This is a genomic window from Mesorhizobium sp. P2_E9 (assembly GCF_056403815.1).
This window is the reverse complement of record NZ_JBFUET010000027.1, coordinates 1-55,758: the sequence shown is the minus strand read 5'-3', so window position 1 is coordinate 55,758 and position 55,758 is coordinate 1. Positions and strand designations below refer to the sequence as shown.

The window sequence follows — 55,758 nt, the reverse complement described above, 5'->3', positions numbered from 1 at the left end:
GGACTTCACCTTGGGGGTGGCGTCGATCGAGCTGCGCAGCTTCTGCAGGCCTTCATCGCCACGCTGGGCGATGACCTGATTGACCTGCGTCTGGGTGTCCTTTGGCAACTCGGTGATGTCGACAATGTTGACGCTCTGGATCGCCGGCGCGGCCTGCTGACCGCCAGGGGCGGGCGTGGTCGGAGCGGGGGCAGGCGTGGCCGGAGCAGGCTGCTGCTGGGCACTGGCGGCACCGGCCAGCATCAGGCTGGCAACGGCTGCAAGAATTATCGTTTTGCGCATGGATTTTCCTTCCATCGATTTGGCAAACGGTCGTTTTGGGGTGGCCTGCCAACCTCAACCGCCAAATGGGATCAGAAGGTGTCGCCGAGCGGGTCATTGCGTGACCATTGGATGGCGGCAATGTGCAGTTCAACCACATCGCATTTCGGGAGCAATCGCTGATGGCCAGAATCTCGCGTGCCGCCTACGCCCAGATGTACGGCCCGACCGTCGGCGACAAGGTCAGGCTGGCCGACACCGAACTCTTCATCGAGGTTGAAAAGGACCTCACCATTCACGGTGAAGAAGTGAAATTCGGCGGCGGCAAGGTGATCCGCGACGGCATGGGCCAAAGCCAGGTGTCCCGCGCCCAGGGCGCGGTCGATACCGTCATCACCAACGCCCTGGTAGTCGACGCCAGCGCCGGTATCTTCAAGGCCGATATCGGCCTCAGGGATGGCCGCATAGCGGCCATCGGCAAGGCCGGCAATCCGGACATGCAAGATGGCGTCACCATCATCATCGGTCCCGGCACCGAAATCATCGCCGGCGAAGGCAAGATCCTGACCGCCGGCGGCTTCGACGCGCATATCCACTTCATCTGCCCGCAGCAGATCGAGGAAGCGCTGATGAGCGGCATCACCACCATGCTTGGCGGCGGCACCGGCCCGGCGCATGGCACGCTGGCCACCACCTGCACGCCAGGCCCCTGGCACATGGCGCGTATGATCCAGTCCTTCGATGCCTTTCCGATGAATATTGGCCTGTCGGGCAAGGGCAACGCGTCGTTGCCGGCGGCACTGGAGGAAATGGTGCTGGGCGGCGCCTGCTCGCTGAAGCTGCATGAGGATTGGGGCACGACGCCGGCTGCCATCGACTGCTGCCTGTCGGTGGCCGATGACTACGACGTGCAGGTGATGATCCACACCGATACGCTGAACGAATCCGGCTTCGTCGAAAACACGGTGGCGGCGATCAAGGGCCGAACCATCCACGCCTTCCATACCGAGGGCGCGGGCGGCGGCCATGCACCTGATATCATCAAGGTCTGCGGCCTGCCCAACGTCATCCCGTCGTCGACCAACCCGACACGACCCTACACCGTCAACACGCTGGCCGAACATCTCGACATGCTGATGGTCTGCCACCATCTGTCGCCGTCGATCCCCGAAGACATCGCCTTTGCCGAGAGCCGCATCCGCAAGGAGACGATCGCGGCGGAGGATATTTTGCACGACATCGGCGCCTTCTCGATCATCTCGTCGGACAGCCAGGCCATGGGCCGTGTCGGTGAAGTGGCGATCCGCACCTGGCAGACCGCCGACAAGATGAAGCGCCAGCGCGGCTCGCTGCCGCAGGAAACCGGCAACAACGACAATTTCCGCGTCCGCCGCTACATCGCTAAATACACCATCAATCCGGCCATCGCGCATGGGCTGTCGAAAGACATCGGCTCGATCGCCGTCGGCAAACGCGCCGACCTGGTGCTGTGGAACCCGGCCTTCTTCGGCGTCAAGCCGGACATGGTGCTGATCGGCGGCATGATCGCCGCCGCCCCGATGGGCGACCCCAACGCCTCGATCCCAACCCCGCAGCCGATGCATTACCGGCCGATGTTCGGCGCCTATGGCAAGGCCAGAACCAATTCGTCGGTGACCTTCGTTTCGAAGGCGGCACTCGAGTCGGGCCTGCATGGCCGGCTTGGCGTCGACAAGCAGTTCGTCGCCGTCGAAAACACCCGCGGCGGCATTGGCAAGCACTCGATGGTGCTCAATGACGCGACGCCGCATGTCGAGGTCGATCCCGAGACATACGAAGTCCGTGCCGACGGTGAATTGCTGACCTGCGAGCCGGCGACAGTGCTGCCGATGGCGCAGCGGTATTTTCTGTTTTAGGGTTGGTGCGCCACGAAACATCGGACGCATCATGGACGAGCAAAAGAAACTGGCCTTAATTTCAAGGATGGGCGCGCTGCAGAAATACAATGGCGGCGTTGCTCCGCTCGCTATGCCCCTTGTTACATTGGAAGAATATTTCGATGGGGCGGGAGGCGAAGCCGGACTGCTGTGCAATAGCCCGGAGGCGCCCGACAATGACACGGTTCTAGCCGCATTTCGATCGATACGTGAAAGACCCGAAGTTCACGACGTCCGGATAGCAATCGTGCAGTGCGATAATGGAGAATGGCCGTTCTCCGACAAGGTCGTCATCACAACGCGCGCCAGCGAAGAACATGTGATTGGCTTGCTGCCATCAGGCTTTGAGCCGGACGAAACCTGGGAGGGAGATGTAGACCACCTACCCGCCGAGCAGATTGAGGTTCCGGCCGGTTACCGAAAGCTATGGCTCTGGTATGATTGATGCCGCTTCTATCAAGCAGCTCGTAGAACAGACGAATGGCCACTGAACTCGCCTCTCCCCACGACATCTTCCCGCATATCCGCATCGTCATGGGCATGGTGATCGGGCTTGGTGTCGCCCGCCTGCTGTCGGGGGTGGCGCGCATCGTCCAGCATCCCGGCCAATACCGGCTCTATCCCGTGCACCTGGCCTGGGTCGCCTCGGTGCTGTTGATGCTGGTGCATTTCTGGTGGTGGGAGTTCGGGCTCTACGCCATCGAGACCTGGACCTTCGGCAAATACCTGTTCATCATCTTCTACGCGATCACGCTGTTCCTGCTCTGCGCGCTGCTGTTTCCGGATTCGATGCTGGACTACACCAGCTATGAGGATTTCTTCTATTCGCGCCGGGGCTGGTTCTTCGGCCTGCTGGCCGCGACCTATCTGCTCGACGTCATCGATACGCTGCTGAAAGGGCCGGAGCATTTCGCTCGCTTCGGCAACGAATACCTGTTCCGCACACCGGTCTTCGTGGCACTGTGCATTGCCGCGATCGTGGTGCGCGACCGCCGCTTCCACATCGCCTTCGTCGCGGCGGCGCTGATCTACCAGATATCGTTCATCCTGCGGCTGTTCGACACGATCGTATGACCATAGCGGATGGTCTAGAGTCCAGGGAAAGGCAGGATTTTAGCATGTACAAGGCCATCGGATCACGTGGATCCCGGGTCAGCCGCGTTCTCTGGATGCTCGAGGAACTCGGGCAGCCCTATGAATTCGTCGAAGTGAAACTGCGCTCGCCGGAAGCCTATGCGCTCAACCCGTCGGGCAAGGTGCCGATCCTCATCGACGGCGAGCTGACGGTGACGGATTCGGCGGCGATCTGCGTCTATCTCGCGGACAAGCACGCCGACAAAGGCATGGGCGCCAATCCGGGTGTCGCCGGCCGTGCCGAGATGGATTCCTGGATGCATTTTGCCCAGAGCGAGTTCGAGGCGCCGCTGTGGAACAAGCTGCGCCACCGCTTCCTGCTGCCCAGGGAAATGCGGGTCGATGTCGGCCCCGCGGCGGCCTATGATTTCGCTTCGGAGGCCAAGGCGCTGGACAGTCGGCTTGGCGACAAAACGTTTGCGCTCGGCGAGCGGTTTTCCGCCGTCGACGTGCTGCTAGGCGACATGGGCAGTTGGGCCCGTGCCGGAAAATTTCCGATCGAGTCCGAGCGCGTCAACGCCTATTTCGACCGCGTTCTGGCGCGGCCCGCCCGTGCGCGGGCGCAGGCCAACGGAGGCTCCCTGAAATGAAGCTCAACCTCAACACCGACTTCACCAAATTCCCGCGCGCCGTCTCCGTGCTCCCGGCTGGCAGTGTGGGATCCACAGCGCCCTCCGGCCAAGCGGTTCTCCCTCACGACGAGCGGCATCTGCGCCGCCGCGCCATCGAATTGTCCGACGGCAGCAAGGTTCTGGTCGACCTGCCCGAGCCCGTTGCCCTGAACGATGGCGACCGTCTGGTGCTGGAGGATGGCCGTCATGTCGAGATCCTTGCCGCGCCGGAAGAGGTCTATGACATCCGCGCCCGCGACGGCGTGCATCTGACCGAACTCGCCTGGCATATCGGCAACCGTCACCTCGCGGCAGGCATCGAGGCGGATCGCATCGTCATCCTGCGCGATCACGTCATCAAGGCGATGCTGGAGGGGCTTGGCGCCACGGTGCGCGAGGTCTCCGAACCATTCAAGCCGGTGCGTGGCGCCTATTCCGGGCACGGCCACGATCACAGCCATGCCGAGGCGCATGCGCATAGTCACGGTGAGGCACATTCCCACGCGCACAGCGAATCGCATTCTCATTCGCACGCCGGCCACCACCACGATCATGACTGACCAGCCTTCGAACATCGCCCTGCTGCGGCTGATGGCGTGGCTGTCGCCGGCTTTTCCGGTCGGCGGCTTTGCCTACAGCCACGGCCTGGAGCGCGCGGTGCATGACGGGTTGGTGAGCGATGCCGCCAGCCTTGCCGGCTGGTTGGAAACGCTGGTTGAAATGGGTTCAGGCTGGAACGATGCGGTGCTGTTTGCCGAGAGCTGGCGCTGTGCACGCCACGCCGGCGATCTCGACGACGTCGCCGCACTGGCCGAAGCGCTCGCCGGCTCACGCGAGCGCCACACCGAGACCATGCTGCAAGGTTCAGCCTTCCTGAAGGCTGCCGCCGCCTGGCCCAATCCGGTGCAGGAGCGCTTGCCGGCCGAATGCGCCTATTGCGTCGCTGTCGGCGCCATTGCCGGCGGCAATGGCATTGCGCTGCAGGACGCGCTATCCGCCTTCCTGCAAGCCTTCTTCTCCAACCTCGTCCAGGCGGCGATCAGGCTCGGTGTCGTCGGCCAGAGCGAGGCCACCACACTGCTGGCCGGCTTCGAACCGTTGGCGCTCTCGACCGCAGCCCGCGCGTCCCGATCGACGTTGGACGATCTCGGCGGCTGTGCCTTCGTCTCCGACGTCGTGGCGATGAAGCACGAAACCCAGTACTCGCGGCTGTTCCGCTCATGATCCTCCTCGCCTTTGCACTGTCCATTGTCCTGCTGCTGATCACGGCGCTGCATGTCTATTGGGGCATTGGCGGCATCTGGCCGGGGAGGGATGCAGCCTCCTGCGCCCGCGCGGTTGTCGGTTTTCGCGGCGTCGATGAAATGCCGACGCCCTTCGCCAGTTTCGCCGTTGCCGCCTGTCTCGGCCTGGCGACGCTGTGGCCGCTGGCGCTCATCGGCTTCTTTGCCTCGCCCTTCCCAAGGGAAGGCCTTGCCGCCACTGCGCTGCTCATCGGCTTGGTGTTCCTCGGGCGCGGTATCGTCGGCTTCACGCCGTGGTGGCGGCGGCTGGCGCCCGAGCAGCCTTTCGCGCGGCTCGATGTCAGTTATTATTCGCCGCTCTGCCTGCTGATCGGGCTAGGCTTCGCCACCCTCGCCATCATGGAGTTCCCGACATGACCCAAGCTAACGGCCCTCTTCGCATCGGCATTGGCGGCCCTGTCGGTTCCGGCAAGACGACGCTCACCGAAAAACTCTGCAAGGCGCTGCGCGACGAATTCTCGATCGCGGTCGTCACCAACGATATCTACACCAGGGAAGACGCCATGATGCTGGCTCGGCTGCAGGCGCTGCCGGAAGACCGGATCGTCGGCGTCGAGACCGGCGGCTGCCCGCATACGGCCATCCGCGAGGACGCTTCGATCAATCTGCAGGCGATCGCCGAACTCAACCGGAAATTCCCCGATCTCGACATCATCTTCATCGAATCCGGCGGTGACAACCTGGCCGCCACCTTCTCGCCGGACCTTGCGGACCTGACGCTCTATGTCATCTCGGTCTGCCAGGGCGAGGAAATCCCGCGCAAGGGCGGGCCGGCGATCACCCGCTCCGATTTCCTGGTCATCAACAAGAGCGACCTCGCGCCTTATGTGAACGTCAACCTAGACGTGATGGAGAGCGACGCTGGCCGCATGCGCGGCAAGCGGCCGTTCGGCTTCACCGATCTGTCGCGCGGCAAGGGGCTGCAGGAGGTCATCGATTTCATCGTCGAGCATGGCGGGCTGAGGACCGTCACTGCCGCCAGCACGGCCGCCTGACAGCCGGCAGTTTCTCCCTGCACCAACCGAAACCCGTTGCGGGCAGCCGTCGGTCACGGCATTCTTGCCAAAACCGGAGGATTTTCGATGAGCATCGCCCGCCTGCAGAAGGAAACGCTGACCAACCTGCCCTTCTATGAGGAGCGCGTCGATCTCGCCGCGGCCTTCCGCTGGACGGCACGGCTCAACATGCATGAGGCGGTGGCCAATCATTTCTCGCTGTCGGTCAACGAGGACGGCACGCAGTTCCTGATGAATCCCAACCAGGTGCATTTCTCGCGCATCAAGGCGAGTGACCTGCTGCTGATTGACGCCAACGATCCCGAAACGCTGACCGGCCCCAACGCGCCCGATCCGACCGCCTGGGGCCTGCACAGCGCCATCCACCGCAACGTGCCGCATGCGCGCTGCGCCATGCATGTGCATTCCATCCACGCCACGGTGCTGGCCTCGCTTGCGGATTCAACTCTGCCGCCGATCGACCAGAATTCGGCGATGTTCTTCAACCGCCATGTCGTCGACGCCCATTATGGCGGGTTGGCCTTCGAGGAAGAGGGCGAGCGCTGCTCGCAGCTTCTCACCGATCCCAAGGTCAAGGTGATGGTGATGGGCAATCACGGCGTGATGGTGATCGGCGACACCGTCGCCGATGCCTTCAACCGCATGTTCTATTTCGAGCGTGCCGCCGAGACCTACATCAAGGCGCTGTGGACCGGCCGGCCGCTGCGCACGCTGTCCGACTCGATCGCCGAGAAAGCGGCGAGCGAAATGGATGATTATCCCGGCCAGGCCGAGCGTCATCTCGCCGAGCTGAAGGCGATCCTCGACGAGCAGGAACCCGTCTACCGGAATTAAAGACCGAGTTCAGCCCGCAATTCCTCGGCGCTGTTGATGACGATAGCGCCTGGCGGTCCTTCCATAGGCTTTTCCGGCCAGAAGATCGTCTTCATGCCCGCGGCCAGCCCCGCCATGGCGCCCGGCCAGCTGTCATCGACAGCGACCGCGTGCGCGGGATCGACGTCAGCCAGATAGGCGGCGCGCAGGAAGGGTTCGGCGTGCGGTTTGCCCTCCCGCACGTCGTTGCGGCTGATCGTCTTCATGCCGGGATAGAAGAGGCCGACCATGCGCAGATTGGCGTCGACGATCATCCGGTCCGAATTGGAGACCACCGCCTGCTGCACGCCAAGCGCTCGTAATTCGTTGAAGACCTCGATCGCGCCGGGGCGCGGCTTCAGGCCTTCGACCAGCGGCAGATAATGCTCGTATTTGCGCATGATCCAATCGTCGAAGGGAAGATCGAGGCCGAATTCGTCGCGCATCATCTCGTAGACCGGCCAGGCGGCGACGCCGAGCACACGCTCATGCAGGTCGGCAGGCGGCTTGAGACCGACATTGCGCATCGCCGCCACCAGGGCCGCCTCGTGCAGCGGCTCGCTGTCGACCAGCGTGCCGTCCATGTCCCAGAAAACCGCCTTCGGTGTCATGCAGCGCTCCTTTTGCCATCCCCTTAAAGGGTTTGCGCCGGGAGATAAACCGTCGGGATCACAGAACGTGGCTGCTACCGGAACCAAAGCCGCTTTGCTTTCAGCGATCAGAGATTATCGGCGGGGCAATCTCAATCTCGCAGTTGCGAACAATTGCCCTTGATATTGACAATTGCGCAGACTGCCGTTCCCTGCGAAACTAAGAGCGGACCGCCTTGATGACCGGCGGCTTTGGGAGGCAGGACGTGAATACCCGGCAGGATGGCGGCAGCAACAGGCTGGACGACGCGGCGCGCGCCGGCTGGCTTTATTATGTTGCCGGCAACACACAGGACCAGATTGCCGCCACGCTCGGCATTTCGCGGCAGACGGCGCAGCGGCTGGTGTCGCTGGCGGTGTCGGAGGGCCTGATCAAGGTTCGTGTCGACCATCCGATCGCCAACTGCCTTGACCTGGCGGCCCGGCTGAGATCGCGCTTCGCGCTCGATCTGGTCGAGGTGGTGCCGAGCGACCCGAATTCATCCTCGACAACCATCGGCATCGCCGAGGCGGCGGCCGCCGAGATCGAGCGGCGGCTGCGCTCGCCAACGCCGATCGTCATGGGCATTGGCACCGGGCGCACGCTGAAGGCGGCGATCGAACAATTGCCGCCGATGGAATGCCCGCAGCACAAGGTGGTGTCGTTGACCGGCAACATCTCGCCAGACGGCTCGGCCGCCTTCTACAACGTCATCTTCACCATGGCCGACAGGGTCAAGGCGCGCTCCTTCCCGATGCCGCTGCCGGTCATCGCCTCCTCGCCGCAAGAGCGTGAGATGCTGCTCAACCAGCCGATGATCCAGCCGACGCTGGCGCTTGCCGCCGAGGCCGACGTCACCTTCATCGGCATCGGTGATCTCGGCCCGAAGGCGCCGCTCTATGAGGACGGCTTCATTTCCGAAAGCGAGTTGAAGGCACTGCAGAAGGCAGGCGGCATCGCCGAGATCGTCGGCTGGGTGTTCGACAGGGAAGGCCGCATGATCGAGGGCATCACCAATGACCGGGTGTCGTCGGCGTCCCTGCCGTCGCGCGAAAAATCGCTGGTCATTGCGCTCGCCATGGGCGAGCGCAAGCTGCCAGGAATCCTGGCGGCCGTGAATCGCCGGCTGGTCAATGGGCTCATCACCGATGAGCGGACGGCGACCGCTTTGCTGGCCAGCGTCTGATCCGAAATCGCAGCCGCTCGTCGAGTGCGGCCGCTGCTTTGCGATAAAGCCAACAAGTCTATCTGTGCCTGCCAAAGGGGTCGTTGCCATCAAGGAAACCGACGTCGCGCTGCAGATGCGGCGACAGGTCCCTGATGTCGAGGTGCGCCCTTTTTCTGATCGCGAACCAGCCGAATCCGTCCGTTAGCCACGAAATCCAACGGTGATCCGGAGCGGGAGTGCATTTTTGCTGCGCCATGGTCATGATCGTGAACCTTCGCTATCCTGAACCCGAAAGACGGGTTGACACTGAATGTCGGTCTTGCCGGCCAGCTTTGCCAATCGAACGTCGATAAGGACCCATAAGGAGGCCTTATGCCCGATCTGAGCTCGCCACAGCTTTCGCAACTCCCGCCGCTGCAAGCGATCCGGGTGTTCGAAGCGGTGGCGCGGCATCTTTCCTTCACCAAGGCCGCCGTGGAACTCGGCATGACACAGGCTGCCGTCAGCTATCAGATCAAGGTGCTAGAAGAGCGCGTCGGTTCACCGCTGTTCCTGCGCCGGCCGCGGCAGATCGAGTTGACCGAAGCCGGCCAACGGCTGGCGCCGGCGGTCAGCGAGGCCTTTGCCATTCTTGGCCAGGCCTATGCCGCGGCGCGCGGCGGCGCGGACGGGCTGTTGTGCGTCACCACGGTGCTGACCTTTGCCTCGAACTGGCTGGCCCACCGGCTGGGCTCGTTCCAGCTCGCGCATCCCGCGCTTGCCGTGCGGCTGGAGACATCGAGCCGGCTGACGGATTTCGCGCGTGAGGATACCGATATCGCCATCCGCTCGGGCGGTGGCAAATGGCCGGGCCTGGAGGCGCATAAGCTGCTCGATGCCGATTTCACGCCGATGCTAAGTCCCACGCTCGCGGCGAGCATTGGCGGCGTCAACGAGCCGGCCGATCTGTTGCGCCTGCCGATCCTGGATCCTGGCGACATCTGGTGGACGGAGTGGTTTTCGGCCGCCGGCGTGCACGCGCACGACCTTGCTAAGCGTCCCGGCAGCAGCATGGGCGCGCAGGCCTACGAGGCCAATGCGGCCATTGCCGGTCATGGCGTGGCGATCCTGACCCGGGCACTGTTCAAGGCTGAACTCGCCGATGGCCGCCTGGTCCAGCCTTTCGACCTGGTCGGCGACGACGGCCATGCCTACTGGCTGGTCTATCCCGAAGCGCGCCGCAACGTGCCGAAGATCCGCGCCTTCCGCGACTGGCTGCTGGCCGAGATCGCCTGCTGACAGGCGCTTTCCACCCGATCCAGGCATCCAGGCCTTCTTGTCCTCATCCCTGATGTCCGGCACGGGCGCGGCCTGTCGCCGTAAATTTCCATGCGTCCGTCGCGCGCCGGCCAGGCCTAGTGCTGCGCTGCAGCATCGAATCCGGCTTGACATAATTCACACCAAGTGAGTAATTGCTCAAAGCCAAGGCAAATGCTCATCTTGGTTCATGGGAGGAATTTGATGAAACTGCGCACGCTCACCCTGGGCTTGTTGTCGGCCAGCGCTCTCGCTTTTGCCGCACACGCCGAATCCATCACCATCGCCACCGTCAACAATGGCGATATGGTCCGCATGCAGAAGCTGACCGAAGACTTCACCAAGGCTAACCCCGACATCCAGCTCAACTGGGTCACACTTGAAGAGAACGTGCTGCGCGAGCGCGTCACCACCGACATTGCAACCAAAGGTGGCCAGTATGACGTGATGACCATCGGCACCTACGAGGTTCCGATCTGGGCCAAGCAGAGTTGGCTGTTGCCGCTCGACAAGCTCGGCGACGACTATGACGCCAAGGACATCATCCCGGCCATCGCCGGCGGCCTTTCGGTCGACGGCAAGCTCTATGCCGCGCCCTTCTACGGCGAAAGCTCCTTCGTCATGTACCGCAAGGATTTGATGGACAAGGCTGGGCTGAAGATGCCCGACGCACCGACCTGGGACTTCATCCGCCAGGCAGCCGACAAGATGACCGACCGCGCCAATGGCGTGAACGGCGTGTGCCTGCGCGGCAAGGCCGGCTGGGGCGAGAACATGGCCTTCCTGACCGCCATGTCGAACTCCTTCGGCGCCCGCTGGTTCGACGAGAACTGGAAGCCGCAGTTCGACCAGCCGGAATGGAAGAAGACGCTGCAGTTCTATGTCGACCTGATGAAGGCCGACGGCCCCGAGGGCGCGTCCTCCAACGGCTTCAACGAAAACCTGGCGCTGTTCCAGCAGGGCAAGTGCGGCATGTGGATCGACGCCACCGTCGCGGCGTCCTTCGTTTCGGATCCGAAGAACTCGACCGTCGCCGACAAGGTTGGCTATGCGCTCGCTCCCGACAATGGGCTCGGCAAGCGCGGCAACTGGCTGTGGGCGTGGTCGCTGGCCATTCCGGCCGGCACGCAGAAGGCTGACGCCGCCGAGAAGTTCGTTTCGTGGGCGACCAGCAAGCACTATGCCGAGCTCGTCGCTTCGAAGGAAGGCTGGGCCAACGTTCCTCCGGGCACGCGCTCCTCGCTCTACGCCAATGCCGAGTACCAGAAGGCAGCTCCGTTCGCCAAGATGACGCTCGACTCGATCAATGCCGCCGACCCGACGCATCCGACCGTCAAGCCGGTGCCTTACGTCGGCGTCCAGTTCGTCGCCATCCCTGAGTTCCAGGGCCTTGGCACCACTGTCGGCCAGCTCTTCTCGGCGGCTCTTGCCGGCCAGTCGAGCGTCGACGACGCGCTGAAGCAGGCCCAGGATGCCGCCACCGCGGCAATGACCGAAGGCGGCTATATCAAGTAAGGCTCCTCCCGGTGCCGAATGCCGGTCGCACACCATGACCGGCAATGGCCGCCCGAGTCCCAGTTCGGGCGGCCATCTACACAATCCTGGAAAACCTGGCACAACTCTAAAAATCTAGCTGAACTTGGAGGGTGACCGTCATGGCTACTCAGCAGACCCGTTCGCTTGCCCGTTTCATGATGGCGCCATCCGTTGTGCTGCTGTTCGTCTGGATGATCGTGCCGCTGGTCATCACCATCTGGTTCTCCTTCCAGCAGTACAATCCGCTCAATCCGATCCGCGATGGCTTCGTCGGGTTATCCAACTACGCGCTGTTCTATTCCAACCCCGCCTTCCTGCAATCGATCCTCAACACGCTCACGCTGGTGGTCAGCGTGCTGTTGATCACGGTGATCGGGGGGATCCTGCTGGCGCTTCTGATCGACCAGCCGATGTGGGGACAGGGGATCGTGCGCATCCTCGTCATCTCGCCGTTCTTCGTCATGCCGCCAGTGGCCGCATTGGTCTGGAAGAACATGATCATGCACCCGCAATATGGGGTGTTCGCCGACATAGCGCGCTTCTTCGGGGCACAGCCGATCGACTGGTTCGGGCAGCATCCGATGACGGCGATCATCATCATCGTCGCCTGGCAATGGCTGCCTTTCGCGACACTGATCCTGTTGACCGCACTGCAATCGCTCGACGGCGAGCAGAAGGAGGCCGCGGAGATGGACGGCGCCGGCTTCGTCAGCCGCTTCATCCATCTGACGCTGCCGCACATGTCGCGCGCCATCACCGTGGTCATCCTGATCCAGACCATCTTCCTGCTCTCGGTCTATGCCGAGATCCTGGTCACCACCAATGGCGGCCCCGGCTACGCCTCCACCAACCTGCCCTTCCTCGTCTACCAGAAGGCGCTGCTGGAGTTCAAAATCGGCCAGGCATCCGCGGGCGGTGTGATCGCCGTCATTCTCGCCAACATCGTCGCCTTCTTCGCCATGCGCGCAGTCGGCAAGAACCTGGACAAGTAAGGGAGGATACGATGGCACGCTCAGTCACCACCCAGCACAAGACGATCGCAACGGTTGCGGCCTGGATCGTCGCTTTGCTGATCTTCTTCCCGATCCTCTATACGATCATCACCTCGTTCAAGTCGGAACAGGAGGCGATCCAGGGCTTCAACCTGATCCCGTCGGGAACATTCGAGAGCTATACCGAGGTTCAGGCGCAGAGCGGCTACTTCAAGTTCTTCTTCAATTCGGTGCTGCTCTCGGTCGGCTCGACCATTCTGGCCCTGCTCGTCGCCATTCCGGCGGCATGGTCGATGGCCTTCTCGCCGACCAAGCGGACCAAGGACATATTGATGTGGATGCTATCCACCAAGATGATGCCCGCGGTCGCCGTGCTGTTCCCGATCTACCTGATCTTCCGCAATCTCGGACTGCTCGACAGCCGTATCGGCCTGATGGTCATGCTGATGCTGATCAACCTGCCGATCGTGGTTTGGATGCTCTACACCTACTTCCGCGAAATCCCCGGCGAGATCCTGGAAGCGGCCCGTATGGACGGCGCCTCGCTGTGGAACGAGATCATCTATGTGCTCACACCCATGGCGGTGCCGGGCATCGCCTCGACCATGCTGCTCAACATCATCCTGGCCTGGAACGAAGCGTTCTGGACGATCCGCCTGACGACCACGGAAGCTGCACCGCTGACCGCCTTCATCAGTTCCTTCTCCAGCCCGCAAGGCCTGTTCTGGGCCAAGCTTTCGGCTGCCTCGACTTTGGCGATCGCGCCGATCCTGATCATGGGCTGGTTCAGCCAGAAGCAGCTGGTGCGCGGCCTGACATTCGGTGCGGTGAAGTAACGGACGTTGCCTGAAGCAATCAGCAGGACATAACCCCTCGGGGAGGAAACCATGGGAAACATCACGCTCAAGAACGTCTCCAAATCCTTCGGAGCGACGTCCATCATCCCCGGCCTGGACCTGGTGATCGAGAATGGCGAGTTCGTCGTCTTCGTCGGCCCGTCGGGTTGCGGCAAGTCGACGCTGCTGCGCCTGATCGCCGGGCTGGAGGACACCAGCGGCGGCAGCATCAACATCGACGGCCGTGACGTCACCGGCGAAGCACCGGCCAAGCGCAAGCTAGCCATGGTGTTCCAGTCCTACGCGCTCTATCCGCACATGACGGTGGCGAAGAACATCGGCTTCCCGCTGAAGATGGCCGGCGAAGACAAGGCCACCATCGAAAAGAAGGTGGGAGACGCGGCGCGCGTGCTCAACCTTACGAACTACCTGGAACGCCGGCCCGGCCAGCTTTCCGGCGGCCAGCGCCAGCGCGTCGCCATCGGTCGTGCCATCGTGCGTCAGCCGACCGCCTTCCTGTTCGACGAACCGCTGTCCAACCTCGACGCCGCACTGCGCGGCACCATGCGGCTGGAGATCAGCGAACTGCATCATCAGCTCAAGACCACCATGATCTACGTCACCCACGACCAGGTCGAAGCGATGACCATGGCCGACAAGATCGTGGTGCTGAATGCCGGCAATATCGAGCAGGTCGGCTCGCCGATGGAACTCTACAAGACGCCGAAGAACCTGTTCGTCGCCGGCTTCATCGGCTCGCCGAAAATGAACCTCATCGAGGGCGCGCCGGCCGCCAAATATGGCGCCAAGACCATCGGCATCCGTCCGGAACACATGGAAATCTCGACCACGGCGGGCGAATGGAAGGCCACTGTCGGCGTTGCCGAGCATCTCGGATCCGACACGTTCCTGCACGTTCAAGCTGACGGCGTCGGGCCGCTGACGGTGCGCGCCGATGGCGAGCTCGCCGTCCATCACGGCGACACCATCTACCTGACGCCCGACAAGGCCAAGCTGCATCGCTTCGGTGCCGACGGAAAGGCAATGTGAGCATGCGCCTGGCCGGCAAATCGGCGCTGATCACGGGTTCGGCCCGTGGCATCGGCAAAGCGTTTGCCGAGGCTTATGCGCGCGAGGGTGCGACCGTTGCCATTGCCGACATCAATCTCGAGGCTGCCGAAAAGACGGCGGCGGAGATCGGCGGCAAAGCCTATGCCGTGAAACTCGATGTCACCGACCAGGCATCGATCGACGCCGCGGTGGAGGCGGTGGAGAGCAAGGCCGGCGGCCTCGACATCTTGATCAACAACGCCGCCTTGTTCGACCTGGCGCCGATCGTCGAGATATCCAGGGCAAGTTACGAGAAACTGTTCTCCGTCAATGTCGCCGGCACGCTGTTCATGCTGCAGGCCGCCGCCCGATCGATGATCGCGCGGGGCAAGGGCGGCAGGATCATCAATATTGCAAGCCAGGCCGGACGGCGTGGTGAGCCGCTGGTGGCTGTGTACTGCGCCACCAAGGCCGCGGTCATTTCGCTGACCCAGTCGGCGGGACTCGACCTGATCAAGCACCACATCAACGTCAACGGTATCGCACCCGGTGTCGTCGACAGCGATATGTGGGATGAGGTCGATGCCCTGTTCGCCAAATACGAGAACCGGCCGAAGGGCGAGAAGAAGAGACTGGTTGGCGAGGGCGTCCCTTACGGTCGCATGGGCAAGCCGGAAGATCTCGCCGGCATGGCTGTCTTCCTGGCCAGCGATGAGTCCGAATACATCGTCGCCCAGACCTACAATGTCGATGGCGGCCAGTGGATGAGTTGAGGGGGGCCGGCCTCTGCTTCTCGTTCCTCCGCGAGAAGCAGAGGCCAACATCAGAGGCCGCATCGGCCTCGCAAGGCATATGCCGTCCCTTACCCTCTCCCACGAGGACGGGGAGAGGCGGAGTAACGAGGCCGAAGCCCGGCCAAAGGGTAAACAGATGACCGTCAAACTCTCTTCCGCCACTCTCGCCAACCTCCCCGCCAAGGTCGCCGGTCCGAAATATGACCGTGCCAAGCTCAGGGCTGGCATCGTGCATTTCGGCGTCGGCAATTTCCATCGCTCGCACCAGGCGGTCTATCTCGACGACCTCTTCAATTCAGGCATCGGCCATGACTGGGCGCTGGTCGGCGCCGGCGTGTTCGACGGCGAGAAGATCGGCCGCGGCAAGCTGGAGGAGCAGGACTGGCTGACCACGGTTGTCGAGCAGGATGACGGCCATATGAGCGCCCGTGTCACCGGCGCCATGATCGACTTCCTGATGCCGGGCGATGCGGCCGGCATCATCGAACGCCTGGCCGACCCGGCGATCAAGATCGTCTCATTGACCATCACCGAAGGCGGCTACTTCATCGACCCGGCGTCGGGCGTCTTCAATCCGGCACATCCCGACATTGTCGCCGACGCGCAGGCGGGCGCCACGCCGAAAACGGTGTTCGGCATCATCCTGGCCGGCCTGATGCGTCGCCGTGACGACGGCATCGTGCCGTTCACCGTGATGTCCTGCGACAACATCCCTCACAACGGCCATGTCACGTCGGATGGCGTCATTGGTCTGGCGCGGCTGATCGACGAGGATCTGGCGAACTGGGTCAGCGACCATGTCGCCTTTCCCAACGGCATGGTGGATCGCATTACGCCTGCCACCACCGACCGCGAGCGCGGCATCCTGGCCAAGGATTTTGGCGTCGAGGACAATTGGCCAGTGTTCTGCGAGCCGTTCCGGCAATGGGTGCTGGAAGACCATTTCACCGATGGCCGTCCGCCGCTGGAAAAGGTCGGCGTGCAGTTCGTCAGGGATGTCGCGCCCTACGAGTTGATGAAGATCCGCATCCTCAATGGCGGCCACGCCACCATCGCCTATCCGGCCGGGCTGATGGACATCCATTTCGTCCATGAGGCGATGCAGGAGCCGCTGGTGCGCGGCTTTCTCGACAAACTCGAGCATGACGAGATCATTCCGACGGTGCCGCCGGTGCCAGACACAGTGCTGGAGGATTATTATCAGCTCATCGAGAAGCGCTTCTCCAATCCCAAGATCGGCGACACCATCCGCCGGCTCTGTCTCGATGGCTCCAACCGCCAGCCGAAATTCATCATCCCGACCATCGCCGACCGCTTGAAGGCAGGGAAGAGTGTCGCCGGCCTGGCGCTGGAATCAGCGCTTTGGTGCCGCTACTGCTTCGGCACGTCAGACAGCGGCGCCGTCATCGAACCCAACGACCCTAGCTGGGCCCGGCTGCAGGCGACGGCAAAGGCGGCAAAGGACGCTCCGGCCGCCTGGCTCGCCATGGAGGACATCTATGGCGATGTCGGCCGGGCCACGGCGTTCGTCGAGGCCTTCGGCCATGCGCTCAACGTGTTGTGGGCGAACGGCGCGCGCGCCACGCTGACGCGCTACATTGCCGGCAAGCTCTGAGAGCTATCAGCCATCATGACGCCTGAACTGGTCATCTTCGACTGCGATGGCGTGCTGGTCGACAGCGAAGCGCTCTCCGTCTCGGCGCTGCTCGGCATGATCGAACTTGCGGGCGGCAGCGTCGGCGAGGACGCCGCCTACGAGCATTTCCTCGGCAAGAGCATGAAAAGCGTGCGCGAGATCCTCGGCCGCGACTTCGGCCTGGAGATCACCGATCAGCATCTGGCCGCTATGCGTGTCGATCTGATGCGAAAGTTCCGTGAGGAGCTGAAGCCGATCGCCGGCGTCAAGGAGATGTTGCCGAAGCTCGGCCTGCCGTTCTGTGTCGCCTCGTCCGGTACGCTGGAACGCATCCGCTATGCGCTCGACGTCACCGGCCTGCTCGGACTGATGGAGCCGCATCTGTTCAGCGCCGCCATGGTGGCCAAGGGAAAGCCGGCGCCGGACCTTTTTCTGCACGCGGCCGCCACCATGCGGGCGCATCCGCGCAAATGCCTCGTCATCGAGGACAGTCCGGCCGGCGTCGCGGCCGCCCGCGCGGCAGGCATGCGCGTCTTTGCCTTCACCGGCGGCTCGCATGCCGGCAACCCCGCACTGAAAGCGCGGCTTGCGTCGACCGAACCGGACTTTATATTCGCTGACATGCTGCAATTGCCCGATCTGATTGCAGGCCTGGGAGCGAGAGTTAGAGCATCTTGACGAAACAGTTTGTTTGCGCGGTCGATGTCGGCACCGGGAGCGCTCGCGCGGGCATTCTCGACGCCAGTGGTAGCTTGCTCGGCCGTGCCGATCGGCCGATCGCCATGAATCAGCCAAGGCCCGATCACGCGGAGCATGATTCGCGCGATATATGGTCGGCGGTCTGCATCGCAGTACGTGCCGCCCGTGAAAAAGCTGGCGTGGCGGCGCAAGATATTGTCGGCATCTCGTTTGATGCCACCTGTTCGCTGGTGGTGCGCGACCGGCAGGGCGATCAGCTCAGCGTCTCGACCTCGGGCGACAAGCGCTGGGACACCATCGTCTGGCTCGACCACCGCGCCATAGCCGAAGCCGACGAATGCACGGCGAGCAGCCATGAGGTGCTCAACTACATTGGCGGGGTCATGTCACCGGAGATGGCGACGCCGAAGCTGATGTGGCTGAAGCGCAATCTGCCGCAGACATGGAATGAAGCCGGCTACCTATTCGACCTGACCGATTTCCTGACCTGGCAGGCGACCGGCTCGCTGGCCCGCTCGCAATGCACGTTGACCGCCAAATGGACTTATCTCGCGCATGAAGACGCCGCCTGGCAGCGCGATTTCTTCGAAATCGTCGGTCTCGACGACCTTTTCGAGCACGGCAATTTGCCGGAGCGGGCCAGTCCGGTCGGCGCCGACATTGGTCCGCTGACGGCGCAAGCGGCTGCGGAACTCGGCTTGACGGAAAACTGCCGGGTCGGCGCCGGGGTCATCGATGCCTATGCCGGCGCGCTCGGCGTGCTCGGCGGCTTTGCCGGCGACGAGCAGGACATCGGCCGGCATCTGGCGTTGATCGCCGGAACCTCGAGCTGCGTCATGGCGATGTCGCCGGATCCGCAGCCCTTCGCCGGCGTCTGGGGACCCTACTACGGCGCGGCGCTGCCGAAGCTGTGGCTGTCGGAAGGCGGCCAGTCGGCTACCGGCGCCCTGCTCGACCACATCATCCGCTGGCACGGCGCCGGCGGCGAGCCGGACGCCGCCATGCATGCCAAAATCGCCGGGCGTGTCGCCGAACTGCGCGCCACCGAGGGTGAGAACCTCGCCGCTCGCCTGCATGTGCTGCCTGACTTTCACGGCAACCGCTCGCCGCTTGCCGACCCGCATGCCGTTGGCGTCGTCAGCGGGCTGACGCTGGATTCCTCCTTCGACAGCCTGTGCAAGCTCTATTGGCGCACCGCCGTCGGCATCGCGCTCGGCGTGCGCCATGTGCTGGAGGCGCTGAACGAGAACGGCTATCTGATCGACACGCTGCACGTCACCGGCGGCCACACCAAGAACCCGCTGCTGATGGAGCTCTACGCCGACGCCACCGGCTGCACAGTGGTCGAGCCGCTGGCCGATGAGGCGGTACTGCTCGGCACCGGCATGGTGGCGGCCACCGCCGCCGGGCTCTTCCCCGATCTCAACGCCGCCTGCCTTGCCATGCAGCAGGGCGGCAAGAGGCGCGCCGCCAACCCGGCCGCCGGCGCGCGCTTCGATCGCGACTACCGGATATTCCTGGAGATGCACCGCCAGCGGCAGGCACTCGACGCGATCCGGTAGTTTTTTGCGTTATTGCTTGCGCAGCGACGCGCCTGACGTCGCATCGAACAAATGGATGCTTTCCTCCTCGAACGTATAGCGGACGGGGGCGTTTAGCATCGGGCATTCGCGTGCCGGAACCAGCGCACTGACCTCCTTGCCACCGGAGCCGAATGTCACCAGCGCATCATTGCCGTGGAATTCGATGAGATCGGCGGTGCCTTGCAGGATGCTCGCGGCACCGGCGACGGCTGTCTTCAGGTCCGGTGGCCTGATGCCCAGCACGGCGCGATGGCCTGCCTCGAGATGAAAGCCCGAGCCGTCTATCGAAAGCACAGTTCCGGCGCCGGTCAATGTCCAGCCGTTGCCAGCCCGACTGACCGTGACCTCGACAAAATTCATGTTCGGCGTGCCGATGAAGCCGGCCACGAACATGTTGCCGGGCCGACGGTAGATTTCCGCCGGCGAGCCGATCTGCTCGATGACGCCCTCCTTGAGCAGCACGATGCGGTCGGCAAGCGTCATCGCCTCCAGCTGGTCATGGGTGACGTAGACGGTGGTGGTCTTCAGCGACTGGTGCAAACGCGCGATCTCGACGCGCATATGGTTGCGCAGCTTGGCGTCGAGATTGGACAGCGGCTCGTCGAACAGGAACACTTTGGGCGTCTTGATCATCGCCCGCGCGATCGCCACGCGCTGCTGCTGGCCACCGGAAAGCTCGGCCGGCTTGCGGCCGAGATAGGGCTCCAGTCCGAGCGTCCCCGACACCGCTTCGACCCGCTTGCGGATCTCGGCCGCCGGCACCTTCTGGCGCCGCAGCCCGAAAGCGATGTTGTCGAAGATCGTCATGTGCGGATAGAGCGCGTAGTTCTGGAACACCATGGCGATGCCGCGGTCGCCCGGATCGAGATCGTTGACCACCTTGCCGCCGATCGAGACCTCGCCGCCGCTGATGTCCTCCAGCCCCGCCAGCATGCGCAGCAAGGTTGACTTGCCACAGCCGGACGGGCCGAGGAACACGACGAATTCGTGTTCCTCTATGCTGAGGTTGAGATCGCGGATGACTGACGTGGCGCCATAGGCCTTGTCGACATGGGAGCAAACGATCGCGGACATGATTATCCCTTCTCGCCGGTCAGCAGAATCTGCAGCTTGACGTCTTCCGGCTTGCCTTGAGCAGCCCGCTCGAATGCCTTGATGCTGTCGGCGAAATCATAGGTCCCGGTGATCAGCGGCTTGAGGTCGACCTTGCCGGAAGCGATCAGCTGCAAGGCGCGGTCGAAGATGTTGGCGTAGCGGAACACCGTCTCGATGCGCACCTCCTTCGAGATCGCCGCCGGCACGTTGAGGACCACCGGCTCCACCGGCAGCCCGACCAGGACCACCGCGCCGCCCGGCCGCACGACATCGAACAGATTGGCGAAGGCCCTGGGGCTGCCGCTGGCCTCGAAGACAATGTCGGCACCCCAATTGTCAGTCGCGGTCGCAACGGCATCGGCCAGCGACTGCTCGCCGATATTGACCGGCACGATGCCGGCATATTGCGCGGCGATCTTCAGCTTGGGCGCGGAAAAATCGGAGATCAGCACTTTCGAACAGCCGCCGGCAAGGGCGGCAAGCGCGATCATGATGCCGATCGGCCCGCAGCCGACGACGACGGCGACATCGCCAGGCACGATGCGGGCGCGGCTTGCCGCCTGCATGCCGATGGCGAAGGGCTCGACCATGGCGCCTTCGGCGAAAGAGACATTGTCCGGCAGTTTGTAGGTGAAGGCGGCCGGGTGCACGGCGTAAGGCGCGAGCACACCATGCACCGGCGGTGTCGCCCAGAAGCTGACGTCAGGGTCGACATTGTAAATGCCGAGCTTTGTCGCGCGCGACGACAGGTTCGGCACGCCCGGCTCCATGCAGACTCGGTCACCGACCTTGAACGTCTCGACATTGGCGCCGGTCTCTACAACGATTCCCGCGGCCTCGTGCCCGAGCACCATCGGCGCGCGCACGACATAGCTGCCGATGGCGCCATGCGTGTAATAATGCACGTCGCTGCCGCAGACGCCGACCGTGTGGATGGCGATCTTGACATCGTCCGGTCCGACATCGAGCGGCAACGCGATCTCTCGCAGCGACAGTTCGCCTTTTTTCTCAAGCACCAGTGCCCGCATCGTATCGTCCTCGCTTCAAGTCTTTTTCTGCCGGAAAACGGAATTCAGGAAGCCGCTGAGCACGCCGAGAAACAAAAGCGGCGGCAGCGACAACAGCACGACCGAGGCATTGAGGATGCCCCAGGGCACGTTCATGCCTTGCTGGGACAGTTCCGAGGCGACGATCGGCAAGGTCTTGGCGTTGGAGCTGGACAGCATCAGCGCGATCAGGAACTCGTTCCAGACCAGCACGAAGCTGAAGGCGACCGCGCCGATCAAAGAGCGCGCCGCGACCGGCAGCGCGATCCTCCAGAACACCGAATAGGCGCCGTAGCCATCGACGAGGGCGGCCTCCTCGACCTCCTTGGGCACGGCCTGGAAGGCGGGAATGGCGAGCCACATGATCACCGAGATGGTGAGCAGAGAATAGGTGATGATCAGCGCCGGCAAAGTGTCGTAGAGGCCGACCTGCAGCCAGATCACCATCAGCGGGATGGCCACCGCCACCGGCGGCAGGAAGCGCAGCGACAGGACGAAGAACTGGATGTCACCGGCCCAGCGGTTGGGATAGCGCGCCACGGCGTATGCTGCGGGCAAGCCGAGCACGACACCGATCAACACTGCCGAGCCACAAGCGACGACCGAGTTGTAGAGCCCGGTGAGCACGCTGTCGCGGCCGATAATATAGCTGATGTTGGCCAATGTCGGCGTGAACACCAGGCGGGGAACGCGGGTGATGATGTCGACATTGTTCTTCAGCGCATTGAGCGCCGTCCAGAGCAGCGGAAACACCGCCATGAAGCCGGCAAATGCCAGCACGATCCTGCCGATCAGGCGCCCCGGCCTCATGCCTGCACCCGCTTCCACAGCATGGTGAAGGTGATGACGGTGGCGATCATCATCAGCACGGCCATGGCCGAGGCGTAGGACACCTTGCCGGACTCGATGAAGCCTTGCGAGAAGGCGTACATGTCGAGCGTCTCGGTGGCCACGCCCGGTCCGCCGCGGGTCATGACATAGATCAGGTCAAAGGAACGCAGCGATTCAATCATCTTGACGAACATCAGGCTGATCAGCGGCGCCTTCAGCATCGGCAAGGTCACGTAGGCGTGGATCTGCCAGCGTTTGGCATGGTCGAGCCGCGCCGCCTCGATCGGCTGCGGCGGCAGGGTTTCCAAGAGCTTCAGCACGATGACGGCGAAGAACAGCCCCCATTGCCAGACATCGACCGAAGCGACGGCAAGCAATGCCGTCGCCGGCTTCGACAGCGGATCGAAGATCAGCCCGCCGGTCAGTAATCGGTACGGGTAGGTGGCGATGCCGTAGAGCGGGTGGTAGGCGAATTTCCAGACGAAAGCCGCCGAGACGCGCGGCAACAGCACCGGGATGATGAACAGCAGGCAGTAGACATTGCGCAGCCGTGGCGACGCGACCTCAAACATCAGCACGCCGAGCCCGATCGCCACCACCATGGTCGCGATGACGGTGACGAACTCCCACTTCACCGACACCCAGACGGCATTGAGAAAACGGCGGTCGAGAAACAGATCGACGAAGTTCGACAGCCAGACCCAGGAATAATCGGGCGTGCTCAACTCGCGATTCTGCAAGGCGATGACAATGGCGTAGAGCGTCGGCACCATCGACAGCACCAGAAGGATGGCGATGGTCGGAACGACGAAGGTGACAGGGAGCGACGTGCGTCGGGCCATTGGCATCTATCCTCGCTTGCGTGTCGATCGTGTCGTCATGATTTCCTCGTCGGGCAAAGTCCCCGCGGCGCGCAGGTCCCGGCATTGCAGGCAATGCCGCGAACCGCGCGCCACGGGCGGGAGGATGGCTCTATTTCTTCTTCGCCAGCTCGGTGGCGTAGGCCTCGAGCTCGTTGAGACCGCCCTTTATATCGGTGCGGGTGCCGGTGACCAGTTCCTCGAGGATGATGCCCCAGCGGTCGCCGAGATCCGGCCAGCGCGGATCCTGCCAGAAGTTCACCGCCGTGACCTTGCCGGTTTCGGCCAGCGCCTGGCCGAGATCGGCGCCGTAGATGTCGGCGAATTCCTTGCTGGAGAGGATGCTGGTGCGGTTCAGCTCGCCGAACTGATGGGCGTCGAGCCGGCGCTTCTCGTTTTCCTTCGATGTTGCCCAGGCGATGAACAGGCCGGCGCATTTCTTCGAAGCATCGTCGGCATTGGCTTTCGCCGCGATGGCGAGGCCGTGGCCGTAGCCGCCGCCGGTGAGCGGCGCCGGCGGCGGCAGGAAGCCGATCTTGCCGACCACCTGCGAGGTCTTCGGGTCGACCGCCATGCCCGACAGCGGCGTCGATTCGACGAGGATCGCGACCTGGCCCGACAGGAAGGCGCCGGTCGATTCATCCCAGCTGCCGGTCTGCGTGCCGGGAGCAGAATCCTTGAACAGCTTCAGATAGGTCTCGGTCGCCTTGACGGCCGCTTCCGAATTGAAGGCTGGCTTGTCGCCGTCGAACCACTTGCCACCATAGGCCTTGAAGAAGGGCATCCAGCGCCAGACATTGGCGCCCGAACCGCGTGCGCCACGCAGCGCGATGCCGTACATGCCCTTGTCCGCATTGGTCAGCTTCGGCACGTCGGCGATCAGCTCGTCCAGCGTCTTGGGCGGCTGGATGCCGGCGGCCTCGAGCACATCCTTGCGATAGACCATCAGGTCGCCGCCGCCGGTCAGCGGCGCGAACCAGACCTTGCCGTCATAGGTCGCGACCTTCTGGCGGCCGGGATCGAAGTCGGCATAATCATAGTCAGCCGGATAATAATCGGTCAGCGGCACGATCCATTTCGACGAGGCGAACAAAGCGACATTGGCTTCGTCGACATAGTAGACGTTGTAATTGCCGACGGTGGACGCATCGGCGCGCGATTTGGCCCGGCGGTCGTTTTCGTTGAGATAGTCGATCTGGAAGCTGGCGCCGGAGAGCTTCTGGAACTCGGCCTTGGAGTCCTCCAGAAGCGTCAGGCCGTCACGTGGCTGCGCCAGCACCTTGACTGGCGCCGAGCAGACCGGCGCCTGCGCCAGCGCGATGGTTGAAACGGTAGCGGAAAGCACGAAAGCTGCGCCAAGGCTGGCAGCGAGCCTAACTGGTTTCATGATCTTTTCTCCTCCAGGAATATTTCGCAGGAAGCGCGCGTCCTCGGGTTATGCGATCCTCACCATCGCCCGAGTGACATGCCACCCATCGCCAAAATGCGGAGTTGCGATGAGCCAAGCTAGAAGCCCCGTTGCAGCAAACCTGTACTTTTATGCATTGTGCAGCGCAAAATGCGGCACCTCGTGACGATGTCTTTCACACGAGTATCGATCCTACCTAAGCCGTTGATTTTAGGCCGCGCTTAAGTGCGCAGCGTCAGCCGCTGGCGCGACAGTTTGCGATAGGAGGACGGCGTCATCTTGTGCTTGCGCAGGAAAGCGCGGTTGAAGTTGGAAATGTTCATGTAGCCGACCTGGAAACAGATGTCGGTGATCGCAACATCGGTGTCGGCCAGCAGCTTGCAGGCCTGCCAGAGCCGAAGCTTGGCGAGGTGGTCGCTGAAGGAGTTGCCGGTGTTCTTCTGGAAGAAACGCGAGAATGTGCTCTCGGTCATTCCGGCAAGTTCGGCCACGTCAGGCAGCTTCAGATCCTCGGCGAAATGCTGGAACAGATAGGTCAGCGTGCGCTGGATGATGTCGAGCGAGGCGGCGTCGAGAGCCGGCGAGAAATCCGGCGACGACAAGAGCTCGTATTCGTCGGTCCTGGCCAGGAGGTCGACCAGTTCGAGGAACAGGCAGAGCCGAGCGAGCCCATGCACCGTTCCCATCCGCTCCATCAGTTCGGCGCCTTCCAGCGCCGTGCTGCCATGAAAGACGATGCCGCGCAGCGACCGCTCGAGGAACGGCTCCAATTCGCGCAATTCCGGCAGCAGGCCCGCCGAGCCGCGCAGCCGCTGCGCATCGAATTGCAGGACGATGTCGCGGCCCTCGATCAGTTCGCCCGGCTGCACCGCCGTCACCCAGTCGTGCGGCAGCCCACCGCCGACGATGGAGAGATAGCCCGGGCCGAATTCGCCGATATGGTCGCCGACCAGGGCCACGCCGGAGGATTTCCGCAGCAGATGGATTTCGTACTCCGGATGGAAGTTCCAGACATTGCGTTCCCAGGGATAGTCGTCGAGCCGCCACAGAAAACTGTCGCTCGCCTCGGTGACGATATGTTCGAAGGCCGGCGCCGTGCGCGGGATCGCGGCCGGGTTTTTTCGCTGTCTGAACGCCATCCACTCCTCCCGGCGGGTTCGCCGGCTGCCGATCTCCAAGGTAATCCGTAACAGCCCACGGCCGGCAAGGGAACGAGACAAAGGCACCCCTGGAATGGCGCTGGCTCAATCGGTGCCTGCTCCTCCTCCCTTGCCTTCATGTCGCGTTTCGTCCAAAAGCTGACGCAAACGCTGCGAAACCGAAGGTTTTGCCGTTTGACATGCGGCTTCCGGCGCTTTGCCGACGTGCCGTATCTGGAAAGAGCGGAACAATGTCTGCGATCGAAGCCGGCGCTCGCGCGCCGGAAAATCTTTGGCGTCAGGAAATCAGGGCGACGCTGGCGCTGGCTTGGCCGATGGTGCTGACCAATCTCGGCCAGACCGCGATGACGGCCACCGACGTCATGATGATGGGTCGGCTCGGAGCGGATACACTGGCCAGCGGCGCGCTTGGCGCCAACCTCTATTTCATGCCGCTGATCTTCGGCCTTGGCCTGATGCTGGCGACCTCGCCGATGATCGCGACCGAGCTTGGCCGCCGCCGCTATTCCGTGCGCGATTTGCGCCGCACCGTGCGCCAAGGCCTGTGGCTGGCGATCCTGATCTCGATCCCGATCTGGCTCGTGCTCTGGCATGGCGAGGCGATCCTGCTGGCCATGGGCCAGGAGCCGGCGCTGGCGCATCAGGCCGGCGTCTATCTGCGCTGGCTCGAATGGGCGGTGCTGCCCTTCTACGGCTATATCGTGCTGCGCTCGTTCATTTCGGCGCTGGAACGGCCGGGCTGGGCGCTGGTCATCGTCTTCGTCGCCGTCGCCTGCAACGTCTTCTTCAACTGGGTGTTCATGTTCGGCAATCTCGGTGTCCCCGCCATGGGCATCTCCGGCTCGGGCCTGGCCACCTCGCTGTCCAGCACGCTGATGTTCGTCGGCATGGCCGTCGTAGTGATGCTGGAAAAGAAGTTCCGGCGCTATCATCTGTTCGGCCGCTTCTGGCGGTCCGACTGGCCGCGCTTCAAGGGGCTGCTGCGGCTTGGCTTGCCGATCGCCGGCATTCTGGCTTTCGAGGTGACGATCTTCAACGCGGCGGCCTTGCTGATGGGCCTGATCGATGCGGATTCGCTCGCCGCGCACGCCATCGCCATCCAGATCGCCTCGATCTCCTTCATGGTGCCGCTCGGCCTCAACCAGGCGGTGACGGTGCGCGTCGGTCTTGCGCATGGCGCCGGCAATCCGGAAGGCGTGTCGCGTGCCGGCTGGACGGCTTTCGTCATCGGCGTGTCATTCATGGCGCTGATGGGGCTGGTGATGATCCTGTGGCCGCATCCGCTGATCAGCGCCTTCATCGACCTCGACAATCCGGCCAATGCCAGGGTGATCGCGCTTGCCGTGTCGTTCCTGGTGTTTGCAGCACTTTTCCAGGTCTTCGACGGCGCGCAGGCGGTTGCCGCCGGCATGCTGCGCGGCCTGCACGACACCAAGGTGCCGATGATCTATGCCGCGATCGGCTATTGGGGCGTCGGCCTGCCGCTCGGCGTGCTGCTCGCCTTCCATTTCGGCTTCCACGGCGTCGGCATCTGGATGGGCCTGTCGACAGGGCTGGCCGTGGTAGCGGCCCTGCTTCTGGGGCGCTGGCTGCGGCGGGATCGCATCGCACCGCCGCTCGCCTTCGGGCATTGAACCAGACGGCCGCCAGTTGTCCGACGGCCGTCTGTCCCAACCCGCTATTTTGTGCCTGGCCAGCCGGTGACCCGAACTTTCAGCCGTGACTCAGCTCAGCCATAATTCAGCGTTGACGCTGGAACTACGCCGCCTGAACGATCTCGACCAGTTCAACGTCGAACACCAGATCCTTTCCGGCCAAGGGATGATTGCCGTCGAGCTTGACGCTGGCGTCGTCCACGCCGACGACTGTTACCGGCATCGGGCGCCCGTCGCGGGTTTTGGCCTGCAATCGAGTGCCGACATCAACGTTGATGTTACTTGGCACGGCGGCGCGGTCGATGGTCACAACCGCTTCGGGGCGATGGGGGCCGTAGGCGTCGTCGGCGGGAACGGTGACGGTGCTTCTCGCGCCGACCTCCATGCCCTCGACATAGGTTTCAAGGCCGGGGATCACCTGTCCCTCACCCAGTGTGATTTGCAGCGGTTCACTGCCGGAAGAATCGAATTGAGTGCCGTCGGCCAGACGTCCGGTATAGTTGATGCGAACGATGTCGCCATTCTTGGCCTGTGTCATAACAGCCATCCTTTCGGGAGTTTTTTGGCGGACCGGCCCAGAGTTCACGGTCCTGTTCTCGATCATCCACACACAGAGATGCGCGGCGCGAAACCTTAAAACTAGGTACCCGACCGCAGATGTAAAGCGCTGGAGCTGCCTACTGGTTTTCCCATATGTGCCTTCGGCCGGCCAAGCCAATACCGAAATCACTCAGTGTCGTCGCCGCCGATGCCGGTCAACACAACATGTCGTGGCTCAGTGCGCCGAGGCGCGCTTCTCGAGCGAACGGGCATATTGCGTCAGGGGAAAGCACATCACGAAGAAGATCAGCGCCACCAGCCCGTAGACCTTGAACGGTTCGAAGGTGGCGTTGTTGATGGCGTTGGAGGTCCGCACCAGTTCCTCGAAGCCGATGATCGAGGTCAGCGCCGTCGACTTGATCAGCTGCACCAGGAAGCCGACCGTCGGCGCGCGGGTGATCGAGAAGGCTTGCGGCAGGATGATCAGCCTGAGTTCCTGGAGATAGTGCAGGCCGAGACTGGCGCCGGCGTCCCACTGGCCCAATGGCAGCGCGTCGACGCCCGAGCGCCAGATCTCGGCGAGATAGGCGCTGGCGAAGAAGGTCAGGCCGAGCACCGCCGCGGTCCAGGGTTCGATGCGCAGGCCGAGCATCGGCAGGCCGAAGAACATCAGGAAGAGCTGCATCAGCAGCGGCGTTCCCTGAAACAGGGCGATATAGCCGGAGGCGATGCGCCGGCTCCATTTATTCTTGGATATCCTCAGGAATAGCACCGCCATTCCGACTGCCGCGCCGCCGACGAAGGCGGCCAGCGACAGCAGCACCGTCCAGCGGGCGGCGAGCAGAAGGTTGCGCACGATGTCCCATAAGGTGAATTCGATCATGACACGCCAGCTCCCAAGGCGCGGCGTCCGCCGGTGACCAGAACCCGGCGCAAGGCCATGGACAGAGCGAGGTAGACCAGCGTCACGACGAAATAGGTCTCGAAGGAGCGGAAGGTGCGTGCCTGCAGCATGTCGGCCTCATAGGTCAGCTCGCGCACAGCGATCTGCGAGACCACGGCCGACTCCAGCATCATGATGACGATCTGGCTGGTGAGCGCCGGATAGATGATCTTGAGCGCCTGCGGCAGCACGATCTTGATGAACACCTGGCGGGGCCTCAAGCCGAGCGCCAGGGCGGCTTCCGTCTGCCCGCCCGGCACGGCGTCAAGGCCGGCGCCGACGATCTCGATCGTATAGGCCGCCATGTTGAGCGTCATCGCCAGCATGGCGGCCAGGATCGGGTCGAGCCTGATGCCGAGGCTCGGCAGGCCGAAGAAGATGAAGAACAACTGCACCAGGAACGGCGTGTTGCGCATCACCTCGACATACCAGGCGATGGCCCGCTTGAGCAGCAGGGGGCCGTTTCGCCGCCCGGCAGCGCCGAGGATGCTGAGCAGCGTCCCCGCCAGCGTGGTGACGGCGATCAGCAGGATCGTCGTCACCGCGCCGTGCGCGATGTCGCCCAGAGCACCCGGGAGCCAGGCAAAGGCCACGGAAACTCAATCCTTGAGGTTGTCGGGGTTGAGCGGCGTCTTCAGCCAGGCCTTCGAGCTTTCGTCCAGCTTGCCGTCGGCCAGCATCTTGGCGATGGCGTCATTGACCGCCTTCTTCAACCCGTCCTCATTCTTGTTGAGGCCGATATGCGACGGCGAGGTCAGCAGCTGGAATTTCTGCTCCGGCTTCAGCGCGTCCTGCTTGGCCAGCACCTGGGCGCCGACATCGTTGCCGACGACCATCAGCTGGGTCTGGCCGGAGATGAAGGCCTGGATGACCGAATTGTAGTTGTCGAAGCGCTTGATGTCGGCCGATGCGGGTGCGGCCTCGGTGAGCGAGGTGTCCTCGAGCGTGCCGCGATTGACGGCGATCGACTTGTCGGCAAGGTCTTCCTTGCCTTTGACCGTCATTGCGGCCGGCCCGATCACCGCGATGTAGTAGGGCGCGTAGGCGGCGGCGAAGTCGATGACCTGCTCGCGCTCCTTCGAGTAGCCGACGCTCATCAGAATGTCGACGCGATGGTCGTTGAGATAGGGGATGCGGTTCTGGCCGGTGACGGCGACCGGATTGAGCTTCACCTTGAGCGTGTCGGCGATGTACTGCGCGACATCCATGTCATAGCCCTTGAGGCTCATATCGGCGCTGGCCGAGGAGAAGGGCGGGAAGTCGGCGAAGACGCCGACATTGATGGTGCCGGCCTTGGTGATGTCAGCCAGCGCGTCGGCATTGGCAGCCTGCGTGGCGATACCGAAACCGACGGCGCCCAGCACCAGGACGGCGGCAATGCATGATTTGAGTGTTTTTTGGATTGTCATCGTTATTCCCCTTCTGGAAGCTTTGATTGTTTGAGTCGGCCGCCGGCTCCAGCGCGGCGGCCGCCTTTTCTGTTAGATGTCAGGCTCCCTTGCCGGTGATGGCCGGACTGAACACCATCAGGCTCAGGATCTCGAACAGCACCTGGGCGCCAGCGTGCGCCGTGTTGGTGGTGGCGTCGTATTGCGGCGCCACCTCGACGACGTCGCCGCCGACGATGTTGAGGCCTTTAAGGCCGCGCAGCAGCTCAAGCACTTCGCGCGTCGTCAGACCGCCGACTTCCGGTGTGCCGGTGCCCGGCGCAAAAGCCGGATCGACGCTGTCGATGTCGAAGGACACATAGGTCGGGCCGTCGCCGACGATCTTGCGCGCCTTCTCGATGATGGCGGGGATGCCGAGCCCGGTTACCTCTTCGGCGTGGACCACGGTCATCCCTGACTCGTAGGTGAACTCCCACAAATATTCGGCCGAGCCGCGAATGCCGATCTGGATGGTGCGGGTGGGGTCGAGCACACCGTCCAGCACCGCGTTGCGGAACGGGCCGCCGTGGTGGAATTTGGTCATGTCGAACAGGCCGCTGGTGTCGCAATGGGCGTCGATGTGGATCAGGCCAACCGGGGCCTTCTTGCCGACGGCCTTCAGGATCGGATGGCTGATCGAATGGTCGCCGCCGACCGACAATGGAATGACGCCGGCATCGACGATCTGGTTGGTGCGGCGCTCGATATCCTCATGGCTGATCTCCAGCCGGTAGCGGCTGCGGAACGGCGTGTCACCGATGTCGGCCACCCGAAGCTCATGCGTCGGGGCGCATTCCAGCACGTGATTGTAGGGGCCGATGCGCTCGATGGCGCGCAGCGCCCTCGGCCCGAAGCGCGAGCCCGGCCGGTTGGTGACGCCGAGGTCCATCGGCACGCCGATGATGGCCACCTGAAGATCACCGAAATCCGGATTCTCGGCGGCGATTTCGCGGTAGGGCGCGGCGAGGAAGGTCGGGATGCCGGAATAGGGCGCCAGCCTGGTGCCGCTCTTGGAAAAGATCTTGTCGGCAACCTTGCGGAATTTCGGGTCAAACATCTCGCCGCCATGGCTCTCGCCATACTTGCGACGCAACGCGTCGAGCTTGCCGCGATCGTAACCCATGTCCGTCCTCCTGGCTGAAGCAGTGCGACCGTTGGCGACCTCGAGCGAACTGACCGTCATCCGGCCGGGTCGCTGTCCCGCTGGCTGCCTGCAGATTTCACGTCTTGATGCTTGTTCCGAGCTGAAGTGTCCGGCAGCCGCATTGAAAAATCAATTGATATTGTTACGGTGTTTTCTGTGAGAAAATCTCACAAAGAAGTGGAGTATCATGGCCAAGCGCCTGCCACCCCTGAACCCGCTGCGCGCCTTCGAGGCAACGGCGCGCCATGGCTCGCTGACCAAGGCGGCTGGTGAGTTGAATGTCACGCATGGCGCCATCAGCCACCAGATCAAGGCGCTGGAGCAGTCGCTCGGTGTCAAGCTGTTCGAGCGTGTCGGCCAACGGGTCAAACTGACACCGCATGGTGCCGAACTCTTGCCTGCGGTCTCGACAGCCTTCGACGGCATCGCCGCCGCCACGCAGCGGCTGACGCGGCCGGCCAGCAGCGGCGCGCTGTCGGTGTCCTGCGTGCCGGCATTGCTGCTTTTGTGGATGACGCCGAGGCTAGGCAGCTTCACCGCGCAATATCCCGACATCCAGCTGACCCTCATCCCCTCCAACGATCCCAGGGATATCCGCGCGCCGCAGATCGATGTCTGCGTGCACTATGGCAATGGCAGCTGGACCGATTGCTGGATGCGCAAATGGTCGGGTCTCGAACTGTTCCCCGTGGTCAGCCCGACCTTGATCAACAACCGGCCGATCCGCAGCGTTCGCGATCTCGCCGATCATGTCTTCCTGCATGGCGATGACGGTCGCGAATGGCACACCTGGCTGGCGACCGCCGATGCACTGGATCTCGAGCGCGGCCGCCGCCATTATCTGGGCGACGCACGCATGGCGACCGAGGCCGCGGTGCACGGCCATGGCGTGGCGCTGGGCGATTCCGTCACGGCAAGCGCGCTGCTGGCCAGGGGCATGCTGGTCGCGCCGTTCAGCCTGTCGGTGCCGGCGGTCGATGAGTTCTACATCGTCTGCCGCAACGAAATGCGCACGACGCCAATCGTACAGGTGTTCATCGACTGGCTGTTCGCCGAGAAGGCCGGCGATGACGGCCGCGCCGACGCTCCGGTCGCCGGCCGCATCATCAGCCGCCGCAAGCGTCCGCAACTCAAGGTCATCGGCGCCAAGACCGCGGGCTGAGACCGCAAGCTCATGGTCATATGCAGGCCGTTCTTTTTGTCGGGCCAGCCTGAAAGCGGGCAGCGTTTTGGCCAATTCGATGCTATGAGGCCTGTCGCGATTGTGGGTGGCAGGCAGCGAAGGCGGTAACCAGACATGGCAAAGACCGATATTGCGCGGCGCGTCTACAACCACACCTGGAAGCTCGACCCGATCGTGCGCAGCCTGCTCGACACGGATTTCTACAAGCTTTTGATGCTGCAGATGATCTGGGGCATGTACCCCAAGGTGGACACCACCTTCTCGCTGATCAACCGCACCACTTCGGTGCGGCTGGCCGACGAGATCGACGAGGGCGAGCTGCGCGAACAGCTCGACCATGCCCGCACCTTGCGCTTCTCCAAGAAGGAGATGATCTGGCTGGGCGGTAACAATTTCTATGGCCGCAAGCAGATCTTCGAGCCGGAATTCCTGGCCTGGCTGGAAGGCTTCCGGCTGCCCGACTACGAGCTGTCCAAGCGCGACGGCCAGTATGAGCTGACCTTCAGCGGGCCATGGATGTACACCACGCTGTGGGAAATCCCGGCGCTCGCCATCATCAACGAACTCCGGTCCCGCGCGGCCATGCGGGCCTTTGGACCGTTCGCGCTCGATGTGCTCTATGCCCGCGCCAAGGCCAAGATGTGGGCCAAGACCGAGCGGCTGAAGGCATTGCCCGGCATCCGCATATCGGATTTCGGCACACGCCGGCGCCATTCCTTCCTGTGGCAGCGCTGGTGCGTCGAAGCGCTGAAGGAAGGCATTGGCGAAGCTTTCACCGGCACCTCCAACGTGCTTTTGGCCATGGACAACGACCTCGAAGCGCTCGGCACCAACGCGCACGAACTGCCGATGGTGTTTGCGGCACTGGCCAACTCGGAGAAGGAGCTGATGCAGTCGCCCTACAAGGTGCTGCAGGACTGGCAGCGCTATTATGGCGGCAATTTGCTGATCGTGCTGCCCGACGCTTTCGGCACCGCCTCCTTCCTGCGTGACGCGCCGGACTGGGTCGCCGACTGGACTGGCTTCCGCCCCGACAGCGCACCGCCGATCGAGGGCGGCGAAAAAATCCTGTCCTGGTGGCGCGAAAAGGGCAAGGACCCCAAGCAGAAGCTGCTGATCTTCTCCGACGGGCTCGAGGTGGAAACCATCGAGGAGACCTACCGCCACTTCAAGGGCAAGGTGCGCATGTCCTTCGGCTGGGGCACCAACCTCACCAATGATTTCGAAGGCTGCGCGCCGATCGAAACCAACAGCCTCGACGCCATATCGCTGGTCTGCAAGGTGACGGAAGCCAATGGCAGGCCGGCGGTCAAGCTCTCCGACAACCCGGCCAAGGCGACGGGGGATGAGAAAGAGATCGAGCGGTATCTCAGGATTTTTGGGCAAAAGGATCGCGTGGAGCAACTGGTCAAGGTGTGAGGTGATGGGGCTCTCGGATAGGTCGAGTTCCTTCGCGCCCCCCTCTGTCCTGCCGGACATCTCCCCCACGAGGGGGGAGATTGGCCGTCATCGACACCTTTGCCAATTTTCAACGTCGCAAGAAAGGCGCCGATCGAGCAAGCAGCCGATCTCCCCCCTCGTGGGGGAGATGTCCGGCAGGACAGAGGGGGGCGCCGTAGAGCGCCATCGTACGTCGTTGGCCTTGCTACTTGCGGCCCTATGGATCGTCTCGCCCACCCCCGCCTTCGCCCACGCCTCCGACCGTGGCCATGTCCTCCTTCTCCCGACCGGCTATTATCTCATCGGTGGCGCGTTCGCCGTAGCCGTCAGCTTCCTCGTCCTAGCGCTGCTGCCGCCTGCGGCGCTCGACAAATTCTGGCGCCGGCGCCTGCCGCTCTTCGCCTTCGGCGACAGCGCCCGCACGGCCATCAGCTTGATATCCTTTGCCGGCTTTGTAATTCTCATTGCCGCCGGCCTATGCGGCAGCCGCGACCCGCTCTCCAACCCGCTGCCGCTGGTGATCTGGACCCTGTTGTGGGCCGGCCTCACGCTGCTCCAAGGCGTCTTCGGCGATCTGTGGTCCTGGCTCAACCCTTGGTATGGGCCGTGGCGCCTCTTCTCACGCCTGCTCGGCACAAACGATGCGGGACCATGGCGCCTTCCCCGCTGGCTCGGCTGCTGGCCGGCAGTCATCCTGTTCTTCGCCTTCGCCTGGTTCGAGCTGATCGATCCGGCGCCCGACGACCCTGCACGCCTTGCATGGGCCGCCGGCCTCTACTGGCTGTTCTCTTTCCTCGCCATGCTGGTGTTCGGTTATCCCCAGTGGAGCCGCAGCAGCGAGTTCCTGACGATCTTCTTCGCGATGGTGGCGCGTTTCGCGCCGGTCGAGCGCGATAAGGAAGGACGACTTGCGCTGTGCTGGCCGAGCGCCAAGCTGCTGGCGGCAGAGCCGTTGCCGCCCAGCGGCGTGGCCTTCCTGCTGCTGGCCCTGTCCTCGGTCTCCTTTGACGGCCTGTCGAAAACCTTCTTCTGGCTCGGCCTGTTCGGCGTCAATCCGCTTGAATTCCCCGGCCGCACCGCTGTGATCGGCAGCGGCACTTTCGGGCTCGTTCTGACGTTGGTTCTGCTGGCGGCGGTGTTCCTTCTCGCCGTCATCCTCGGTCAGCGTCTTGCCGGTAGCGGTCCGCCACTCGGCCAGGCAGCCGGTCTGCTGGTCTGGTCGATCGTGCCGATCGCGCTCGCCTATCATGTCGCGCACTATCTGACGGCGCTGCTGGTCGACGGCCAATATGCGGCAGCCTCCCTGTCAGACCCGTTCGCGCTGGGCTGGAATCTGTTCGGTACAGCCGACATCCAGGTTGAGGCTGGCATCGTCGCCGGCGCGGAGTCCGCCTGGTGGCTGTGGAATATCCAGGCCGGCGCCATCATCCTGGGCCACGTGCTCGCCGTCCTCGTCGCCCACGGCTTTGCCTGGCGCCTGCATCCGCAGCCCGCCCGTGCCGCGATCAGCCAGTTTCCGCTCACGCTGCTGATGATCGCCTATACGGTGTTCGGCCTCTGGTTGCTTGCCACACCGACCGCCGGATGAGAAAAGGGCGGCCCCGATGTCGTTGGGGAAAGCTCGCTTGCCACATCGAGTCTTTGGTGATTTAGTTTGTACACATGCAATTTTTTGCCTTCTCTGAGCGAGGAGGCCGAAGCCGCCTTATCGTTGGTCAAGACTGAAAAACAGGGGAACGAACATGGCTGACAAGAACGGATTTTTCGATCTCTCCAAGACTGCCCTTACCCGCCGCACCGCGCTGAAAGGGCTGGCCGCCGGCGCCGGCCTTGCTGTCGCCCCAGGTTTCGTCCGCTACTCGCAGGCGCAGAGCTCGGCGCCGATCAAGATCGGCTTCCAGTCGCACCGGACCGGCATCGGCGCCGCCTATGGCCGCTGGTACGAGAAGACCACCGCTGCCGCGGTCAAGGCGATCAACGCCGCCGGCGGCATCAATGGCCGGCAGGTCGAGGTCATCATTGAGGATGACGGCACCGACCCCGGCCGCGGCGCCGAAGTGGTCGGCAAGTTCGCCACCCAGCACAAGACCGACATCGTCTTCGGCACGCTGTTCTCACATGTCGTCATCGGCTCGGCGCCCGCCGCCGGCGAAAACAAGATGCCTTATTTCGTCGTCAGCGAAGGCCACCATGTCGCCTCGACCAAGCTCAACCGCTACGTCTTCCAGCCCGGCATCACCGACGTGAAGAGCCAGATCCAGTCGATGGCGCCGTGGATCGCGGCCAATGCCGGCAAGAAGGTGACGCAGATCTTCCCCGATTTCGCCTTCGGCTACGACCACCGCGACTACCTGCCGCCGGCACTGAAGGCGCAGGGCGCCGAGGTCATCGCGCAGATCGCGATCCCGCCGACGGAATCGTCCTTCACCAAGTATTTCCCGCAGATCCCGCCCGAGACCGAGGTGATCTACCATGTCATGGTCGGTCCGGCGGTGCTCACCTTCGTCAAGGAGCTCGGCGAGTTCTACGGCTCCAACCGGCCGCAGCTGTTCGGCTTCATCGATTCACTCGAAGCCACCGACATCAACAGCCCCGGGCTGGAATTTTTGGACGGCAGCCATTTCTGGGAAGGCTCGCCGCGCTACGCGCAGGCCGATGACAGCGAGGCGCAGAAAGCCTATCGCGCTGCTGTCGGCATCGACGACAATGGTGCCGCTGTCGGCGATCCCAAGGACGTCTCCACCGCCGCGCACATGTTCGGCTGCTGGGAAACGCTCTACGTCGTCAAGAAGGCGATGGAGGACGCCGGCTACAAGGGTCCGGAAGACCGCGCCAAGCTGGTCGAGGCGACCGAAGCGCTGACCGCCTTCGCCGAGGGCCCGGAGCATCCGCAAGGCGCGAAGACCTTCAACGGCAAGATCCACCAGTGCTTTGGCATCCAGAACATATCCAAGGTCGAAGGCGGCAAGCTGAAGGTGGTGCACAAGACCAAGATCGAGGACGGGCTTTACGAGGCCGAGGGGGATTATACGACGCAGGCGCTGTGAGGCCTCACCCTCCCCCTTGTGGGGAGGGTCGGCGAACAGGCTTCGCATCTTGCGAAGCCTGTGAGACGGGGTGGGGGCTGCGACGGCCCATGCCCCACCCCCCACCCGACCGCTTCGCGGTCACCCTCCCCACGAGGGGGAGGGTAAGGGCGCCCCTGAATGCACTTCGGACCGCATCTCCTCCTTGCCGCCCTCGAAGGCCTCGTCACCTCAGCCGTGCTGGCGCTGACGGCGCTTGGGTTGTCGCTGGTGTTCGGCGTGATGCGGGTGGTCAATGTCGCGCACGGCGAGTTCTTCATGCTGGGTGCCGTGCTCGCCTGGGCGATCACCACAGCAATCGGCGGCCATCCGGCGCTCGGCTTCCTGGCGGCGCTGGTGATTGCACCCTTGATCGTCGGCGCCATTGCGCTGGTCGCCGAGCGGCTGGTGTTGCGCCGGCTCAACTACAATCCGGAAGCCACCATCGTTGCCACCATCGGCATGCTTTACATCATCCAGCAGCTGGCGCTGACGTTCTATGGTCCCGAGGCGCGGCCCGTCGAGCCACCCTTCAACTACCGCATCCTTTTGCCGTGGTTCGGCTATTCCGGCTACAAGCTGTCGATCATAGCCGCATCCGCGCTTCTCTTGATCGCGACATGGCTGGTGCTGACGCGCACCAGGATCGGCCTCGTCATGCGCGCCACACAGTATGACAGCGAGACCGCGCAGGCCTTCGGCATCCCTGTCGGCCGCGTCTATGGCGGCGTCTTCGCGCTTGGCGCCATGCTGGCGGCTATAGCCGCGGTGCTGATCGTGCCGATCAGCCAGGCGCATTATCTGATGGGGCAGGATCCGCTGCTGCTCTCCTTCATCGTCGTCATCATTGGCGGCCTCGGCTCGCTACGCGGCACCGTCGTCGCCGCGGTGCTCATCGGCATGTCCGACGGCATCATCTCGATGTTCTTCTCGCCGACGCTGGCCAAGATCATCGCCACGCTGTTGGTCGCCATGGTGCTGGTGTTCCGGCCGCAAGGCCTGTTCGGGACACAGGCTCGATGAGCGAAGCTTCGCCGGCAAAGGCCTATCTGCTCCATCTCGGCGTCATCGCGCTGCTCTTCGTGCTGAGCTTCCTGCTGCCGGACTACTATCATGGCCTGCTTGCCCGCATCATGGTGCTGGCGGTGTTCGCCATGGGCTACAACATGCTGTTCGGCTATGTCGGCCTGCTCAGCCTCGGCCATGCCATGTTCTTCGGCGCCGGGCTCTATGGCGCCGGCCTTGCCATCATCCAGCTCGGCTGGAACGTGCCGGCGGCATTCGCCGCTGGAATTGCCTGCGGCGCAGTGCTGGCGCTGCTGATCGGCCTCCTGGCGCTGCGCACCACGGGTGTCGCCTTCATGATCGTCACCATGATGTTCGCGCAGGTGTTTTATCTCCTCATCCTCTACTTCGCGACCTGGACCGGCGGCGATCAGGGGCAGGTGGTGCCGCAGCCGGCGCGCGTTCTCACTTTCGGTGCGACCTCACTCGACCTCACCAATCCGACCGTGCGCTACATGAGCGCGTTGGCGCTGTTCTCGCTCGTGCTGCTGATCACCCTGGTCATCGTTCGCTCCCGTTATGGCCGCGTGCTGGTCGCCATTCGTGAGAATGAGGAGCGGACGAAGATGCTGGGCTACGACACCTTCTCCAACAAGCTCATCGCCGTCGTCGTCTCCGGCACGATCTGCGCGGCCTCGGGCGCGGCCTATGCGCTGCTGTTCGGCTATGTCGGCTCGAGCTTTGCCTCGGTGCAATATTCGATCCTGCCGCTTCTCTGGGTCTTGCTCGGCGGTGCTGCCACAACGCTGGGACCGCTCATCGGCACCGTCTTCATGTACTATGTCATCGACGTCACCAGCGGCTACACCTCGGCCTACCTGCTGATCGTCGGCGTTGCCCTGATCCTGCTGGTGCTGTTTTTCCCCAAAGGCATTCTGGGCAGCATTCGCCAGCGCTGGCTCGGGTGGCTGCCATGACGCCGCTTTTGACCACCAAGGGCCTGTCGCGCAATTTTGGCGGCCTGCGCGCCGTCGACGGTGTCGATTTCACCTTGATGCCGGGAGAGATCCGCGCCGTGATCGGCCCCAACGGGGCGGGGAAGACCACCTTCGTCAGCCTGGTCAGCGGCCGCATCCAGCCCTCTTCGGGCGCGATCGTCTTCGACGGCGCCGACATCACCGGCCTGCCGGCCTATATCAGGGTGCGCCAGGGCATCGCCTACACCTTCCAGATCACCAGCGTCTTCGCCAATCTCAGCGCCTACGACAATGTCGCGCTGCCGGTGCAGCGGACGCTGAGCGATGGCCGCTCGAAAGGCGCGGTCAGGGCCGGCGTCATGGCGGCACTCGAACGCACCGGCCTGGGCGACCGCGCTCATATGCCGGCCGGGCAATTGTCCTATGGCCACCAGCGCCTGCTGGAAGTGGCGATGGGGCTGGCGCTGAAGCCACGCCTGCTGATCCTCGACGAGCCGACGCAAGGGCTGGCCGACTCTGAGATCGACAATTTCATCACCCTGGTGCGCGAGATCGCGAAGAACGCCACCGTGCTCCTGATCGAACACAACATGCCTGTCGTCATGCAACTTGCCGACCGCATCACCGTCTTCAATGCCGGCAGGATCCTGGCTGAAGGCACGCCGGAGGCGATCCGCGACAACGCGGCGGTGCAGGAAGCCTATTTGGGGACCGCCCCATGATTGAAACAAGGACGACCGAGGCTCAAGCGCTCACCATCTCGGGGCTCGACTGCTTCTATGGCGAGGTCCAGGTGCTGTACGGCCTCGACCTCGTGCTGAACAAGGGCGAGGTGCTGTGCCTGTTCGGCCGCAACGGCGCGGGCAAGACGACGACGCTGAAGGCGATCATGGGACTGGTTCCCTCAAGTGCCGGCTCGATCAAGCTCGCCGGCCAGGAATTGACCGGGCTGCCGGCACACGAAGTGCCGAAGGCCGGCGTCGCCTATGTGCCGCAGGGCAGGCGGCTGTTTGCCGAGATGACGGTGGCGGAAAACATCGAGATCGGGCTTATGGCGCGCGGCAAGGGCAAGGCCGTGCGGGAAAACGTCCTCGACCTCTTCCCATTGCTGCGCCAGCGGCTGCGGCAGCGCTCGGGTACATTGTCGGGCGGCGAGCAGCAGATGCTGGCCATGGCGCGCGCGCTCTGCCTCGAGCCGCAGGTGCTTTTGCTCGACGAGCCGACGGAAGGGCTGATGCCGTCGATGATCGCAAAAATCCGCGAGACGGTGGCGAAACTGCGCGACATGGGCGTCTCGACCATTCTGGTGGAGCAACGCGTCGACGCGGTGCTGTCGGTAGCCGACCGCGTTTCGTTCATCGAGAACGGCCGCGACCGCGAGACTGTGGATGTCGAGGAGCTGCGTGCCGATCCGTCGGCGGTGCGCCGCTATGTCGGTGTCGGTTGATCAGCCAAAGAACAGAAAGCCGGCGATCAGGAATGTCGGAATCAGCACCAGGCCGGACCACAGCATGTAGCCGAAGAAGTCCGGCATCTTCACGCCGCGATGCCGGGCGATGGCATAGACCATGAAGTTGGGCGCATTGCCGATATAGGTGTTGGCGCCCATGAACACCGCACCTGCGGATATCGCAGCAAGCGTCGAGGCGAACTCGCTCATCAGATGGTGGGCATCGCCGCCGGCAAGCTCGAAGAACACCAGATAGGTCGGCGCATTGTCGAGGAAGGACGACAACGCCCCGGTCAGCCAGAAATAGGCGAGATCGTTGGGCTGGCCCGAGGGAGAACTGACAAGGGACACCAGCGGCGCCAGCGCCCCCTCATGGCTTGCCCGGAGGATGGCGATGACCGGCACGATGCAGATGAAGATGCCGGCAAACAATTTCGCCACCTCTGCTATCGGACCCCAGTTGAAGCCGTTCGCTTCGCGGTGGCTCTTGTATGAAAGGGGGAGCGACAGCAAGGCCAGCGCCAGGATGATGGCGTCGCGCACCAGGTTCTGCAGTTCGAGGCCGACGCCGAACACGGAAAAGCTCACGCCGGGCTTCCAGGCAGCCGACAGCAGGATCGCGCCGATGACGCCGGCCAGCAGCGGAAGATTGGCCAGGCCGCGCAGGCGCACCTTCGAATCCGGCGTCGGATCCTTGATCTTCGGCGCGCCCGCCTCACGCCGGTGCAGGATGATGTCGATTGCCAGGAACACCGCCAGCACGACACCGCCGACAAACAGCGTCTCGCCCCAGAGGTTGGCGGTCGTCCAGAAGAAATCGACGCCGCGCAGGAAGCCGACGAACAGCGGCGGGTCGCCGAGCGGTGTCAGCGAGCCACCGATGTTGGAAACCAGGAAAATGAAGAAGATGACGACATGGGCGTTGAACGGCCTGTTGTCGTTGGCGCGCAGGATCGGCCGGATCAGGATCATTGAGGCGCCGGTGGTGCCGATCACCGAGGCCAGCATCGCGCCGGCGAGCAGCAGCCCGGCATTGACCAGCGGCGTGCCGTGGATGTTGCCGGCAAGCAGGATGCCACCTGAAATCGTGTAGAGAGCGAACAGCAGGATGATGAAGGACATGTATTCGGTGAGCAGCGCATGCAGCACCGCCTCGGTCGCCGAGGGGACACCGAAGGCAAGCGCTAACGGCACGATCACCAGCGCCGCCCAAAGGGCTGCGATCTTGCCGTAATGATGCTCCCAGACATGGTGGAACAGCAGCGGCCCAGTGGCGATCGACAGCAGCAGGCCGGCAAAAGGCAGCGCCCACCACAGCGACATCGAGGCGCCGGGCAGCCCGTGTTCCTCTGCCGCGAAGGCCTGTGCTGGAAACAGAATGGCGAGAGCGATTGCGATCAAGGCGCTCGCGTATAGGAAAAGCCCCCTCATCCGGCCGCTTCGCGGCCACCTTTGCCGGGGCGAGTCGCGGGCCTCGCCCGTCCTTCGGACCCCCGGTGGAGAGAAGAGGACAGCGCCAGCGCTGGTAAGCTCCTCTCCCCTCGGGGAGAGGTCGGATTGCCCCGAATTGCTCTTCGCGATTCGGTTGGCAATCCGGGTGAGGGGGTTCTTTCCCAAAGGCCGATTCAGTCCGACAAATGGTCTTCAAGCGTCACGCCGGCATCGCGCATGCGTTGCAGCATCACATCGAGCGAACCGTTGAGATCTATGCCACGGCAGGCATCGAGCCGGACGGTGGTCTTGAACCCCTGGCTGACGGCGTCCAGCGCGGAAAAGCCGACACAGAAATCGGTCGCCAGGCCGACCAAGGTGATGGTGTCGATGCCGCGCTCCCTGAGATAGCCCCCGAGGCCGGTCGGCGTCGTGTGGTCGTTCTCGAAGAAGGCCGAATAGCTGTCGATGGCGGGGCGAAACCCCTTGCGGATGACGAGCTCGGCCTTGGTCCAGGCAAGGCCGGAATGAAAATCCGAGCCGAGGCTACCCTGGATGCAATGATCCGGCCATAAAGTCTGCTGGCCATAGGGCATTTCGATCATGGTGAAGGGCTGTGCGCCCGGATGGCTTGACGCAAAGCTCGAATGGCCGGCGGGGTGCCAGTCCTGCGTCAGCACGACATGCTCGGCGTGCCGGATCATATCGTTGACCAGCGGCACGATCTCGTCGCCGCCGGTCACGGCCAACGCGCCGCCCGGGCAAAAGTCGTTCTGCAGGTCGATGACAACAAGCGCTTCGTCGGCCATTGGGCTTCCCTCTTCTGTACGTCATGCTCCAGTGGAAAATACCGCGAACGCGACCGGAGGCAGAAACTTGACCAGATGGCCGGCCGCGTCAACCTCCGAAGGCGTAACAATCTCGTTGCATACACCCCGGCAAGGACGACAGCCCAAACTCTGGCTTTGACAATTTGCACGGGCTTGATATCATTTGCATACGAATGAATTTCCGGTTCGAAAACCGGCAAGACGATCCCCGGGTAAACGCCTTGGGAGGCCAAATTCGGGGAAGGCCCCATCTCTGGGAAGGCAAAGCGTGATCCGTTACGCGAAACCCACCACGGTTGACGAGGCGCTCGCGCTGCTTGGCGAGGGCGCCTGGCGCATCCTTGCCGGCGGCACGGATTTCTATCCGGCACAGGGCGCGAAACCGTTCCGCGACAATGTCCTCGACATCAATGGCCTCGCGGCGCTGCGCGGCATCGCCGAGACGGATGACCATTTCGTCATCGGCGCGCGCACGACATGGACCGACATCATCCGCCACCCCTTGCCGCCAGCCTTCGACGCGCTGAAACAGGCGGCGCGCGAGGTCGGTTCGCCGCAGATCCAGAACGTCGCTTCCGTCGCCGGCAATCTCTGCAACGCCTCGCCGGCCGCCGATGGTGTGCCGGGCCTGCTTATCCTCGATGCCGAGGTCGAACTGCGTTCGGCAACGACAACGCGCCATCTGCCTTTGCCGGATTTCATTCTCGGCAACCGCCGCACGGCCTTGCGGGCCGGCGAAATGGTGACGGCTATCCGTGTGCCAAAACCTGCCGCCAGCGGCACGTCCGCCTTCGTCAAGCTCGGCGCCCGGCGCTATCTCGTGATCTCCATTGCCATGGTGGCGGCGCGTCTGGTCGTGGAGGACGGCACCGTCATTGAAGCGGCGATTGCCGTGGGATCGTGTTCGGCTGTCGCCAAACGGCTTGCCGGCGTCGAGGCCGCGGTACGCGGGTTGCCGGCAGATGGCGGGCTCGCCGCTGCGGTCCAGTCCGCGCCAATGACGGAGCTGTCGCCGATCGCCGATGTGCGCGGCAGCGCCGAATACCGGCTCGACGCCGTGCGCGAGATTGTTGCCCGGGCCGTGTTGATGGCCGCCGGACCGATGAACGACCATATGGTGGCAGCATGAGCCAGGTTCTGCCTGAAGTCCGTGAAACTCTGCTCGATCCGGGCAGTCACCAGCCTAGCCTCGGCCTTGAACGCAGAGATATCGCCTTTGCGGTCAATGGTGCCGCCGTCTCGGTCAATGTGCCACCGCTGCGCCGGCTGTCCCAGGTGCTGCGTGACGAATTGCAGTTGACCGGCACCAAGGTCGGCTGCGACGCCGGTGACTGCGGCGCCTGCACGGTGCTGGTCGATGGCGACCCCGTCTGCGCCTGCCTGATGTCGATAGCCTCGGCCGCCGGCGCCGCGGTGACGACCGTCGAGGGGCTCGCCAATGGCCGGCTGTCGGTGCTGCAAGCCTCCTTTCTCGCCCATGGCGCGGCGCAATGCGGCATCTGCACGCCGGCGCTGCTGGTCGCGGCGACAGCGCTGCTGGACACCAAACCCAGGCCGACCGAGACCGAGGTGCAGGATGCGCTGGGCGGTATTTTGTGCCGCTGCACCGGCTACCGGAAGATCATCGCGGCGGTGATGGAGGCTTCTCAGCAGGCAGCAAGCCTCGATTTCTGCCTGCCCCAGTCCGGCCACGCCGTCGGCGCGTCACCCGTCAGGCTCGACGGCGTACCGAAGGTCACCGGCGGCGAAAAGTTCGGCGGCGATTCCTTCCCCGCCGATGCGCTGGCGGTGCTGGTGGTCCGTTCGCCGCATTATCACGCCAGCTTTGCCTTTGGCGATCTCGACGGCTGGGCCAAGGCGCATCCCGGCATCGCCGGTGTCTTCACCGCGGCCGACATTCCGGGCAAAAACTGCTTTGGCGTCATCGGCCCTTTCGCCGACCAGCCGGCGCTCGCCGAAGGGTTTGCGCGGCTTCGCGGCGAGGCGGTGGCGCTGGTCGCCGGCGAGCGCGAGGCGATCCTCGATCTCGACCTGTCGGATTTCCCGGTCCGCTGGACCGAACTGCCGCATGTCCTGCAGCCCTGTGAAGCGCAGGCCGAGGGTGCCGCTCTGATCCATCAGAACCGCCCTTCGAACCTGCTGACCTCCGGTTTCGTCGAGCGCGGCGATCCCGAGACGGCGCTTGCCAATGCGGCGGTTGCCGTGACGGGCGCGATCGACACGTCCTATGTCGAGCATGCCTATATCGAGCCGGAAGCCGGCCATGCTTACCTCGATGGCGACACGCTGGTCGTCGTCGCCTGCACGCAGGCGCCTTACATGGACCGCGACGACACGGCGAAAGTGCTTGGTCTGCCCGTCGACAAGGTGCGCATCGTGCCGACCGCGACCGGCGGCGGCTTCGGCTCGAAACTCGACGTTTCGCTGCAGCCGCTGATCGGCCTCGTCGCGCTGAAGACCGGCCGGCCGGCGGCACTTGCCTACACCCGCAATGAATCGATGATGTCGACCACCAAGCGCCATCCTTCGGAGATGAAGGCGACCATCGGCGCCGATTCCGAAGGCCATGTCACCGGCATGATCTTCACCGGCGATTTCAACACCGGCGCCTATGCCAGCTGGGGCCCGACGGTGGCCAACCGCGTGCCGGTGCATGCATCCGGTCCCTATGCGACGCCCAACTACCGCGCCGAGGGTCGCGCCATCCACACGCATGGGCCGATCTCCGGCGCCTTCCGGGGTTTCGGCGTGCCGCAGGCGACCATCATGCAGGAGACGCTCTATGACGAGCTGGCCGACAAGCTCGGCATCGACCGGCTCGACTTCCGCCTGAGAAACTGCCTTCGGAACGGTTCCGAAACGGTCACCGGACAGAGGCTGGAGTCCGGCGTCGGCATTGCCGAATGCCTTGAGGCCTTGCTGCCGCATTGGGCGCGTGCGACGGCTGACGCGGATGCTTTCAATAGTGCCCATGTGGACAAAAAGCGTGGTGTCGGCGTCGCGTCCTGCTGGTATGGCTGCGGCAACACTTCGCTGCCCAACCCGTCGACCATCCGGGTTGGCATCGCGGCTGACGGTAACGTCATCCTGCACCAGGGCGCCGTCGATATCGGCCAGGGCTCCAACACCGTCATCACCCAGATCTGCGCCGATGCGCTTGGCCTGCCGCTGGAAAGATTCCGGCTGAAGAGCGCCGATACGGCGATCAGCCCCGACGCCGGCAAGACCTCGGCCTCGCGCCAGACTTTTGTCACCGGCAAGGCGGCCGAAAAGGCCGGCCGCGCCTTGCGTGAAAAGATCCTGCGCTTTGCCAATGTCTCCGAGAAAGCATCCCTGCAGCTGAATGGCTCGGCCATCGTCATCCGCGAGGGCGAGGCCACACGCAGCATCGATCTCGCCTCGCTCGACGCGGATGCCGACGGCTTCGTCTTCCGCGCCGAGGAGACTTATGACCCGCCGACGCTGCCGCTCGATGCTAAGGGCCAAGGCAAGCCCTATGCCCTCTACGGCTATGGCGCGCAGATCGCCGAGCTCGAGGTCGATCTCAAGCTCGGCACGGTGAAGCTGCTGAAAATCACCGCGGCGCATGATGTCGGCAAGGCGATCAACCCGCTGCTGGTCGAGGGCCAGATCGAAGGCGGCATCGCGCAAGGCATCGGCATGGCGCTGATGGAAGAATACATTCCCGGCCGAACCGAAAACCTGCACGATTATCTCATCCCGACCATCGGCGACGTGCCGCCGATCGAGACCATTCTGGTCGAGGTTCCCGATCCCGAGGGGCCGTTCGGCGCCAAGGGGCTGGGCGAGCATGTGCTGATCCCGACAGCGCCGGCGATCCTCAACGCCATCCGCCACGCCACCGGCGTCCTGGTTACCAAGGTTCCGGCGACGCCGACGCGTATCCGCGCTGGCATCCGTGAAAAAGATGGCATCCGCGAAAAGGAGGCACGCCAATGAGCGAGCTTGCCGAACGTTTCGAAACGCATGATCCCGGCGAGAAGCTGGTGGCGGAGAAGATCCGCTGCGATGCCTGCCCGGTGATGTGCTACATCGCCGAGGGCCGGACCGGCGCCTGCGACCGCTACGGCAATGCGGGCGGCCGGATCGTGCGCATGGACCCGCTGACCATCCTCGACCATGCGGCGGAGATCGGCGGGACAATGGTGCCCTTCATCGCCGAGGGCGAGGCCTGGGATGGCGAACTGGTCAACACCGGGCGCCGCTTCGTCACGGCAATCGGCGCCGGCACCACCTATCCGGACTACAAGCCTGCCCCGTTCATCGTCAGCCAGGAAGTCGAGGGCGTCGATCTCGTCACCGTCGTCACCGAAGGCATTTTTTCGTATTGCGGCGTCAAGGTGAAGATCGACACCGACCGTCATCTCGGTCCCGAAACGGCAATCGTGCGCTCACAAGGCGAGGCGATCGGCCATGTCACAACGGGCGAATACGGCTCGCAGATGCTGTCGCTGGGTGGTGTGCATCACCTCACCGGCGGCTCCAAGTCGGAGGGCCGCGCCATCTGCGATGCGCTGCTCAATCTGTGCAACCGCAGGCCGGTGGAACTCGCCATCGACGGCGGCGCCACGATCATCGTCGAAGCCGGCAAACCACCCGTCATAGACGGCAAGCAGGAACACCGCATGCGCGTCGGCTGCGGCTCGGCCACCATCGGCATGTTCGCCACGCAATGGCGCGGGCTGGTCGACGAGGTCGTGGTGGTGGATGACCACATCACCGGCGTGGTTTCCGAACACCAAGCCGGCAAGGTGCTGGGCTGGCAGGATACGGGCATAAAAATCATCGGCCGACGTTCGACGCCGGGCCGCTATTTCAAGGTCTCCGAGCCCGGCCTCGGCTGGGGCGGCACCAGCATTTCCGATCCGCTGTCGATTCTTGGCGAGTGGAACGCCAAGAAGGGTGCGCGGCCGGGCCTGTCGCTGCTGATGGTTTCGACCACCGGCGAACAGTTCGCCTATTACGAACTCGACGACGACTTGAAGCCGGTGGAAAAGCCGTTTCCAGAGCGGCTGCAGAAATCCGTGAACCTGATCGAGGACAATTGCGAGCCGGCGCTGTGCACCGTGCTGTTCATCGGCGGCGCCGGTGGGTCGCTGCGCGCCGGCGTCACCGAAAACCCGGTCAACCTCACTCGCTCGGTGCAAGGCTTGAAAACCTATGTCACGGTCGGCGGCGCGCCGGTCTATGTCTGGCCCGGCGGCGGCATCACGCTGATGGTCGATGTCACGCGCGTGCCGGAAGGCGCCTTCGGCTATGTGCCGACGCCGGCACTGGTGGCACCGATCGAATTCACTTTGCGCCGCGACGACTATATCAGGCTCGGCGGCTACGAAGCCGAGATCCGCACTGTCGAGGATATCGTCGCCAAGGGCGGCGAATATCTCAATCCCCGGCGCGGCACCGGTGCCGCTGACAACAATCCATGGCCGCCGTTGGCACAGTTGCGGCGCGCCGCGTCGAACGGAACCGGATGATGGACGGCCCGCAAGCGCATTGGCTGCAGGACGGCAAGCGGCTGCATCTCAACCACGGGCCGATCGACCTGATCGTCGAGGCTTTTGGCGAGGCGCGCGAATGCCAGCTGGCCTATGAGCAGGCGGTTGCACGCTTCCAGACGATCCTGATCGAGTTGGTCGAGGAGCTTCCCGAATTGCGGCACCCGGCGTTTTTCCTGGCGCCACGCACCTTTGCCGGCCCGACGGCGCGCCGCATGGAAGCAGCCGTGATGCCCTTGGCGGAATGCTTCATAACACCGATGGCCGCCGTTGCCGGGTCGGTAGCCGACGAAATGCTCGCTGCGCTGCTTGCCGGCCGCAAGCTCGATCGCGCCTATGTCAACAATGGCGGCGACAGCGCTCTCCATATCGGCACGGGCCAGTCGATGGGCCTGGCGGTCGCCGGCACCGGCAATGGCATGGCCGACCGGATCACGATCCGCGCCGAAGATGACGTTGGCGGCGTCGCCACCAGCGGTTGGCGCGGCCGCTCCTTTTCACTCGGCATTGCCGACGCCGTCACGGTGCTGGCGCGGACTGGCGCCGAAGCCGATGCGGCGGCGACGCTCATTGCCAACGCGGTAGACCTGCCCGGCAATCCTGCCATCAAGCGCATTCCCGCACGTGAATTGTCCCCCGACAGCGATCTTGGCGCGCGGTTGGTGACGCAAGGCGTCGGCACGCTTGCACTTGGCGAAGTGGCGCGGGCGCTGGACAACGGCCTTGCCGTCGCCGAAGATTTTCGCCGGCGCGGCCTGATCGCCGCATCGGCGCTGTTTCTGGGCGGTGAGGCCCGCATCAGTGGTTCCGTGGCGCTTGCCGCGCCCAACAAAAATCCGAGGGAGGAAATTGCCCATGCCTGAGTTCCCGATCCGCAAGGTCGCGGTCCTGAGCGAAGAGATCTTTCACGAGGGCGGGCCGGTCGCGGACGTGCCGCGCCGGCGGGCCGCGGCCATGGCCGTGGTCAGGAACCCGTTCGCCGGGCGCTATGTCGAGGATTTGCAGAGCGCCATGGACGATCTGAAGCCGCTTGGCCTGCTGCTTTCCGACAAGCTCATCGCCGCCTTGGGCGGTGACGTCAAACAGATCGACGGCTACGGCAAGGGCGCCATTGTCGGCATTGCGGGCGAACTGGAGCATGGTGCGCTGTGGCATGTGCCGGGTGGCTATGCCATGCGCGAGCGGCTCGGCGATGCCAAGGCGATCGTGCCGTCGGCCAAGAAGGTCGGCGCCTTCGGCTCAAAGCTCGACGTGCCGCTCGGCCACATCAACGCCGCCTATGTGCGCAGCCATTTCGACGCCATGGAAGTCGGTATCAGCGACGGTCCGCGCCCCGACGAAATCCTTTTTTGCCTCGCCATGACCTGCGGCCCGCGCATCCACAACCGCATGGGCGGCCTTGCCGCCGACGGCATAAAAGCCTGGGACGGGCTGCGGTGAGCGGCGAGGACAATCTGCTCAAGCTGGTCGAGGTCGAGGCGCCGGACGATCAGGATTACCTCCTGCAGGAGCAGGTCGGCTTCATCCTGCGCAAGGCGCACCAGCGCCATGTCTCGATTTTCGCCGCCCACATTGGCGACCTGACACCGCCGCAATTTGCCGCACTGGCCAAGCTGCGCGATGTCGGCGAGACCTCGCAGAACCAGCTCGGCACGCTGATCGCCATGGATGCGGCGACGGTGAAGGGCGTCATCGACCGGCTGAAGGCGCGCGGCCTGGTCGAGCTTTCCAAGCACGAGGTCGACAAAAGGCGGCTGCTGGTCAATTTGACCCCCGAAGGCCGCGATGCGATCGAGCGCCTGATCCCGCTGGCGCGCGAGATCACAAGGGAAACGCTGGCGCCGCTCTCGGCCAAGGAGATCGCCACCTTCACGAAGCTGCTGGCCAAGCTGGCGTAGGGCCAGCTGCGGCAATTGTGCAGAGCGTGAGTGCCTAGACCGCGAACACCCCTGAACAAAGCGCTTGCAGTTTCGAAAAGACGCCCTTGCCGCCGGTGATGACCTGTGTCCCGCTTTGCAGCACCGTCTTTGGATCCGCCTTCAGAACGGTGCCGCCGGCCTCCTCGATCAACAGCATGCCGGCCAGGCAGTCCCAAGCGTTCATGTGTTCTTCGACATAGCCAAGCAGCCGGCCCGAAGCCACATAGGCCAACATCAGGGCGCCGGACGCGTTGCGGAAGAAGACGCCGCCTTCGGCGAGGATCTTCTTGATCAGCACGGCGATATTTTCGGCCTCGGCCCGGTTTGAAAATCCGGTCCCCACCGACCCTTCTTCAAGGCTGGTCGCTACGCTCGCCTTGATCGGCCTGTCGTTGACGAAGGCGCCGCCGCCGAGCCGGCCGTGGAAGGTTTCGCCGGTCGACGGCTCGTGGATGACGCCGACGACCGTCTCCCCGTCCTTCGCGCAAGCGATCACCACGCACCAGGCCGGAATGCCGCGCACGAAATTGGCGGTGCCGTCGATGGGATCGATGACCCAGACATAGCCGGTCGAACCAGTGACCGAGGCATGTTCCTCGCCGACAATGCCGTCTTGCGGGTAGTCGGCGGCGATGGCCGCGCGGATGAACAGTTCGACCTCGCGGTCGGCTTGCGAGACCAGGTCCTGATGGCCCTTGCTCTCGATGGTCAGGCTTTCCAGATCGCGGAAATATCTGAGGCCAAGTTCGCCTGCCCGTCGCGCCAGGTCGATGGCAAACTGCGTGCGGGCGTCAAGATCACGTGTCACGGGGAAAGCTCGCTCTTGCCTCTGGATGCTCCGCACTTAGCAGAGCATCGCTACCGGCAAAAGGACCCGACGAGACACAAACGTCAGGCCGCCCGCGACAGCGATTTGTGCGCATCGGCCAGGATCTCGAAGGAGCGCACGCGAGCGGCATGGTCGAAGATCTGCGCGGTGACCATCAGCTCGTCGGCGCCGGTGCGGCGCACGAAGGCGTCGATGCCCTGGCGGACCGTTTCGGGGGAGCCGACAACGGCGCAGGACAGCGCCTGGCCGAGCATGGTTTTCGCCATCGGATCGAGATCCCGGTCATAATTCTCGACCGGCGGTGGCAATCGTCCCGGCCGGCCGGTGCGCAAATTGACGAAGGCCTGCTGCAGCGAGGTGAACAGCAGCCGCGCCTCGGCATCGGTCGGTGCGGCAAAGACATTGAGGCCGAGCATGACATGCGGTTTGTCGAGCTGCTCCGACGGCTGGAAGCGCGAGCGGTAGATGTCCAGCGCGTGGTCGAGCTCGGCCGGCGCGAAATGCGAGGCGAAGGCATAGGGCAGGCCGAGCATGGCTGCGAGCTGCGCACCATAGAGGCTGGAGCCAAGGATCCAGACCGGCACATTCTGGCCTTCGCCCGGCACGGCCCTGAGCCGCTGGCCTTCCTCGGCCGGCAGGAAATAGCCCATCAGCTCGACGACATCCTGCGGAAAATTGTCGACGCCGGCCTCGAGGTTGCGGCGCAAGGCGCGCGCGGTGTTCATGTCGGTGCCGGGGGCCCGGCCGAGGCCGAGATCGATGCGGCCGGGAAACAAGGCTGCCAGCGTGCCGAATTGCTCGGCAATGACCAGCGGCGCATGGTTGGGTAACATGATGCCGCCGGCGCCGACGCGAATGGTTTTTGTGCCGCCGGCGACATGGGCGATGACCACGGCCGTTGCTGCGCTGGCGATGCCCGGCATGTTGTGGTGCTCGGCCAGCCAGTAGCGCTTGTAGCCCAGCCGCTCGGCATGGCGGGCGAGATCGAGCGAATTGGCCAGCGACTGCGAGGCATTGCTGCCTTCGACGATCGGCGACAGGTCGAGAACGGACAGTTCGGTCATGCGTTGGTCTCCACGATCTTCTTCTCACGCACTTTGGCCTCGAAGGCCGTGCGGTCGGGAATGATGATGCCGAGCTGGCCTTCCAGCGTGTCGGCGAGTTGAGCGGCGGTGGTTATCTCTGTCTGCTCGGTGCGGCCGCCAAGGTGATGGATCGACAGGCGGTTGCCGCGCAACGCGTAGCGCCGGTCGGGCGTAGCGCGTGCCGCTATGACTGAGGACAGGAAATGCGATGCCGGGTTGGTCGACAGGAAGTAGTTGATGACGGAATAGTCGACCTCGAATTGCGGCTGCAGGTCGAAGCGGTAGAGCGAGCGCCAGTCGCCACCGATGGCGGCCTGCAGGCGGAAATGATCGTCGGCCTCGACGATGCGGAATGTCTCGTGCGGGGTTTTCTGTTCCGCGCCGGGATCCAGCAGCAGCGGCGCCGTCAGGGTCAGGCCGCCGAAGCCGACATCGGCGATATATGTCCGGCCATCAAGCTCGACGCGCAGCAGCATGTGGCTGCGCGCGGTGATGGCATCGTCCGGTTGGCCCCAAAGCACGCGCGCGGCCAGGCCGCTGACCTCGAAACCAAGCGCCTTCAGCGCGTGCATGAGGAGGAGGTTGTGCTCGAAGCAATAGCCGCCACGCCCGCCAAGGACGATCTTGTCCTGCAGAGCGGCAAGGTCGAGCCGGACCGGGCAACCTAGAAATGGATCGATGTTTTCGAAGGGGATGGCCTGCGGATGCAGGAAATGCAGCGCCTTCAGCGTATCCAGCGACGGGTCCCGCGAACCGGCGTAACCGATGCGAGCGAGATAGGCGTCGAGGTCGAAGGGAACGTCGTTCATCGGGAAGGGGCACCGGCCATTGTCCGGCCGGATATAGCCATTCGATCCGGGCGCCGCAAACACGGCGAGCCGGTTAGGCGGCGGCCTTGCCGTTCTCCTCAACGGGTTCGTCCTCGACCACGGCGGTTTGCTGCGCGGCGAGGAAATTGCCGACATGGCCGAGCCCCTCGAAATGGTCGCAGAACACCTTGATGACGACCAGCAGCGGCACCGCCATCAGCGCGCCGACGAAACCCCACAGCCACGACCAGAAGGCAATGGCGATGAAGATCGCCACGGCGTTGATCTCAAGGCGCCTGCCGACCACCATCGGTGTGACGAACTGGCCTTCGACAATATCGCACAACAGCACGAAGGCCGGCGCCAGCAGCGCGTAGGAGATGGTGTCGAAGCTGATCAGCGCCATCACCGCGACCAGCACGATGGTCAGCAGCGCGCCGACATAGGGCAGAAAGTTGAACAGGGCGGCGGCGACGCCCCATACCAGCGGGTTGGGCATGCCGAGCGCCCATAGACCAAGGCCGATGACCGTGCCGAGACCGGCATTGATGATGGTGACGGTGAGCAGATAGTGCGAGATTTCGCGCTCGACGTCATAGACGACGCGCAACGCCCGCTTCTTCTCGGTGAGGCTGGCGAAGGACTGGATGATCTTCTCGTAGAACATCGTGCCCGAGGCGAGCAGGAACAGCGACAGCACAAAAATGATGGTGAGGCTCGTCCCCGCCGAAAGGATGTTGCTGGCCGCCGCAGACAGGATGCCGGACTGGGCGACCGCCACCTTCTGGATGCCCGGCTCCTGCGACGTCTCGGTCATTTGCTCGATCTGATGCGAGACCTGCATGATCCTTTCCAGCGGCCGCCGCAATTGCGCCAGCCGCTCGGTGAGCTGCTGGCCGATCGACGAGGTGTTGTTGAGGAGATCGATGACCGGGCCTGAGAGCAAATAGCCGGCGCTGGCGAAAACGCAGATGGACAGCAGCACCAGCAAGGTCGCCGACACCACTTCGGGAATGCCGCGTTTGCGCAGCAGCCGCACGATCGGCGTCAATGTCAGCGCCAGCAGGAAAGCCAGCATGACCGGCATGAAGAAGGCGCGGGCGAAGTAGAGGGCGTAAATGGTCATGAAAATGAAAATGCCGACCAGCAGCGAGCGCATCAGATGCGTATCCGCGCGAGCCGCGACGCGCGACTCTTCAGCCTCGGCAACGCCTGCGCCCAAAGCGGCGGGTTCGGCTTTCATCACGGTCCCTCAGCGGCGCACCGCAATTGGTGCAAGCCGTTGACCGAAAACGCTGGCGTGGCCTCAAGGTTCCGTTAGCCGGCGGGCCGCTTCCGCAGGCCTTGCCGTCGCTCAGACTCAAGCTACGGGCGCTGCTACCACCGGCGCGGATTTCGCCGTTTCCTTGCGCACGATCGGCGCCACCTTGGTCCCGTAGAGTTCGATCGCCTTCATGATCTTGGCGTGCGGCATGGTGCCGATCGCCATCTGCAGCAGGAAGCGGTCATTGTTGAAGATCCTGTGCTGGGCGACGATCTTCTCGGCTACCTGCTCCGGACCGCCGACGAACAGCGCGCCACTCGGACCACGCGACTGGTCGAAATGCGCCCGCGATGTCGGGCCCCAGCCGCGCTCGCGGCCGATGCGGTTCATCACTTCGGCCTGCGGTCCGTAGAAATCGTCGGCCGCCTGCTCGGTCGTCTCAGCAATGAAGCCATGCACGTTAATGCTGGTGGCGAGGCCGGCCGGGTCACTGCCGGCGCGTTTGGCGGCTTCGCGGTAGAGGTCGAACAGCGGCGCGAAGCGCGCCGGCTCGCCGCCGATGATGGCGAGCGCCAGCGGCAGGCCGAGCGCGCCCGCACGCGCCGCAGATTGTGGCGTCCCGCCAATGGCGATCCAGACCGGCAGCCTGTCCTGGAAGGGCCGGGGATAGATGCCGCGATCGTTGATCGGTGCACGCAGATTGCCGGACCAGGTGACCTTCACCTGATCGCGGATGGCGAGCAGCAGGTCGAGCTTCTCGGCGAAGAGCTCGTCATAGTCCTCGAGATTGTAGCCGAACAGCGGGAAGGATTCGATGAACGATCCGCGCCCGGCCATGATCTCGGCACGGCCGCCCGATAGAAGATCGAGCGTGGCAAACTGCTGGAAGACACGGACCGGATCGTCCGAGGAGAGCACGGTGACCGCGCTGGTCAGCTTGATGCGTTTCGAGCGTTCGGAGGCCGCCGCAAGCGCCACGACCGGCGCGGAGGCGGCGTAGTCAGGCCGGTGATGTTCGCCGAGGCCGAAGACGTCGAGACCGACCTGGTCGGCCAGTTCGACCTCCTCGATCAGGTTGCGCAAGCGCTCATGCGGGCCGATGGCGCCGGGGCCGGGCTGCGGGCTGACGTCGGCAAAGGTGTAGAGACCGAGTTCCATATCAATGTCATCCTGGTGTCGGGTTTTGTCGCTAGGAGCAATTTCAGGAAAAGTGTGTAACGGTTTTCCGTCCGGAATTGCGTCAAAGTAAGAAAAAGAGCGGTTCACCGAAAGGTGAACCGCTCAGACTGCTGACAAACCCCTGGCATTTGCCGGGGGTTTTTGATTCACTGGGCCATGTTGAAGCGACCCGCCCCTGAACAGACCGCGCTCGAGATGGTAACGCTGGATCAGTTGGTTCCGGCTGATCACCTGTTGCGCAAGATCGACCGTTTGATCGATTTCTCCTTCATCCACGATCTGACCGCGCCGCTGTATTGCCCCGACAATGGCCGCCCGCCGCTCGACCCGACCTTGATGTTCAAGGCTCT

Annotated in this window: 56 protein-coding genes (1 of these 56 only partly in view); 35 read left to right on the top strand and 21 right to left on the bottom strand. The window is 63.7% G+C overall.

Going from position 1 to position 55,758, the window contains the following annotated elements; translation table 11 throughout:
* Positions 1-282, bottom strand: partial view of a hypothetical protein gene (locus tag AC1D05_RS33555; RefSeq protein WP_477446976.1) — the 5' portion only. 96 nt of this gene lie to the left of the window's left edge; the window shows 282 of its 378 coding nt (coding positions 1-282); the start codon lies at positions 280-282; its stop codon lies beyond the left edge, outside the window.
* A gap of 161 nt (positions 283-443) precedes the next feature.
* Here AC1D05_RS33555 and ureC point away from each other — a divergent pair, with 161 nt between their 5' ends.
* From ureC to AC1D05_RS33510, 9 genes are all read left to right on the top strand, one after another.
* A complete protein-coding gene (gene ureC / locus AC1D05_RS33550; protein WP_477446974.1) occupies positions 444-2,156 on the top strand; it encodes an urease subunit alpha in 1,713 nt (570 codons plus the stop codon).
* Positions 2,157-2,187: 31 nt separating this feature from the next.
* Positions 2,188-2,622 (top strand): hypothetical protein, encoded by a 435-nt coding sequence (locus AC1D05_RS33545; RefSeq protein ID WP_477446972.1) that lies wholly within the window; start codon positions 2,188-2,190, stop codon positions 2,620-2,622.
* Between the two features lie 35 nt (positions 2,623-2,657).
* Positions 2,658-3,251 carry a hypothetical protein gene (locus AC1D05_RS33540; RefSeq protein ID WP_477446970.1) on the top strand — a complete coding sequence of 198 codons (594 nt, stop codon included), beginning with the start codon at positions 2,658-2,660 and terminating at the stop codon, positions 3,249-3,251.
* A 44-nt stretch (positions 3,252-3,295) separates the two neighbouring features.
* Positions 3,296-3,901, top strand: coding sequence for a glutathione S-transferase family protein (locus AC1D05_RS33535; RefSeq protein ID WP_477446968.1), 606 nt, complete (start codon positions 3,296-3,298; stop codon positions 3,899-3,901).
* Positions 3,898-4,482 (top strand): urease accessory protein UreE, encoded by a 585-nt coding sequence (ureE, locus tag AC1D05_RS33530; protein ID WP_477446967.1) that lies wholly within the window; start codon positions 3,898-3,900, stop codon positions 4,480-4,482. The genes AC1D05_RS33535 and ureE overlap by 4 nt, the downstream gene beginning before the upstream one ends.
* Complete coding sequence (locus tag AC1D05_RS33525) at positions 4,475-5,146, top strand: urease accessory protein UreF (protein WP_477446966.1); 672 nt, start codon at positions 4,475-4,477, stop codon at positions 5,144-5,146. The genes ureE and AC1D05_RS33525 overlap by 8 nt, the downstream gene beginning before the upstream one ends.
* Positions 5,143-5,583, top strand: coding sequence for a DUF3995 domain-containing protein (locus tag AC1D05_RS33520; protein ID WP_477446964.1), 441 nt, complete (start codon positions 5,143-5,145; stop codon positions 5,581-5,583). Before AC1D05_RS33525 ends, AC1D05_RS33520 begins: the two co-directional genes overlap by 4 nt.
* On the top strand, positions 5,580-6,221 hold the full coding sequence (ureG, locus tag AC1D05_RS33515) for an urease accessory protein UreG (protein WP_477446962.1): 642 nt from the start codon (positions 5,580-5,582) through the stop codon (positions 6,219-6,221). Before AC1D05_RS33520 ends, ureG begins: the two co-directional genes overlap by 4 nt.
* A gap of 87 nt (positions 6,222-6,308) precedes the next feature.
* Entirely contained in the window at positions 6,309-7,076 is a 768-nt protein-coding gene (locus tag AC1D05_RS33510; RefSeq protein ID WP_477446960.1) for a class II aldolase and adducin N-terminal domain-containing protein, read from the top strand.
* Here AC1D05_RS33510 and AC1D05_RS33505 read toward each other — a convergent pair.
* A complete protein-coding gene (locus AC1D05_RS33505) occupies positions 7,073-7,705 on the bottom strand; it encodes an HAD family hydrolase (protein WP_477446958.1) in 633 nt (210 codons plus the stop codon). The two genes, AC1D05_RS33510 and AC1D05_RS33505, sit on opposite strands and share 4 nt — an antisense overlap.
* A gap of 245 nt (positions 7,706-7,950) precedes the next feature.
* Between AC1D05_RS33505 and AC1D05_RS33500 the strand changes: the two genes are divergently transcribed.
* Positions 7,951-8,910 (top strand): sugar-binding transcriptional regulator, encoded by a 960-nt coding sequence (locus AC1D05_RS33500; RefSeq protein ID WP_477234524.1) that lies wholly within the window; start codon positions 7,951-7,953, stop codon positions 8,908-8,910.
* 58 nt (positions 8,911-8,968) lie between these two features.
* Here AC1D05_RS33500 and AC1D05_RS33495 read toward each other — a convergent pair whose 3' ends face one another.
* Positions 8,969-9,154, bottom strand: coding sequence for a hypothetical protein (locus tag AC1D05_RS33495; RefSeq protein WP_095203037.1), 186 nt, complete (start codon positions 9,152-9,154; stop codon positions 8,969-8,971).
* Between the two features lie 110 nt (positions 9,155-9,264).
* Between AC1D05_RS33495 and gcvA (AC1D05_RS33490) the strand changes: the two genes are divergently transcribed.
* From gcvA (AC1D05_RS33490) to AC1D05_RS33450, 9 genes are all read left to right on the top strand, one after another.
* Entirely contained in the window at positions 9,265-10,170 is a 906-nt protein-coding gene (gene gcvA, locus AC1D05_RS33490) for a transcriptional regulator GcvA (RefSeq protein WP_477446956.1), read from the top strand.
* A gap of 222 nt (positions 10,171-10,392) precedes the next feature.
* Positions 10,393-11,703, top strand: a complete 1,311-nt coding sequence (locus AC1D05_RS33485; protein WP_477446954.1) for an ABC transporter substrate-binding protein — start codon at positions 10,393-10,395, stop codon at positions 11,701-11,703.
* 140 nt (positions 11,704-11,843) lie between these two features.
* A complete protein-coding gene (locus tag AC1D05_RS33480) occupies positions 11,844-12,716 on the top strand; it encodes a carbohydrate ABC transporter permease (protein WP_477446952.1) in 873 nt (290 codons plus the stop codon).
* Between the two features lie 11 nt (positions 12,717-12,727).
* Entirely contained in the window at positions 12,728-13,552 is an 825-nt protein-coding gene (locus AC1D05_RS33475) for a carbohydrate ABC transporter permease (RefSeq protein ID WP_477446950.1), read from the top strand.
* A gap of 51 nt (positions 13,553-13,603) precedes the next feature.
* Complete coding sequence (locus AC1D05_RS33470) at positions 13,604-14,602, top strand: ABC transporter ATP-binding protein (protein WP_477446948.1); 999 nt, start codon at positions 13,604-13,606, stop codon at positions 14,600-14,602.
* A gap of 2 nt (positions 14,603-14,604) precedes the next feature.
* A complete protein-coding gene (locus AC1D05_RS33465) occupies positions 14,605-15,375 on the top strand; it encodes an L-iditol 2-dehydrogenase (RefSeq protein WP_477446999.1) in 771 nt (256 codons plus the stop codon).
* Between the two features lie 157 nt (positions 15,376-15,532).
* Entirely contained in the window at positions 15,533-17,011 is a 1,479-nt protein-coding gene (locus tag AC1D05_RS33460) for a mannitol dehydrogenase family protein (protein ID WP_477446946.1), read from the top strand.
* A gap of 15 nt (positions 17,012-17,026) precedes the next feature.
* A complete protein-coding gene (locus tag AC1D05_RS33455) occupies positions 17,027-17,710 on the top strand; it encodes an HAD-IA family hydrolase (RefSeq protein ID WP_477446944.1) in 684 nt (227 codons plus the stop codon).
* Positions 17,707-19,293: an FGGY-family carbohydrate kinase gene (locus AC1D05_RS33450; protein ID WP_477446942.1), complete on the top strand. Its 1,587-nt coding sequence runs from the start codon at positions 17,707-17,709 to the stop codon at positions 19,291-19,293. The genes AC1D05_RS33455 and AC1D05_RS33450 overlap by 4 nt, the downstream gene beginning before the upstream one ends.
* 9 nt (positions 19,294-19,302) lie before the next feature.
* Here the strand turns inward: AC1D05_RS33450 and AC1D05_RS33445 are convergent, their stop codons facing one another.
* The 6 genes from AC1D05_RS33445 to AC1D05_RS33420 all read right to left on the bottom strand — a co-directional run bounded on the left by AC1D05_RS33445 (position 19,303) and on the right by AC1D05_RS33420 (position 25,693).
* Positions 19,303-20,388: an ABC transporter ATP-binding protein gene (locus AC1D05_RS33445; RefSeq protein ID WP_477446940.1), complete on the bottom strand. Its 1,086-nt coding sequence runs from the start codon at positions 20,386-20,388 to the stop codon at positions 19,303-19,305.
* 2 nt (positions 20,389-20,390) lie between these two features.
* Positions 20,391-21,437 carry an NAD(P)-dependent alcohol dehydrogenase gene (locus AC1D05_RS33440; protein WP_477446938.1) on the bottom strand — a complete coding sequence of 349 codons (1,047 nt, stop codon included), beginning with the start codon at positions 21,435-21,437 and terminating at the stop codon, positions 20,391-20,393.
* A 15-nt stretch (positions 21,438-21,452) separates the two neighbouring features.
* A complete protein-coding gene (locus AC1D05_RS33435; RefSeq protein WP_477446936.1) occupies positions 21,453-22,265 on the bottom strand; it encodes a carbohydrate ABC transporter permease in 813 nt (270 codons plus the stop codon).
* Positions 22,262-23,128, bottom strand: coding sequence for a carbohydrate ABC transporter permease (locus AC1D05_RS33430; RefSeq protein ID WP_477446934.1), 867 nt, complete (start codon positions 23,126-23,128; stop codon positions 22,262-22,264). The genes AC1D05_RS33435 and AC1D05_RS33430 overlap by 4 nt, the downstream gene beginning before the upstream one ends.
* Positions 23,129-23,258: 130 nt before the next feature.
* Complete coding sequence (locus AC1D05_RS33425; protein WP_477446932.1) at positions 23,259-24,533, bottom strand: ABC transporter substrate-binding protein; 1,275 nt, start codon at positions 24,531-24,533, stop codon at positions 23,259-23,261.
* Between the two features lie 242 nt (positions 24,534-24,775).
* Entirely contained in the window at positions 24,776-25,693 is a 918-nt protein-coding gene (locus AC1D05_RS33420; protein ID WP_477446930.1) for an AraC family transcriptional regulator, read from the bottom strand.
* 251 nt (positions 25,694-25,944) lie between these two features.
* On the opposite strand from AC1D05_RS33420, the gene AC1D05_RS33415 reads away from it, so the two are divergent.
* Complete coding sequence (locus tag AC1D05_RS33415) at positions 25,945-27,348, top strand: MATE family efflux transporter (protein ID WP_477446928.1); 1,404 nt, start codon at positions 25,945-25,947, stop codon at positions 27,346-27,348.
* 124 nt (positions 27,349-27,472) lie between these two features.
* Here the strand turns inward: AC1D05_RS33415 and AC1D05_RS33410 are convergent, their stop codons facing one another.
* The 5 genes from AC1D05_RS33410 to speB all read right to left on the bottom strand — a co-directional run bounded on the left by AC1D05_RS33410 (position 27,473) and on the right by speB (position 31,402).
* Positions 27,473-27,907 carry an FKBP-type peptidyl-prolyl cis-trans isomerase gene (locus AC1D05_RS33410; protein WP_477446926.1) on the bottom strand — a complete coding sequence of 145 codons (435 nt, stop codon included), beginning with the start codon at positions 27,905-27,907 and terminating at the stop codon, positions 27,473-27,475.
* Between the two features lie 237 nt (positions 27,908-28,144).
* A complete protein-coding gene (locus AC1D05_RS33405; protein WP_477446924.1) occupies positions 28,145-28,792 on the bottom strand; it encodes an amino acid ABC transporter permease in 648 nt (215 codons plus the stop codon).
* Positions 28,789-29,445, bottom strand: a complete 657-nt coding sequence (locus tag AC1D05_RS33400) for an amino acid ABC transporter permease (RefSeq protein WP_477446922.1) — start codon at positions 29,443-29,445, stop codon at positions 28,789-28,791. Before AC1D05_RS33400 ends, AC1D05_RS33405 begins: the two co-directional genes overlap by 4 nt.
* Before the next feature lie 6 nt (positions 29,446-29,451).
* Positions 29,452-30,261: a transporter substrate-binding domain-containing protein gene (locus AC1D05_RS33395; RefSeq protein WP_477446920.1), complete on the bottom strand. Its 810-nt coding sequence runs from the start codon at positions 30,259-30,261 to the stop codon at positions 29,452-29,454.
* A gap of 79 nt (positions 30,262-30,340) precedes the next feature.
* Positions 30,341-31,402, bottom strand: a complete 1,062-nt coding sequence (speB, locus tag AC1D05_RS33390) for an agmatinase (protein ID WP_027040816.1) — start codon at positions 31,400-31,402, stop codon at positions 30,341-30,343.
* Between the two features lie 208 nt (positions 31,403-31,610).
* Between speB and gcvA (AC1D05_RS33385) the strand changes: the two genes are divergently transcribed.
* The 8 genes from gcvA (AC1D05_RS33385) (at position 31,611) to AC1D05_RS33350 (ending at position 40,540) form a co-directional block, all read left to right on the top strand.
* Positions 31,611-32,585, top strand: a complete 975-nt coding sequence (gene gcvA / locus AC1D05_RS33385) for a transcriptional regulator GcvA (protein ID WP_477446918.1) — start codon at positions 31,611-31,613, stop codon at positions 32,583-32,585.
* A gap of 135 nt (positions 32,586-32,720) precedes the next feature.
* Entirely contained in the window at positions 32,721-34,025 is a 1,305-nt protein-coding gene (gene pncB, locus AC1D05_RS33380; RefSeq protein WP_477446916.1) for a nicotinate phosphoribosyltransferase, read from the top strand.
* A 169-nt stretch (positions 34,026-34,194) separates the two neighbouring features.
* Positions 34,195-35,634: a hypothetical protein gene (locus AC1D05_RS33375; protein ID WP_477446914.1), complete on the top strand. Its 1,440-nt coding sequence runs from the start codon at positions 34,195-34,197 to the stop codon at positions 35,632-35,634.
* Between the two features lie 154 nt (positions 35,635-35,788).
* Positions 35,789-37,093 carry an ABC transporter substrate-binding protein gene (locus AC1D05_RS33370; protein WP_477446912.1) on the top strand — a complete coding sequence of 435 codons (1,305 nt, stop codon included), beginning with the start codon at positions 35,789-35,791 and terminating at the stop codon, positions 37,091-37,093.
* A gap of 159 nt (positions 37,094-37,252) precedes the next feature.
* Positions 37,253-38,134, top strand: coding sequence for a branched-chain amino acid ABC transporter permease (locus AC1D05_RS33365; protein ID WP_477446910.1), 882 nt, complete (start codon positions 37,253-37,255; stop codon positions 38,132-38,134).
* Entirely contained in the window at positions 38,131-39,093 is a 963-nt protein-coding gene (locus AC1D05_RS33360; protein ID WP_477446908.1) for a branched-chain amino acid ABC transporter permease, read from the top strand. Before AC1D05_RS33365 ends, AC1D05_RS33360 begins: the two co-directional genes overlap by 4 nt.
* Positions 39,090-39,815, top strand: a complete 726-nt coding sequence (locus AC1D05_RS33355) for an ABC transporter ATP-binding protein (RefSeq protein WP_477446906.1) — start codon at positions 39,090-39,092, stop codon at positions 39,813-39,815. Before AC1D05_RS33360 ends, AC1D05_RS33355 begins: the two co-directional genes overlap by 4 nt.
* Positions 39,812-40,540, top strand: coding sequence for an ABC transporter ATP-binding protein (locus tag AC1D05_RS33350; protein WP_477446904.1), 729 nt, complete (start codon positions 39,812-39,814; stop codon positions 40,538-40,540). Before AC1D05_RS33355 ends, AC1D05_RS33350 begins: the two co-directional genes overlap by 4 nt.
* Here AC1D05_RS33350 and AC1D05_RS33345 read toward each other — a convergent pair whose 3' ends face one another.
* Both AC1D05_RS33345 and pncA read right to left on the bottom strand, forming a co-directional pair.
* Entirely contained in the window at positions 40,541-41,974 is a 1,434-nt protein-coding gene (locus AC1D05_RS33345; protein WP_477446902.1) for a sodium:proton antiporter, read from the bottom strand. It abuts the gene before it with no gap.
* Positions 41,975-42,168: 194 nt separating this feature from the next.
* Positions 42,169-42,783, bottom strand: coding sequence for a bifunctional nicotinamidase/pyrazinamidase (gene pncA / locus AC1D05_RS33340; RefSeq protein WP_477446900.1), 615 nt, complete (start codon positions 42,781-42,783; stop codon positions 42,169-42,171).
* Positions 42,784-43,072: 289 nt separating this feature from the next.
* Here pncA and AC1D05_RS33335 point away from each other — a divergent pair, with 289 nt between their 5' ends.
* From AC1D05_RS33335 to AC1D05_RS33310, 6 genes are read left to right on the top strand one after another with little or no spacing between them, the layout of a single operon-like run.
* A complete protein-coding gene (locus tag AC1D05_RS33335; RefSeq protein ID WP_477446898.1) occupies positions 43,073-43,933 on the top strand; it encodes an FAD binding domain-containing protein in 861 nt (286 codons plus the stop codon).
* Positions 43,930-46,764: a molybdopterin-dependent oxidoreductase gene (locus AC1D05_RS33330; RefSeq protein WP_477446896.1), complete on the top strand. Its 2,835-nt coding sequence runs from the start codon at positions 43,930-43,932 to the stop codon at positions 46,762-46,764. Before AC1D05_RS33335 ends, AC1D05_RS33330 begins: the two co-directional genes overlap by 4 nt.
* Positions 46,761-48,302: a 6-hydroxynicotinate reductase gene (locus tag AC1D05_RS33325; protein WP_477446894.1), complete on the top strand. Its 1,542-nt coding sequence runs from the start codon at positions 46,761-46,763 to the stop codon at positions 48,300-48,302. The genes AC1D05_RS33330 and AC1D05_RS33325 overlap by 4 nt, the downstream gene beginning before the upstream one ends.
* Complete coding sequence (locus AC1D05_RS33320) at positions 48,302-49,186, top strand: UPF0280 family protein (RefSeq protein ID WP_477446997.1); 885 nt, start codon at positions 48,302-48,304, stop codon at positions 49,184-49,186. The genes AC1D05_RS33325 and AC1D05_RS33320 overlap by 1 nt, the downstream gene beginning before the upstream one ends.
* On the top strand, positions 49,179-49,763 hold the full coding sequence (locus AC1D05_RS33315) for an amino acid synthesis family protein (protein WP_477446892.1): 585 nt from the start codon (positions 49,179-49,181) through the stop codon (positions 49,761-49,763). The genes AC1D05_RS33320 and AC1D05_RS33315 overlap by 8 nt, the downstream gene beginning before the upstream one ends.
* Positions 49,760-50,221, top strand: coding sequence for a MarR family winged helix-turn-helix transcriptional regulator (locus AC1D05_RS33310; protein ID WP_172221215.1), 462 nt, complete (start codon positions 49,760-49,762; stop codon positions 50,219-50,221). Before AC1D05_RS33315 ends, AC1D05_RS33310 begins: the two co-directional genes overlap by 4 nt.
* Positions 50,222-50,255: 34 nt before the next feature.
* Here AC1D05_RS33310 and AC1D05_RS33305 read toward each other — a convergent pair whose 3' ends face one another.
* The 5 genes from AC1D05_RS33305 to AC1D05_RS33285 form a co-directional block, all read right to left on the bottom strand.
* Complete coding sequence (locus AC1D05_RS33305) at positions 50,256-51,050, bottom strand: inositol monophosphatase family protein (protein WP_477446890.1); 795 nt, start codon at positions 51,048-51,050, stop codon at positions 50,256-50,258.
* An 83-nt stretch (positions 51,051-51,133) separates the two neighbouring features.
* The gene (locus AC1D05_RS33300) at positions 51,134-52,135 is read right to left on the bottom strand and encodes an LLM class flavin-dependent oxidoreductase (RefSeq protein ID WP_477446888.1); all 1,002 of its coding nucleotides are present in this window, start codon (positions 52,133-52,135) and stop codon (positions 51,134-51,136) included.
* On the bottom strand, positions 52,132-52,965 hold the full coding sequence (locus tag AC1D05_RS33295; RefSeq protein WP_477446886.1) for an arylamine N-acetyltransferase family protein: 834 nt from the start codon (positions 52,963-52,965) through the stop codon (positions 52,132-52,134). Before AC1D05_RS33295 ends, AC1D05_RS33300 begins: the two co-directional genes overlap by 4 nt.
* A gap of 73 nt (positions 52,966-53,038) precedes the next feature.
* Entirely contained in the window at positions 53,039-54,208 is a 1,170-nt protein-coding gene (locus AC1D05_RS33290) for an AI-2E family transporter (protein ID WP_477446884.1), read from the bottom strand.
* A 117-nt stretch (positions 54,209-54,325) separates the two neighbouring features.
* Positions 54,326-55,387: an LLM class flavin-dependent oxidoreductase gene (locus tag AC1D05_RS33285; RefSeq protein ID WP_477446882.1), complete on the bottom strand. Its 1,062-nt coding sequence runs from the start codon at positions 55,385-55,387 to the stop codon at positions 54,326-54,328.
* A 177-nt stretch (positions 55,388-55,564) separates the two neighbouring features.
* Here AC1D05_RS33285 and AC1D05_RS33280 point away from each other — a divergent pair.
* Positions 55,565-55,758, top strand: a 194-nt coding sequence (locus AC1D05_RS33280) for a transposase (protein WP_477438159.1), incomplete at its 3' end; no start/stop codon positions are given.

Excerpts from the sequence above, each read along its gene's own strand:
- ureC (WP_477446974.1), top strand. The coding sequence starts at position 444 with ATGGCCAGAATCTCGCGTGCCGCCTACGCCCAGATGTACGGCCCGACC.
- AC1D05_RS33545 (WP_477446972.1), top strand. The coding sequence starts at position 2,188 with ATGGACGAGCAAAAGAAACTGGCCTTAATTTCAAGGATGGGCGCGCTG.
- AC1D05_RS33540 (WP_477446970.1), top strand. The coding sequence starts at position 2,658 with ATGGCCACTGAACTCGCCTCTCCCCACGACATCTTCCCGCATATCCGC.
- AC1D05_RS33535 (WP_477446968.1), top strand. The coding sequence starts at position 3,296 with ATGTACAAGGCCATCGGATCACGTGGATCCCGGGTCAGCCGCGTTCTC.
- ureE (WP_477446967.1), top strand. The coding sequence starts at position 3,898 with ATGAAGCTCAACCTCAACACCGACTTCACCAAATTCCCGCGCGCCGTC.
- AC1D05_RS33525 (WP_477446966.1), top strand. The coding sequence starts at position 4,475 with ATGACTGACCAGCCTTCGAACATCGCCCTGCTGCGGCTGATGGCGTGG.
- AC1D05_RS33520 (WP_477446964.1), top strand. The coding sequence starts at position 5,143 with ATGATCCTCCTCGCCTTTGCACTGTCCATTGTCCTGCTGCTGATCACG.
- ureG (WP_477446962.1), top strand. The coding sequence starts at position 5,580 with ATGACCCAAGCTAACGGCCCTCTTCGCATCGGCATTGGCGGCCCTGTC.
- AC1D05_RS33510 (WP_477446960.1), top strand. The coding sequence starts at position 6,309 with ATGAGCATCGCCCGCCTGCAGAAGGAAACGCTGACCAACCTGCCCTTC.
- AC1D05_RS33505 (WP_477446958.1), bottom strand. The coding sequence starts at position 7,705 with ATGACACCGAAGGCGGTTTTCTGGGACATGGACGGCACGCTGGTCGAC.
- AC1D05_RS33495 (WP_095203037.1), bottom strand. The coding sequence starts at position 9,154 with ATGACCATGGCGCAGCAAAAATGCACTCCCGCTCCGGATCACCGTTGG.
- gcvA (WP_477446956.1), top strand. The coding sequence starts at position 9,265 with ATGCCCGATCTGAGCTCGCCACAGCTTTCGCAACTCCCGCCGCTGCAA.
- AC1D05_RS33485 (WP_477446954.1), top strand. The coding sequence starts at position 10,393 with ATGAAACTGCGCACGCTCACCCTGGGCTTGTTGTCGGCCAGCGCTCTC.
- AC1D05_RS33480 (WP_477446952.1), top strand. The coding sequence starts at position 11,844 with ATGGCTACTCAGCAGACCCGTTCGCTTGCCCGTTTCATGATGGCGCCA.
- AC1D05_RS33475 (WP_477446950.1), top strand. The coding sequence starts at position 12,728 with ATGGCACGCTCAGTCACCACCCAGCACAAGACGATCGCAACGGTTGCG.
- AC1D05_RS33470 (WP_477446948.1), top strand. The coding sequence starts at position 13,604 with ATGGGAAACATCACGCTCAAGAACGTCTCCAAATCCTTCGGAGCGACG.
- AC1D05_RS33465 (WP_477446999.1), top strand. The coding sequence starts at position 14,605 with ATGCGCCTGGCCGGCAAATCGGCGCTGATCACGGGTTCGGCCCGTGGC.
- AC1D05_RS33460 (WP_477446946.1), top strand. The coding sequence starts at position 15,533 with ATGACCGTCAAACTCTCTTCCGCCACTCTCGCCAACCTCCCCGCCAAG.
- AC1D05_RS33455 (WP_477446944.1), top strand. The coding sequence starts at position 17,027 with ATGACGCCTGAACTGGTCATCTTCGACTGCGATGGCGTGCTGGTCGAC.
- AC1D05_RS33445 (WP_477446940.1), bottom strand. The coding sequence starts at position 20,388 with ATGTCCGCGATCGTTTGCTCCCATGTCGACAAGGCCTATGGCGCCACG.
- AC1D05_RS33440 (WP_477446938.1), bottom strand. The coding sequence starts at position 21,437 with ATGCGGGCACTGGTGCTTGAGAAAAAAGGCGAACTGTCGCTGCGAGAG.
- AC1D05_RS33435 (WP_477446936.1), bottom strand. The coding sequence starts at position 22,265 with ATGAGGCCGGGGCGCCTGATCGGCAGGATCGTGCTGGCATTTGCCGGC.
- AC1D05_RS33430 (WP_477446934.1), bottom strand. The coding sequence starts at position 23,128 with ATGGCCCGACGCACGTCGCTCCCTGTCACCTTCGTCGTTCCGACCATC.
- AC1D05_RS33425 (WP_477446932.1), bottom strand. The coding sequence starts at position 24,533 with ATGAAACCAGTTAGGCTCGCTGCCAGCCTTGGCGCAGCTTTCGTGCTT.
- AC1D05_RS33420 (WP_477446930.1), bottom strand. The coding sequence starts at position 25,693 with ATGGCGTTCAGACAGCGAAAAAACCCGGCCGCGATCCCGCGCACGGCG.
- AC1D05_RS33415 (WP_477446928.1), top strand. The coding sequence starts at position 25,945 with ATGTCTGCGATCGAAGCCGGCGCTCGCGCGCCGGAAAATCTTTGGCGT.
- AC1D05_RS33410 (WP_477446926.1), bottom strand. The coding sequence starts at position 27,907 with ATGACACAGGCCAAGAATGGCGACATCGTTCGCATCAACTATACCGGA.
- AC1D05_RS33405 (WP_477446924.1), bottom strand. The coding sequence starts at position 28,792 with ATGATCGAATTCACCTTATGGGACATCGTGCGCAACCTTCTGCTCGCC.
- AC1D05_RS33395 (WP_477446920.1), bottom strand. The coding sequence starts at position 30,261 with ATGACAATCCAAAAAACACTCAAATCATGCATTGCCGCCGTCCTGGTG.
- speB (WP_027040816.1), bottom strand. The coding sequence starts at position 31,402 with ATGGGTTACGATCGCGGCAAGCTCGACGCGTTGCGTCGCAAGTATGGC.
- gcvA (WP_477446918.1), top strand. The coding sequence starts at position 31,611 with ATGGCCAAGCGCCTGCCACCCCTGAACCCGCTGCGCGCCTTCGAGGCA.
- pncB (WP_477446916.1), top strand. The coding sequence starts at position 32,721 with ATGGCAAAGACCGATATTGCGCGGCGCGTCTACAACCACACCTGGAAG.
- AC1D05_RS33375 (WP_477446914.1), top strand. The coding sequence starts at position 34,195 with ATGTCCGGCAGGACAGAGGGGGGCGCCGTAGAGCGCCATCGTACGTCG.
- AC1D05_RS33370 (WP_477446912.1), top strand. The coding sequence starts at position 35,789 with ATGGCTGACAAGAACGGATTTTTCGATCTCTCCAAGACTGCCCTTACC.
- AC1D05_RS33365 (WP_477446910.1), top strand. The coding sequence starts at position 37,253 with ATGCACTTCGGACCGCATCTCCTCCTTGCCGCCCTCGAAGGCCTCGTC.
- AC1D05_RS33360 (WP_477446908.1), top strand. The coding sequence starts at position 38,131 with ATGAGCGAAGCTTCGCCGGCAAAGGCCTATCTGCTCCATCTCGGCGTC.
- AC1D05_RS33355 (WP_477446906.1), top strand. The coding sequence starts at position 39,090 with ATGACGCCGCTTTTGACCACCAAGGGCCTGTCGCGCAATTTTGGCGGC.
- AC1D05_RS33350 (WP_477446904.1), top strand. The coding sequence starts at position 39,812 with ATGATTGAAACAAGGACGACCGAGGCTCAAGCGCTCACCATCTCGGGG.
- AC1D05_RS33345 (WP_477446902.1), bottom strand. The coding sequence starts at position 41,974 with ATGAGGGGGCTTTTCCTATACGCGAGCGCCTTGATCGCAATCGCTCTC.
- pncA (WP_477446900.1), bottom strand. The coding sequence starts at position 42,783 with ATGGCCGACGAAGCGCTTGTTGTCATCGACCTGCAGAACGACTTTTGC.
- AC1D05_RS33330 (WP_477446896.1), top strand. The coding sequence starts at position 43,930 with ATGAGCCAGGTTCTGCCTGAAGTCCGTGAAACTCTGCTCGATCCGGGC.
- AC1D05_RS33325 (WP_477446894.1), top strand. The coding sequence starts at position 46,761 with ATGAGCGAGCTTGCCGAACGTTTCGAAACGCATGATCCCGGCGAGAAG.
- AC1D05_RS33320 (WP_477446997.1), top strand. The coding sequence starts at position 48,302 with ATGGACGGCCCGCAAGCGCATTGGCTGCAGGACGGCAAGCGGCTGCAT.
- AC1D05_RS33315 (WP_477446892.1), top strand. The coding sequence starts at position 49,179 with ATGCCTGAGTTCCCGATCCGCAAGGTCGCGGTCCTGAGCGAAGAGATC.
- AC1D05_RS33300 (WP_477446888.1), bottom strand. The coding sequence starts at position 52,135 with ATGACCGAACTGTCCGTTCTCGACCTGTCGCCGATCGTCGAAGGCAGC.
- AC1D05_RS33295 (WP_477446886.1), bottom strand. The coding sequence starts at position 52,965 with ATGAACGACGTTCCCTTCGACCTCGACGCCTATCTCGCTCGCATCGGT.
- AC1D05_RS33290 (WP_477446884.1), bottom strand. The coding sequence starts at position 54,208 with ATGAAAGCCGAACCCGCCGCTTTGGGCGCAGGCGTTGCCGAGGCTGAA.
- AC1D05_RS33285 (WP_477446882.1), bottom strand. The coding sequence starts at position 55,387 with ATGGAACTCGGTCTCTACACCTTTGCCGACGTCAGCCCGCAGCCCGGC.